At 67.2% G+C, this 57,671-nt stretch carries 45 protein-coding genes, 1 tRNA gene and 1 pseudogene (2 of these 47 cut by a window edge); 23 read left to right on the forward strand and 24 right to left on the reverse strand.

All coding sequences use genetic code 11. The features are described from left to right. The 10 genes from mmsA to AncyloWKF20_RS17640 all read right to left on the reverse strand — a co-directional run. Window positions 1-1,018 carry the 5' portion of a multiple monosaccharide ABC transporter ATP-binding protein gene (gene mmsA / locus AncyloWKF20_RS17595; RefSeq protein ID WP_279315264.1) on the reverse strand. Its footprint begins 587 nt before the window's first position, so only the first 1,018 of its 1,605 coding nucleotides appear in the window; its start codon is at window positions 1,016-1,018; the stop codon falls past the left edge of the window. A 68-nt stretch (window positions 1,019-1,086) separates the two neighbouring features. Then, on the reverse strand, window positions 1,087-2,184 hold the full coding sequence (gene chvE, locus AncyloWKF20_RS17600; protein WP_279315265.1) for a multiple monosaccharide ABC transporter substrate-binding protein: 1,098 nt from the start codon (window positions 2,182-2,184) through the stop codon (window positions 1,087-1,089). Between the two features lie 87 nt (window positions 2,185-2,271). After that, on the reverse strand, window positions 2,272-2,937 hold the full coding sequence (locus AncyloWKF20_RS17605; RefSeq protein ID WP_279315266.1) for a 2-dehydro-3-deoxy-6-phosphogalactonate aldolase: 666 nt from the start codon (window positions 2,935-2,937) through the stop codon (window positions 2,272-2,274). Next, a complete protein-coding gene (locus AncyloWKF20_RS17610; RefSeq protein WP_279315267.1) occupies window positions 2,934-3,857 on the reverse strand; it encodes a 2-dehydro-3-deoxygalactonokinase in 924 nt (307 codons plus the stop codon). The genes AncyloWKF20_RS17605 and AncyloWKF20_RS17610 overlap by 4 nt, the downstream gene beginning before the upstream one ends. Next, the gene (locus AncyloWKF20_RS17615) at window positions 3,857-4,780 is read right to left on the reverse strand and encodes an SMP-30/gluconolactonase/LRE family protein (RefSeq protein WP_279315268.1); all 924 of its coding nucleotides are present in this window, start codon (window positions 4,778-4,780) and stop codon (window positions 3,857-3,859) included. The genes AncyloWKF20_RS17610 and AncyloWKF20_RS17615 overlap by 1 nt, the downstream gene beginning before the upstream one ends. Then, a complete protein-coding gene (locus AncyloWKF20_RS17620) occupies window positions 4,767-6,572 on the reverse strand; it encodes a dihydroxy-acid dehydratase family protein (protein ID WP_279315269.1) in 1,806 nt (601 codons plus the stop codon). The genes AncyloWKF20_RS17615 and AncyloWKF20_RS17620 overlap by 14 nt, the downstream gene beginning before the upstream one ends. 12 nt (window positions 6,573-6,584) lie before the next feature. Continuing rightward, window positions 6,585-7,511: a Gfo/Idh/MocA family oxidoreductase gene (locus AncyloWKF20_RS17625; protein ID WP_279315270.1), complete on the reverse strand. Its 927-nt coding sequence runs from the start codon at window positions 7,509-7,511 to the stop codon at window positions 6,585-6,587. A 106-nt stretch (window positions 7,512-7,617) separates the two neighbouring features. Continuing rightward, complete coding sequence (locus tag AncyloWKF20_RS17630; protein WP_279315271.1) at window positions 7,618-8,541, reverse strand: dihydrodipicolinate synthase family protein; 924 nt, start codon at window positions 8,539-8,541, stop codon at window positions 7,618-7,620. A gap of 24 nt (window positions 8,542-8,565) precedes the next feature. After that, on the reverse strand, window positions 8,566-10,332 hold the full coding sequence (locus AncyloWKF20_RS17635; RefSeq protein WP_279315272.1) for a dihydroxy-acid dehydratase: 1,767 nt from the start codon (window positions 10,330-10,332) through the stop codon (window positions 8,566-8,568). Between the two features lie 11 nt (window positions 10,333-10,343). Further along, complete coding sequence (locus AncyloWKF20_RS17640) at window positions 10,344-11,078, reverse strand: FadR/GntR family transcriptional regulator (RefSeq protein ID WP_279315273.1); 735 nt, start codon at window positions 11,076-11,078, stop codon at window positions 10,344-10,346. A gap of 390 nt (window positions 11,079-11,468) precedes the next feature. Between AncyloWKF20_RS17640 and AncyloWKF20_RS17645 the strand changes: the two genes are divergently transcribed. Both AncyloWKF20_RS17645 and hydA read left to right on the forward strand, forming a co-directional pair. Continuing rightward, a complete protein-coding gene (locus AncyloWKF20_RS17645; protein ID WP_279318015.1) occupies window positions 11,469-12,716 on the forward strand; it encodes a Zn-dependent hydrolase in 1,248 nt (415 codons plus the stop codon). A gap of 27 nt (window positions 12,717-12,743) precedes the next feature. Continuing rightward, the gene (gene hydA, locus AncyloWKF20_RS17650) at window positions 12,744-14,213 is read left to right on the forward strand and encodes a dihydropyrimidinase (protein WP_279315274.1); all 1,470 of its coding nucleotides are present in this window, start codon (window positions 12,744-12,746) and stop codon (window positions 14,211-14,213) included. Between the two features lie 82 nt (window positions 14,214-14,295). On the opposite strand, the gene AncyloWKF20_RS17655 is transcribed toward hydA, so the two are convergent. Continuing rightward, window positions 14,296-17,175, reverse strand: a complete 2,880-nt coding sequence (locus AncyloWKF20_RS17655) for an autotransporter outer membrane beta-barrel domain-containing protein (RefSeq protein ID WP_279315275.1) — start codon at window positions 17,173-17,175, stop codon at window positions 14,296-14,298. Between the two features lie 479 nt (window positions 17,176-17,654). Between AncyloWKF20_RS17655 and fumC the strand changes: the two genes are divergently transcribed. The 3 genes from fumC to mqo are packed head-to-tail and all read left to right on the forward strand — an operon-like array spanning window position 17,655 to window position 21,055. Continuing rightward, window positions 17,655-19,115, forward strand: coding sequence for a class II fumarate hydratase (gene fumC, locus AncyloWKF20_RS17660; protein WP_279315276.1), 1,461 nt, complete (start codon window positions 17,655-17,657; stop codon window positions 19,113-19,115). A gap of 36 nt (window positions 19,116-19,151) precedes the next feature. Then, on the forward strand, window positions 19,152-19,529 hold the full coding sequence (locus tag AncyloWKF20_RS17665) for a hypothetical protein (RefSeq protein ID WP_347710393.1): 378 nt from the start codon (window positions 19,152-19,154) through the stop codon (window positions 19,527-19,529). Window positions 19,530-19,543: 14 nt separating this feature from the next. After that, the gene (gene mqo / locus AncyloWKF20_RS17670) at window positions 19,544-21,055 is read left to right on the forward strand and encodes a malate dehydrogenase (quinone) (RefSeq protein WP_279315278.1); all 1,512 of its coding nucleotides are present in this window, start codon (window positions 19,544-19,546) and stop codon (window positions 21,053-21,055) included. Window positions 21,056-21,080: 25 nt separating this feature from the next. Here the strand turns inward: mqo and AncyloWKF20_RS17675 are convergent, their stop codons facing one another. Further along, window positions 21,081-22,493: an FAD-binding oxidoreductase gene (locus AncyloWKF20_RS17675; protein WP_279315279.1), complete on the reverse strand. Its 1,413-nt coding sequence runs from the start codon at window positions 22,491-22,493 to the stop codon at window positions 21,081-21,083. A gap of 227 nt (window positions 22,494-22,720) precedes the next feature. Between AncyloWKF20_RS17675 and AncyloWKF20_RS17680 the strand changes: the two genes are divergently transcribed. Together AncyloWKF20_RS17680 and AncyloWKF20_RS17685 are read left to right on the forward strand one after the other, a co-directional pair. Beyond that, complete coding sequence (locus AncyloWKF20_RS17680) at window positions 22,721-23,419, forward strand: GntR family transcriptional regulator (RefSeq protein ID WP_279315280.1); 699 nt, start codon at window positions 22,721-22,723, stop codon at window positions 23,417-23,419. Between the two features lie 302 nt (window positions 23,420-23,721). After that, window positions 23,722-25,128, forward strand: a complete 1,407-nt coding sequence (locus AncyloWKF20_RS17685; protein WP_279315281.1) for an aminotransferase — start codon at window positions 23,722-23,724, stop codon at window positions 25,126-25,128. Between the two features lie 67 nt (window positions 25,129-25,195). Here AncyloWKF20_RS17685 and AncyloWKF20_RS17690 read toward each other — a convergent pair whose 3' ends face one another. From AncyloWKF20_RS17690 to AncyloWKF20_RS17700, 3 genes are all read right to left on the reverse strand, one after another. After that, entirely contained in the window at window positions 25,196-25,573 is a 378-nt protein-coding gene (locus tag AncyloWKF20_RS17690; RefSeq protein WP_279315282.1) for a response regulator, read from the reverse strand. 71 nt (window positions 25,574-25,644) lie between these two features. Continuing rightward, window positions 25,645-26,697 (reverse strand): histidine kinase dimerization/phosphoacceptor domain -containing protein, encoded by a 1,053-nt coding sequence (locus AncyloWKF20_RS17695; protein WP_279315283.1) that lies wholly within the window; start codon window positions 26,695-26,697, stop codon window positions 25,645-25,647. A 197-nt stretch (window positions 26,698-26,894) separates the two neighbouring features. Beyond that, window positions 26,895-28,994 carry a DEAD/DEAH box helicase gene (locus AncyloWKF20_RS17700; protein WP_279315284.1) on the reverse strand — a complete coding sequence of 700 codons (2,100 nt, stop codon included), beginning with the start codon at window positions 28,992-28,994 and terminating at the stop codon, window positions 26,895-26,897. 233 nt (window positions 28,995-29,227) lie between these two features. On the opposite strand from AncyloWKF20_RS17700, the gene AncyloWKF20_RS17705 reads away from it, so the two are divergent. The 5 genes from AncyloWKF20_RS17705 (at window position 29,228) to AncyloWKF20_RS17725 (ending at window position 38,955) form a co-directional block, all read left to right on the forward strand. Continuing rightward, complete coding sequence (locus AncyloWKF20_RS17705; RefSeq protein WP_279315285.1) at window positions 29,228-30,082, forward strand: hypothetical protein; 855 nt, start codon at window positions 29,228-29,230, stop codon at window positions 30,080-30,082. After that, window positions 30,054-31,520, forward strand: coding sequence for a DNA polymerase Y family protein (locus AncyloWKF20_RS17710; RefSeq protein WP_279315286.1), 1,467 nt, complete (start codon window positions 30,054-30,056; stop codon window positions 31,518-31,520). The genes AncyloWKF20_RS17705 and AncyloWKF20_RS17710 overlap by 29 nt, the downstream gene beginning before the upstream one ends. 24 nt (window positions 31,521-31,544) lie before the next feature. Next, a complete protein-coding gene (locus AncyloWKF20_RS17715) occupies window positions 31,545-34,868 on the forward strand; it encodes an error-prone DNA polymerase (RefSeq protein ID WP_279315287.1) in 3,324 nt (1,107 codons plus the stop codon). Window positions 34,869-34,999: 131 nt separating this feature from the next. Then, the gene (locus tag AncyloWKF20_RS17720) at window positions 35,000-36,157 is read left to right on the forward strand and encodes an acyltransferase (RefSeq protein ID WP_279315288.1); all 1,158 of its coding nucleotides are present in this window, start codon (window positions 35,000-35,002) and stop codon (window positions 36,155-36,157) included. Between the two features lie 710 nt (window positions 36,158-36,867). Next, window positions 36,868-38,955 (forward strand): hypothetical protein, encoded by a 2,088-nt coding sequence (locus tag AncyloWKF20_RS17725; RefSeq protein WP_279315289.1) that lies wholly within the window; start codon window positions 36,868-36,870, stop codon window positions 38,953-38,955. Window positions 38,956-39,056: 101 nt separating this feature from the next. On the opposite strand, the gene AncyloWKF20_RS17730 is transcribed toward AncyloWKF20_RS17725, so the two are convergent. From AncyloWKF20_RS17730 to AncyloWKF20_RS17740, 3 genes and pseudogenes are all read right to left on the reverse strand, one after another. Further along, window positions 39,057-39,962: an HNH endonuclease gene (locus tag AncyloWKF20_RS17730; RefSeq protein WP_279315290.1), complete on the reverse strand. Its 906-nt coding sequence runs from the start codon at window positions 39,960-39,962 to the stop codon at window positions 39,057-39,059. Between the two features lie 287 nt (window positions 39,963-40,249). Next, window positions 40,250-40,594, reverse strand: a complete 345-nt coding sequence (locus tag AncyloWKF20_RS17735; protein ID WP_279315291.1) for a nucleotide pyrophosphohydrolase — start codon at window positions 40,592-40,594, stop codon at window positions 40,250-40,252. A gap of 111 nt (window positions 40,595-40,705) precedes the next feature. Next, window positions 40,706-40,959: pseudogene (locus AncyloWKF20_RS17740) on the reverse strand (IS3 family transposase); the annotation flags it as partial. Window positions 40,960-41,325: 366 nt separating this feature from the next. Between AncyloWKF20_RS17740 and AncyloWKF20_RS17745 the strand changes: the two are divergent. After that, the gene (locus AncyloWKF20_RS17745; RefSeq protein ID WP_279315292.1) at window positions 41,326-41,928 is read left to right on the forward strand and encodes a recombinase family protein; all 603 of its coding nucleotides are present in this window, start codon (window positions 41,326-41,328) and stop codon (window positions 41,926-41,928) included. Between the two features lie 447 nt (window positions 41,929-42,375). Beyond that, window positions 42,376-42,522, forward strand: coding sequence for a hypothetical protein (locus AncyloWKF20_RS17750; RefSeq protein ID WP_279315293.1), 147 nt, complete (start codon window positions 42,376-42,378; stop codon window positions 42,520-42,522). 618 nt (window positions 42,523-43,140) lie between these two features. Here the strand turns inward: AncyloWKF20_RS17750 and AncyloWKF20_RS17755 are convergent. The 3 genes from AncyloWKF20_RS17755 to AncyloWKF20_RS17765 form a co-directional block, all read right to left on the reverse strand. Beyond that, complete coding sequence (locus AncyloWKF20_RS17755) at window positions 43,141-43,443, reverse strand: hypothetical protein (protein ID WP_279315294.1); 303 nt, start codon at window positions 43,441-43,443, stop codon at window positions 43,141-43,143. Between the two features lie 168 nt (window positions 43,444-43,611). Beyond that, window positions 43,612-45,264 (reverse strand): tyrosine-type recombinase/integrase, encoded by a 1,653-nt coding sequence (locus tag AncyloWKF20_RS17760; RefSeq protein ID WP_279315295.1) that lies wholly within the window; start codon window positions 45,262-45,264, stop codon window positions 43,612-43,614. A 111-nt stretch (window positions 45,265-45,375) separates the two neighbouring features. Next, window positions 45,376-45,460 (reverse strand) — tRNA-Leu (locus AncyloWKF20_RS17765). Between the two features lie 259 nt (window positions 45,461-45,719). Between AncyloWKF20_RS17765 and AncyloWKF20_RS17770 the strand changes: the two genes are divergently transcribed. Then, window positions 45,720-46,748: a complex I NDUFA9 subunit family protein gene (locus AncyloWKF20_RS17770; protein ID WP_279315296.1), complete on the forward strand. Its 1,029-nt coding sequence runs from the start codon at window positions 45,720-45,722 to the stop codon at window positions 46,746-46,748. 82 nt (window positions 46,749-46,830) lie between these two features. Here the strand turns inward: AncyloWKF20_RS17770 and AncyloWKF20_RS17775 are convergent, their stop codons facing one another. Then, window positions 46,831-47,637, reverse strand: a complete 807-nt coding sequence (locus AncyloWKF20_RS17775) for an undecaprenyl-diphosphate phosphatase (protein WP_279318016.1) — start codon at window positions 47,635-47,637, stop codon at window positions 46,831-46,833. A 285-nt stretch (window positions 47,638-47,922) separates the two neighbouring features. On the opposite strand from AncyloWKF20_RS17775, the gene AncyloWKF20_RS17780 reads away from it, so the two are divergent. The 6 genes from AncyloWKF20_RS17780 (at window position 47,923) to pheT (ending at window position 53,969) form a co-directional block, all read left to right on the forward strand. After that, entirely contained in the window at window positions 47,923-48,756 is an 834-nt protein-coding gene (locus AncyloWKF20_RS17780; protein WP_279315297.1) for an SH3 domain-containing protein, read from the forward strand. Window positions 48,757-48,999: 243 nt separating this feature from the next. Beyond that, window positions 49,000-49,200 (forward strand): 50S ribosomal protein L35, encoded by a 201-nt coding sequence (gene rpmI, locus AncyloWKF20_RS17785; protein WP_152304301.1) that lies wholly within the window; start codon window positions 49,000-49,002, stop codon window positions 49,198-49,200. Window positions 49,201-49,233: 33 nt separating this feature from the next. Further along, window positions 49,234-49,602 (forward strand): 50S ribosomal protein L20, encoded by a 369-nt coding sequence (gene rplT, locus AncyloWKF20_RS17790; protein ID WP_013165152.1) that lies wholly within the window; start codon window positions 49,234-49,236, stop codon window positions 49,600-49,602. A gap of 270 nt (window positions 49,603-49,872) precedes the next feature. Next, window positions 49,873-50,973 carry a phenylalanine--tRNA ligase subunit alpha gene (gene pheS, locus AncyloWKF20_RS17795; protein WP_279315298.1) on the forward strand — a complete coding sequence of 367 codons (1,101 nt, stop codon included), beginning with the start codon at window positions 49,873-49,875 and terminating at the stop codon, window positions 50,971-50,973. Beyond that, entirely contained in the window at window positions 50,970-51,515 is a 546-nt protein-coding gene (locus tag AncyloWKF20_RS17800) for a hypothetical protein (protein ID WP_279315299.1), read from the forward strand. Before pheS ends, AncyloWKF20_RS17800 begins: the two co-directional genes overlap by 4 nt. Window positions 51,516-51,563: 48 nt before the next feature. Next, window positions 51,564-53,969, forward strand: a complete 2,406-nt coding sequence (pheT, locus tag AncyloWKF20_RS17805; RefSeq protein WP_279315300.1) for a phenylalanine--tRNA ligase subunit beta — start codon at window positions 51,564-51,566, stop codon at window positions 53,967-53,969. Window positions 53,970-54,279: 310 nt separating this feature from the next. Here pheT and AncyloWKF20_RS17810 read toward each other — a convergent pair whose 3' ends face one another. Beyond that, window positions 54,280-55,635: an FAD-dependent oxidoreductase gene (locus AncyloWKF20_RS17810; protein ID WP_279315301.1), complete on the reverse strand. Its 1,356-nt coding sequence runs from the start codon at window positions 55,633-55,635 to the stop codon at window positions 54,280-54,282. A 262-nt stretch (window positions 55,636-55,897) separates the two neighbouring features. Here AncyloWKF20_RS17810 and AncyloWKF20_RS17815 point away from each other — a divergent pair, with 262 nt between their 5' ends. Then, complete coding sequence (locus tag AncyloWKF20_RS17815; RefSeq protein ID WP_279315302.1) at window positions 55,898-56,575, forward strand: sulfate transporter family protein; 678 nt, start codon at window positions 55,898-55,900, stop codon at window positions 56,573-56,575. Between the two features lie 7 nt (window positions 56,576-56,582). On the opposite strand, the gene nth is transcribed toward AncyloWKF20_RS17815, so the two are convergent. Next, window positions 56,583-57,263: an endonuclease III gene (gene nth / locus AncyloWKF20_RS17820; RefSeq protein WP_279318017.1), complete on the reverse strand. Its 681-nt coding sequence runs from the start codon at window positions 57,261-57,263 to the stop codon at window positions 56,583-56,585. A gap of 289 nt (window positions 57,264-57,552) precedes the next feature. On the opposite strand from nth, the gene AncyloWKF20_RS17825 reads away from it, so the two are divergent. Beyond that, window positions 57,553-57,671, forward strand: the 5' portion of a protein-coding gene (locus AncyloWKF20_RS17825) for a DUF2244 domain-containing protein (protein ID WP_279315303.1). It continues 424 nt past the right edge of the window; the window shows 119 of its 543 coding nt (coding positions 1-119); it begins with the start codon at window positions 57,553-57,555; its stop codon lies off the right edge, out of view.

Below are 57,671 nucleotides of genomic sequence, written 5' to 3' on the forward strand. Positions count from 1 at the left end.
CCCGGCCGGTGATCTTCTGGCCCCAGGAGCGGCCGAAGATGCTCATGGCGAATTCGGTGCGCCCGGCGCCCATGAGGCCGGCTATGCCGACAATCTCGCCGCGCCGCACCTCGAAATCGACATTCTTGATGACCTGCCGGTCGGCATGGAGCGGGTGATAGGCCGACCAGTTGCTGACCTTGAAGATCGGCTCGCCAATCTGCGGCTCGCGCTTGGGGTAGCGGTGCTCGAGGTCGCGGTCGACCATCTTGGCGATGATGCGGTCTTCCTCGACCGCACCCTCGTGGCAGTCCAGCGTGTCCACGGTGCGCCCGTCGCGCAGCACGGTGATGCGGTCGGCGACCTTGGAGACCTCGTTGAGCTTGTGCGAGATCAGGATGGAGGCGATGCCCTGCGCCTTGAACTCCAGCAGCAGGTCGAGCAGCGCCGCGCTGTCCTTCTCGGAGAGGCTGGCGGTCGGTTCGTCGAGGATGAGCAGGCGCACTTTCTTCGACAGCGCCTTGGCGATCTCGACCAGCTGCTGCTTGCCGACGCCGATATTGGTGACCAGCGTATCCGGCGCCTCGTCGAGGCCGACCTTGGCGAGCAGTTCCTTGGTACGCAGGTGCACCGCGCCCCGGTCGATGATGCCGAAGCGGCCGGGCGGGCTGGCGATGAAGATGTTCTCGGCGATCGACAGCAGCGGGATCAGCGCCAGTTCCTGATGGATGATGATGATGCCCAGCGCTTCGGAATCGGTGATGTCGCCGAAGCGGCGTTCCTCGCCATCATAGACAATGGCACCCTCATAGGAGCCGTGCGGGTAGACGCCGCTCAGCACCTTCATCAGCGTGGACTTGCCCGCGCCATTCTCGCCGACGAGGGCGTGAATCTCGCCGGGGCGCACGGTGAAGCTCACCTCGCTCAGCGCCTTCACGACGCCGAAGCTCTTGCTGATGCCCCGCATTTCCAGAAGCGCCGGGGCGTCGGAGGACGGGCTCGCCTGCGGGCGGGCACCAGCGTGCAGATGCGCGTTCATGACCGCATTCCCTTGATCGAGATGGGGCCCGCGCCGGCCGGAGCCGGCGCGGGCCGCGACGTGGTGCGTCAGTTGATCTGGCCAGGCTTGTAGTAGCCGGAGCCGATCAGCACGGGTTCCCAGTTGCTCTTGTCGACCACGACGGGCTTGAGGAGGTAAGAAGGCACCACCTTCACGCCGTTATTGTAGGTCTTGGTGTCGTTCACGGTGGGCTGCTTGCCCGACAGCGTGGCGTCGACCATGTCGGCCGTCACCTTGGCGAGTTCGCGCGTGTCCTTGAAGATGGTCGAGTACTGCTCGCCGGCGAGGATCGACTTCATCGACGGCACTTCCGCGTCCTGGCCGGTGACGACGGGCATCTTCATCTTGCCGGAACCATAGCCCACGCCCTTGAGCGAGGAGAGGATGCCGATGGACAGGCCGTCATAGGGCGAGAGCACGCCGTTGAGCGTCTTGTCGGAGTAGTAGGCGCTCAAGAGGTTATCCATGCGCGCCTGGGCGGTGGCGCCGTCCCAGCGCAGGGTCGAGACCTTGTCCATGCCCGTCTGGCCCGAGGGGATCTTCAGCGTGCCGTTGTCGATCAGCGGCTTCAGCACCGAGAGAGCGCCATCGTAGAAGAAGTAGGCGTTGTTGTCGTCCGGCGAGCCGCCGAACAGCTCGATGTTGAACGGTCCCTTGTTCTCGGGATAGCCGAGGCCCTTCAGCAGAGACTGCGCCTGCAGCACGCCGACCTGGAAATTGTCGAAGGTCGCGTAATAGTCGACATTCGGCGTTTCGCGGATCAGGCGGTCATAGGCGATGACCTTGATGCCCTTGTCATGCGCCTGCTTCAGCACGTCGGAGAGGGTGGTGCCGTCGATCGAGGCAATCACCAGCACCTTGGCGCCCTTGGTCACCATGTTCTCGATCTGCGAGAGCTGGTTGGGGATGTCGTCCTCGGCATATTGCAGATCGGTGTTGTAGCCGCGCTCCTTGAGCACCTTCACCATGTTGTCGCCATCGGCGATCCAGCGGGCGGAGGACTTGGTGGGCATGGCGATGCCGACCGTCGCCTTTTCCTGCGCGCTCGCCGGTGCGGCGAAGGCGAGGCCCGCCGCGCCGACAGCGAGGGCGGAGAGGGCGGCGGTGATCTGGCGGCGGGTCAGGCGTTCGGTCAGGCGTTTCATGGAGATCTCCCAGGGAGTGGTTGATGGTGCTGGCCGCCTTTGGCGTGCCGGTTTCTTGGCGGGTAACCGCGGTGCATCGGCGCGTCGTCAGACGGCGCGCGGTGTCTCCTCTGCGCGGGGGAAGGCGGCGTCATAGGCGGCGATGATCGCCCGCGCCTTCGCCCGAACCTCGCTGGCGCTGGCGCCCGGCCGGTACAGGCTGGAGCCGAGGCCGAAGGTGCGTATGCCCGCCGCGCCATAGGCGGCGAACTCGGCCTCGCCGACGCCGCCGACCGCGCCGACCACCGTGCCGGGCGGCAGCACGACAGTGATGGCCTGGATGATCGACGGGCCGAGATGATTGGCCGGAAAGAACTTCAGGCCCGACGCACCAGCCTTCACGGCCGCCAGCGCCTCGGTCGGGGTGAGCACGCCCGGCATGGTCACCATGCCGTAGCCGGCGGCGCGGGCGATCACCGCCGGGTCGACATTCGGGCTGACCATCAGCCGCCCGCCGGTATCATGCAACCGATCAACCTCGGCGGTCTCCAGGACCGTGCCGGCGCCGATCAGCACGCCCGCCGGGGCGAGCTTGGCCGCCCGCTCGATGGAGCGGAACGGGTCGGGCGAGTTGAGAGGGATCTCGATCGCCTCCAGCCCTTCCTCGATCAGCGCGCCGACAATGGCCTCGGTCTCCTCGGGCTTGAGGCCGCGCAGGATGGCGACCAGCGAGCGGGAGAGGCGCGGCCATGGCACGCGGGGTGAGGCGGTCATGATGTCGCTCCTTCAGGGTGGAAGGCATTGAGCGCGGCGGCATGCAGCCCCTCGCGCACGCAGGCTTCCGCGTCGCGCCGGCTCACGCTGCCCGCGCCGGCGAGCGCCAGCGCCTGGGCGTAGAGATCGGCGATGGGGCCGCTGGCAATGAGCACGGCGCCATTGAGCGCGCCGAGCCGCCGGGTAGCCCCGGCCAGTTCGAGGCCGATCAGCAGGCCGGACAGCCGGGCCAGCGTGGCGTCGGGCTTCGCGCCCGCCAGCAGCCAGCGGGCGCGCAGCTCGAACCACAGATTGGTCGCCGTCTCCGGCGCGGCGAAGGCCGCTTCCACGCCCTCACCAAAGGCCGCGCCCGGCGCCACCGCGCCCGCCCCATCCACGGCGTGGGTGATGACGGAGCCGGTGCGCAGCAGCTGGAACAGCTCGCCGGTCATGAAGGTGGCGAAGCTTGTCAGCACGCCGTCCTTCAGCGCCACCCATTTGGAATGGGTGCCCGGTAGGCAGGCGAGGCCGCTGAAGCCTTCCACCGCCAAGGCAAGGCATTGCGTTTCCTCGCCCCGCATCACGTCGGGATGGGCGGTGTCGCGCTGGGCGACCCCCGGCAGGATGCGGATGAGGCGTCGGCGCGAGGGGACATGAATGGCGCGCGCCGCCAGCCCATCCAGAGGCGCGGGCGTGTCGATATAGGCGGCCTCGATCCAGCCGGTGCGCGAGCCGACCATGCCGCACATCATCACCGGCACGCCGTCGGGAATGCCGAGGGCGGCGAGATGGTCTTCCAGCACCGCCTCGAAGCCTTCCGTCGTCGTGACGGTAAGCCCCTGCGCGCTGCGCCGTTCGCCGAGCACGCGGCCCGCGTGGTCGAGCGCCCACAGGCGAAAGCTCGACGTGCCCCAGTCGACGACGACATGCGAGACCGCCATCAGACGCCTCCCAGCCGCACGCGCGGCTCCGGCCGGCCGCGGGCGCCGACATCGAGCAGGAAGGTCTGGCCATGGCCGGGATCGGCGGCGCGCAGCGCCGCGCCCATATTCTCCCAGGCGGAGGTGACAAGGAGACGGTCAAAAGCCGCGCCGACAAAGACCGGGCAGCTCGGCTGGCGGGCGGGGACGGTGACGCGGCGCACCAGCGCCCCGGCCGGGGAATAGACGTTGACGGCCCCGCCGCCCCAGATGGCGCACCAGATCAGCCCTTCGGCATCGGTGACGGCGCCGTCGAGCCCGCCCGGGCCAGCATGGCGGAGCAGCGTGGTCGGGGCCTCGGTCGGCAGACCGTTCGCGGGGTCGAGCGCCACGCGGTAGAGCCGATTCTCGGCCGTGTCGGCGAAATAGCCGGTGGTCCCGTCCGGGCTGAAGCAGATGGCGTTGGGGATGGTGAGGCCGGTGAACAGAGGTGTGATAGCACCATCGTGAAAGGCGTAGACGCTGCCCGCGCCCTTTTCGGCCCGGCGACCCATCGTGCTGGTCCACAAGGTGCCGCACGGATGCACGCGCGCATCATTGGAGCGAGTGCCCGCGTCGTCCGCCTCGATGGCGACGAGCCGCTCCAGATGGCCGGTGGCGATGTCGCGCAGGTGCAAACCGTCTTCCGCGACAAGGAGTTGGCGCTGATCATCCACCATGGCCAGCGCGCTCGCCATCACCGGCAGCGCGTGGACGGCGATGCGGTGGGTGGATAGCGGCGCCTCGTGCAGGGTGCGGCCGAGAATGTCGAACCACCAGGCGGTGTCGCTGGCGGCGTCATAGGCCGCGCCTTCGCCGAGATGGCACCGGGCGGCATCCAGGATTCGCACCGGCACGGTCTCGGCGCTGCGCGTGGTCGGAGCGACGGCTTCAATGGTTGTCACGGGGCAGCCCCATGGTTTGCGCGATGCGCTGATAGCGCACGGCGGGCTCCAGCACCGCGCCGGTCTCCATCTGGCCGACGAAGGTGCGCTGAATCTCCTGCCAGGGCGTCTGGTGCGCGGGATAGGCATAGCCGCCCGCTGCTTCCAGCTCGGCCCGGCGCTTTGCCAATTCCTCATCGGAAACCAGCATGTTGGCGCTGTTGCGCCTGAGGTCGATGCGCACCCGGTCGCCGGTGCGCAGCAGCGCCAGCCCACCGCCCACGGCCGCTTCCGGCGAGGCGTTGAGGATGGAGGGCGAGCCCGACGTGCCGGACTGGCGGCCATCGCCGATGCAGGGCAGCGCATGCACGCCGGCCTTGATGAGGTAATCGGGTGCCCGCATGTTCACCACTTCCGCCGCGCCGGGATAGCCGACCGGGCCGGCGCCGCGCATGAAGAGGATCGAGGTCTCGTCGATGGCGAGCGCGGGATCGTCGATGCGCGCGTGATAGTCCTCCGGCCCGTCAAACACCACGGCGCGGCCCTCGAAGGCCTCGGGGTCGTCGGGATTGGAGAGGTAGCGCACGCGGAACTCGGGCGAGATCACGCTGGTCTTCATGATGGCGGAGGAGAACAGGTTGCCGCGCAGCACGCGGAAGCCGGCCTTTTCCTTCAGCGGCTTGTCATAAGGGCGGATCACCGCCTCGTCCTCGATGGTCTTGCCCTTGCAGTTCTCGCCCAGCGTGCGCCCGTTCACCGTGCGCGCGTCCTCGGCGATAAGTCCTTGTTCCATCAACTGATTGACCACAGCCGGCACGCCGCCGGCATGGTAATAATCCTCGCCGAGATACTCGCCGGCGGGCTGCAGATTGACCAGAAGCGGGATGTCCTCGCCATGGGTCTGCCAGTCGTCGATGGTGAGCTCCACGCCGACATGGCGGGCCAGCGCGTTGAGGTGGATGGGGGCGTTGGTCGAGCCGCCGATTGCCGAATTCACCCGGATGGCGTTGAGGAAGGCGTCGCGGGTCAGGATATCGGAAGGCTTGAGGTCTTCGCGTACCATCTCGACGATGCGCAGCCCGGTCAGATAGGCGATCTCCTGCCGGTCGCGGTAGGGCGCGGGGATGGCGGCGGAGCCGGGAAGCTGCATGCCCAGCGCCTCGGCGAGCGAGTTCATCGTCGTCGCCGTGCCCATGGTGTTGCAGTAACCCGTTGAGGGCGCTGAGGAAGCCACCAGCTTGACGAAGCCGGCATGGTCGATCTCGCCGGCTGCCAGCAGCTCGCGCGCCTTCCACACGATGGTGCCCGAGCCGGTGCGCTGGCCCTTGTACCAACCATTCAGCATCGGCCCGACGGAGAGGGCGATGGCGGGGATGTTGACGGTCGCCGCCGCCATCAGGCAGGCGGGTGTGGTCTTGTCGCAGCCGATGGTGAGCACCACGCCGTCCAGCGGGTAGCCGTATAATACCTCTACCAGCCCGAGATAGGCGAGGTTGCGGTCGAGCCCGGCGGTTGGGCGCTTGCCGGTCTCCTGAATCGGGTGGACGGGGAACTCGATGGCGATGCCACCGGCCTCGCGAATGCCCTCGCGGGTGCGCTTGGCGAGTTCAAGATGGTGGCGATTGCAAGGGGATAGGTCCGAACCCGTCTGGGCGATGCCGATGATCGGGCGGCCCGATTGCAGCTCTTCCTGGCTCAGCCCGAAATTGAGGTAGCGCTCCAGATAGAGCGCGGTCATGTCGATATTGTCGGGGTTGTCGAACCAGGCGCGCGAGCGCAGCGGGCGGTCGGTCTTGGGGGCGTTGCCGTGCATCACCGCGGCTCCTCAATAGTCGAAGGCGTCGACGGTGACCCGCCGACCGAGCAGGAAAGCGTCGGCCACCAGCGCCAGCGGGCTGAGGTCGACATCGGAATGACCGGCCTCGATCAGCCCGGTGAAGTGCTTGTAAATGCCGGCATATTCGGCTTCGGGGGCCTCGCTCAGCATCTTTCCGTCCAGCGAAAGCTTGGCGCCGCCGGATGACAGCACGACTTCGCCGGCATCGGTCTCGATGCGGATGTCCCAGCTCTGCGGGCCGGTCTGCAGGAAATCGAGATCGGCACGGATAGGTATATTTTTACCGCTAACCATCTCCACCGTCGCCGCGATGGGGGCGGCGCGGTTGGCGGGGAAGGCGAGTTCCGCGCCGGTGACGATGACCGGGTGGGGCAGGATGCGGGTCAGTATCGACAAGGCATTGATCGCAGGGTCAAAAACCCCGAGGCCGCCCGGCGCGAAGATCCAGTCCTGGCCGGGATGCCAGACGCGCACATCCTCCTTCCAGATGATGGAGACGGTACGAATATGCCGCTCCGCCAGCAGCGCGCGGGCGGGCTCGACGGCGGGGGCGAAGCGCGAATGCCAGGTGGCGAAGAGCGTCAGCCCGTTCTCCCGCGCGGTCTCCGCGAGCGGGCCGATCTCGCTCACCGTGGCGCCCGGCGGCTTCTCCAAAAGCACGTGTTTTCCGGCGCTTAGCGCCAGGGCCGCCTGCTCGCGCCGGCCCTGCGGCGGGGTGCAGAGCGCCACCGCATCCACCGCGACATCGCTCGCGAGCAGGGCTTCCAGAGTGGTAAAATGCGGCACTCCATCCAGCGACGCGTTGCGGCTGGCGATGGCGGCGAGCTCGATGCCCTCCGTTCCGGCAATGGCCGGCAGATGCTGGTCGCGGGCGATCTTGCCGAGGCCGACAAGAGCGAGGCGGATGGGGCTCATGAACGTGCCTCCCGACTGGACGATGAGTGCAGTGAGGTGGACGATGAGGCCGAAGGGGCCAATATGTGCAGCCCTGTGGCCAGTGTGTGCAGGCTGATCCGCATCATCACTTCCCCCAGCGCAGCACGAGCGGGTCGAGGCGGCGGGCGATCTCCAGCAGCCCCGCGCGGGTCGCCGGGTGGACCGGCGGCAGCGGGGCGCGCAGCGTGTCGTGGCGGATGACCCCGCCCGCCTGCATGAGGATCTTGGCGGCCGCCAGCCCCGCCTGCCGGTTCTCGTAGTTGATGAGGGGCAGCCAGCGCATATAGGCGTCGACCGCGGCCTCGCGATTGCCGGCGACATAGGGGTCGATGATCTGGCGGATGCCGTCCGGGTAGCCGCCGCCGGTCATGGCGCCGGTCGCCCCGGCGTCGAGATCGGCCATCAGCGTGATCGCTTCCTCGCCGTCCCACGGGCCCTCGATCGCCGCCCCGCCGGCTTCGATCAGCGCCCGCAGCTTGCCCGCCGCCTGCGGCACCTCGATCTTGAAATAAGCGAGGTTCTCGATCTCGGCGGCCATCTTCGCCAGGAACGGCACGGAGAGCGGCGTGCCGGCGACGGGCGCGTCCTGCACCATGATCGGGATGCGGATCGCGTCGGAGACCCCGCGATAGAACTCATAGACCTGCGCCTCCGGCACCCGGAAGGTGGCGCCGTGATAGGGCGGCATGATCATGACCATGGCCGCGCCCATCTCCTGCGCCCGGCGGGATCGCTCGGCGCAGACGAAGGTGGAAAAGTGCGTGGTCGTGACGATCACCGGCACGCGGCCGGCGACGTGCTCGAGCACGGTGCGCATCACCTGGTCGCGCTCGTCATCGGTGAGGACGAACTGCTCGGAGAAATTGGCGAGGATGCACAGCCCGTGCGAGCCGGCGTCGATCATGAAATCGACGGCGCGCTTCTGGCCGTCCAGATCGAGCCGCCCGTCGGCGTCGAACACCGTGGGCGCGACCGGGAAGACACCTGAGTAGCGAGGAGACGCGGGCATGGTGGGCACCTTGGACACGGGACGTCAGTGGTTATCGCGCGGCACCGGCGAACCGGAGCGGCCGACGAGGAAATCGAAATCGGCGCCGCGGTCGGCCTGCAGCACATGGTCGATATAGAGGCGCTGATAGCCGCGCGTGGCGTGCGGCTCCGGCGCCACCCAGGCAGCGCGGCGGGCCTCCAGCTCGGCGGGCTCGACATGCAGATGCAGCGAGCGTGCGGGCACGTCGAGCGTGATGAGATCGCCGTTCTTCACCAGCGCCAGCGGGCCGCCCACCGTCGCCTCCGGGGCGACATGGAGCACGACCGTGCCATAGGCGGTGCCGGACATGCGGGCATCGGAGATGCGGATCATGTCGCGCACGCCCTCGCGCAGCAGCTTGGCCGGCAGCGGCATGTTGCCGACCTCGGCCATGCCCGGATAGCCCTTGGGCCCGCAATTCTTCAGCACCATGATGCAGGAGGCGTCGATGTCGAGCGCCTCGTCATTCACCGCATGGTGCATCTCCTCGACGCTCTCGAACACCACGGCGCGGCCGGTGTGGACCATGAGGTGCGGGGAGGCGGCCGACGGCTTGATGACCGCGCCATCGGGGGCGAGGTTGCCCTTCAGGATGGCGATGCCGGCCTCGGCCTTGAAGGGCGCGTCGAAGGGGGTGATGACCTCGGGGTTCCAGGTCGGGGCGGTCGCGACATTGTCCCAGATGCTGCGCCCGTTCACCGTGCCGGCATCCCTGTTGAGCAGGCCCCGCTCGCCCAGCGTGCGCAGCACGGCGGGCAGGCCGCCGGCATAATAGAAGTCTTCCATCAGGAAGCGGCCCGACGGCATCAGGTCGACGATGCAGTGAATGTCGCGGCCGAGCTGGTCGAAATCGGCCAGCGTCAGGTCGATGCCGACCCGGCCGGCAAGCGCGAGCAGATGCACCACCGCATTGGTCGAGCCGCCAATGGCGGCGAGCGCGCGGATGGCGTTCTCGAAGGCGGCGCGGGTCAGAATGTCGGAGGGCTTGAGATCCTCGTTCACCATCTCGACGATGCGCCGGCCGGAGAGGCGGGCCAAGAGGTTGCGGCGCGCATCCACGGCGGGGATGGCGGCGTTCTCCGGCAGGCTCATGCCGAGCGCCTCGACCATGGAGGCCATGGTGGAGGCCGTGCCCATGGTCATGCACGAGCCGGAGGAGCGGTTCATGCCCGCTTCCGCCTCATGGAACTGCTCCAGCGTCACCTCGCCGGCGCGCAGCTGCTCGCTCATCGAGATGATGTTGGTGCCCGAGCCGATGATCTGCCCGCGATAGACGCCGCGCAGCTGCGGCCCGCCGGAAACGCCGATGGCCGGCAGGTCGGCGGAGGCCGCGCCCATCAGCAGGGCCGGGGTGGTCTTGTCGCAGCCCATCAGCAGCACCACGCCGTCGAGCGGGTGGGCGCGGATCGCCTCTTCCACATCCATCGAGGCGAGGTTGCGGAACAGCATGGCGGTGGGCCGCATCGTCACCTCGCCGAGTGAGGAGACGGGGAATTCCAGCGGGTAGCCGCCGGCATCCAGCACGCCGCGCCGCACATGCTCGGCAAGGTCGCGGAAATGGATGTTGCAGGGAGTGAGCTCGGACCAGGTGTTGCAGATGCCGATGACCGGGCGGCCGTCGAACCGGTCCTGCGGCTGGCCGGAATTCTTCAGGAAGGAGCGGTAATAAAAGCCCATCTTGTCCTGCCGGCCGAACCAGGCCTGGCTGCGCAAAGTCTTCGCGCCGGAAGCGGGCTTTTTCGTGGAGTTGTTGCTGCTGTCGTCGCTCATCGCGTCGTCCCTCAGCCCGCCGCGCCGTGGCGGCGCAGGCCGTTGAAAATCACATTCATCATCGCGGCGGCGGCCGCCTCGCTGTCCTGATCGGCGATGGCCTCGACGATGCGCTCATGGGCGGCGACCGCGATGTCGTGCTCGCGGGCGCTGCCGGGAGCGGAGAGCACGAAGGAGGCGCGCAGCGCCGCCTCGATCACCGCGCCGATGGAGCGCATGAACGGGTTGCCGGAGGCGGTGGCGACGCCGACATGCAGGGTCAGATCGGCCTCGGCGAAGCCGTCCGAGGCGCCGGGCTCGGTCTTCATGCGCGAGACCGCCTGGCGCAGCACGTCGAGTTCTTCCTCGGTGCGGCGTTCGGCGGCCAGCGCCGCCGCGCGGGGTTCCACGGCCAGCCGGATTTCCGAGAGATCGCGCAGGAAGCGCTTGTCGATGCCGGCGTCGAGATGCCAGGCGAGCACGTCCGGGTCGAACATGTTCCATTCGGCGCGGCCGCGCACCACCGTGCCGACCCGCGCCTTGGTGGAGAGCAGCCCCTTGGCCACCAGCGTCTTCACGCTTTCGCGCAGCACCGGGCGGGAGACGCCGAACAGCAGAGTGAGCTCCGCATCGCCCGGCAGCTTCGCGCCTTCGCCATACCGCCCGGCGATGATGTCGATGCCGATCGTGCGCGCCACTTCCGCATGGTTGGAATGGGCGCGACGGGCCGGAATGACGATGATCTGCGAGGCGTTCGGCGCGTTCATGAGCAGGCTCGCATCGGGCGTTTCGCTTGGGGCGGGTTCGCTTGGGGCGAATTCAGGGAAGGGTACACCGCGTGGGGGCGGCGCCCCGGCGGCGGCGCGGTAATAGGGGGATGGCGGGGGCCGAGGGCCCGACTGGCGTTTCTCTCCTGCGACTGGCCGTCCTGCCTCTGATGGGCGGTTGCCGGCGGCGAATCTATGCCACAGCCCTTCCCGGCTGAATAGTCATACTGTTTGACTTTTCTAAAGCGGAATGTCGCGGGCCGGCTGGTATGAAAGCTGCCTGTCCGCGCCGCCCCTTCCGGCCCCACCCGTGCCAGCGCCTTGCGTGTAGGATCGGGGTGACCGGCGCAGTGCCCGCGTGATGAGCAGGAGACGATGATGACCGCCCGGATGACCGCCTCAAGCAGCAACTGGCGCACCGATGGCGCCCGCCTGTGGGACAGCCTGATGGCGATGGCTGAGATCGGTCCCGGCCTGCGCGGCGGCAATAACCGCCAGACCCTGACCGATGCCGACCGCGAGGGGCGGCTCCTGTTCCAGCGCTGGTGCGAGGCCGAGGGGCTGACGCTCGGCATCGACGAAATGGGCACCATGTTCGCCCGGCGCGACGGCACCGACCCGCAGGCGCTGCCGGTGATGCTCGGCTCGCATCTCGACACCCAGCCGACCGGCGGCAAGTTCGACGGGGTGCTCGGCGTGCTCGGCGCGCTGGAGGTGGTGCGCACGCTCAACGAGATGGGCATCCGCACCAAGCACCCGATCGAGGTGGTGAACTGGACCAATGAGGAGGGCTCGCGCTTCGCCCCCGCCATGGTCGCCTCCGCCGTCCATGCCGGGGTCATGACGCTCGCGGACGCCTATGCGTCCGAGGACGCGGCGGGGCTGACGCTCGGCGCCGAGCTGGAGCGCATCGGCTTCAAGGGCGACGAGCCGGTCGGCACGCGCCGGGCGCACGCCTATTTCGAGCTGCATATCGAGCAGGGGCCGATCCTCGAGGCGGAAGGCCGCGACATTGGCGTCGTCACCCATGGCCAGGGCACGCGCTGGCTGGAAATCACCCTCACCGGGCGTGACGCCCATACCGGCTCGACGCCGATGCCGCGCCGGCTCAATGCCGGGCTCGGGGCGGCGCGCATCACCGAGCTCGTCGACAAGGTGGCCTGGGCGCACGCGCCACTCGGCGTCGGCGCGGTGGGCCAGCTCAACCACTTCCCGAACTCGCGCAACATCATCGCCGGCAAGGTGGTGTTCACCGTCGATATCCGGCACCCGGACCTCGCCGCGCTCGACGCCATGGCGGACGCGATCCGGGCGGGGGCGGAGCAGATCGCCGCCGATATGGGGCTCGGCATCTCCATCGCGGTGGTGAATTCCTTCGACCCGGTGCCGTTCGACGAGGTGCTGGTCGGGCGGGTGCGGGCGGCGGCGGAAAGCCTCGGCTACAGCCATCGCGACATCGTTTCCGGCGCCGGGCACGATGCCTGCTGGATGGCCAAGGTCGCCCCTTCCGCCATGATCTTCTGCCCCTGCGTCGACGGGCTCAGCCACAATGAGGACGAGACCATCACGCCGGAATGGGCCAAGGCCGGCGCCGACGTGCTGCTGCATGCGACGCTCGCGACCGCCGAAGTGGTCTGAGCACGTGGTCTGAGGGAGGGACGCGCCATGCCGAACGGACAATCCATCGTCATCAAGGGCGGCACCGTGGTGGCCGCCGACCGCTCCTATGAGGCGGACGTCATGATCGAGGGCGAGCGGATCGCCGCCATCGGCGAGAACCTCACCGGCGACACGGTGCTCGATGCCTCCGGCGCCTATGTCATGCCCGGCGGCATCGACCCGCACACGCATCTGGAAATGCCGTTCATGGGCACGACGGCGGCGGAGACCTGGGAGAGCGGCACGCGCGCGGCGGCGACCGGCGGCACGACGCTGGTGGTCGATTTCGTCATTCCCGATTCGGAGAACCTGATCGGCGCGCTCGACGCCTGGGAGGGCCGCGCCAGCCGGCAGGCGGCGATCGACTACTCCTTCCATATGTGCGTCACCGGCTGGTCGCAGCCGATCTTCGAGGCGATGGAGGCGGTGGTCGCGCGCGGCGTGAACAGCTTCAAGCACTTCATGGCCTATAAGGGCGCGCTGATGGTCGATGACGACCAGATGTTCGCCTCCTTCCAGCGCTGCGCCGCGCTCGGTGCGCTGCCGCTGGTCCATGCCGAGAATGGCGATATCGTCGCGGCGCTTCAGCAGAAGTACCTCGCTGAGGGCATTCGCGGCCCGGAGGCGCATGCCTATTCCCGCCCGCCGGAGGTGGAGGGCGAGGCGGTCAACCGCGCCATCATGATCGCCGATGCCGCCGGCGTGCCGCTCTATGTCGTGCATGTCTCCTGCGAGCAGGCGCATGAGGCGATCCGCCGGGCCCGGCAGAAGGGGATGCGGGTCTATGGCGAGCCGCTGATCCAGCATCTGACGCTCGATGAGGCCGTCTATGCCAATCCCGACTGGGACTATGCGGCGCAGCGGGTGATGTCCCCGCCCTTCCGCGACAAGGCGCATCAGGACAGCCTGTGGGCGGGGCTCTCGGCGGGCTCGCTGCAGGTGGTGGCGACCGATCATTGCGCCTTCACCACGGCGCAGAAGCGCATGGGGCTGGATGATTTCACCCGCATTCCCAACGGCACGGGCGGGCTGGAGGACCGGATGCCGGTGCTGTGGACCCGTGGCGTCGAGACCGGGCGGCTCACGCCCAACGAGTTCGTCGCGGTGACCTCGACCAACATCGCCCGCATCCTCAACCTCTATCCGAGGAAGGGCGCGATTGTGCCCGGCGCCGATGCCGACCTCGTGGTGCTCGACCCCCGGGCCAGCAAGACCATCCGCGCGAGCGCGCAGGCCTCGATCATCGACTACAACGTGTTCGAGGGGGTGGAGGTGCGCGGCCTGCCGCGCTTCACCCTGTCGCGCGGCGAGGTGGTGCATGCGCATGGCCGCAACGAGGCCCCGCGCCCCGGTCGCGGCCGCTTCGTCCCGCGCCCGGCCTTCCCGGCGGTGAACCAGGCGCTCTCCATCTGGAAGGCGCTGGTGGCGCCGCGCGCCGTGACGCGCGACCCCGCCCGCATGCCGATCGGGGTGTGAGCCGGACAGGGGTGAATCTTATCCGGCTAAGGGGCGGGCGCTCACCCGCCCCCCTCGGAATTGCAGGATCAGAACTTCCGGGTCAGAACTTCCAGGTCAGGCTGGCCTGAAGGGCGTTCAAGGTCACGCTGTCGGCGTACTGGCCGACATAGGACGCGCCGAGATGGAACTGCTCGCTGATCCTGAGATCCGCGCCGATTTCCACCAGAGCCGTGTTTTCCGCCAGCGGGATGCCGGCCACGGTGAAGCTCGCGCCGGGGGCGCTGATGAAGGTCATCTGCGCTTCCGGGGTGATGTCGCCAAAGGCATATTGCCAGGCGAGCGAGGCGTGCGGCTCCAGCACCATGCCGTTCGCCAGTTCCAGCCGCGTCGCGACCCTGATGCCGAGCGTGGAATAGCCGACGCCGGTGGAGGTGGAATCGGCGGACAGGCCCGCCGTGGCGCCGGTTTCGGTGAAGGCATCGGTGCTCAGATGCACATAGGCGAGGCCCGCAAAGGGCTCCAGCGCCAGCGTGCCGACGCCGAACCCATAGCCGACCTCGCCGAACACCTGCGCGGTGCCGCCGTCATAATCGGCGTTCGCCTGCTCGGCATAGCCGGGATAGGCGATGGTGCGCGAGGCGTCGATCTGGTTGAAGGCGTAGCTGGCGCCGAGGCGCAGCTTCCACGGCCCGGCGGTGGTGCCGGCATAGAGCGCCACCAGCACGCTGTCGACATCGGATGAGCTCGCCAGCGCGTCGGTATCGGCGCTGGACTGGCTGTAGCCGACCGCCGCGCCGAGGATCCAGTCGGTCACCTTCACATCCGCGCCGGTGATGAAGCCGCCGAGGCTGGCATCGACATCGGCGTTGCTGCTGCCGCCGTCATAATCGCTCCAGCCGCCAAAGGCCTGCGCCCACAGCGCCATGTCGTAGCTGGGGGCCGCAGCCGGGATCGCCTTTACCGGGAAGGGCACGGCGCTGGTCGCGAGCGGGGCAGTGGCGGGGGCGGCATAGGCCAGCGCCGGACCGCCGAAGCCGAGCGCGGCGGTCGGGCCGCTGGTGCCGGCATAGGCGCCCTGGCGCAGGCGCCCGAGCAGGGCGTTGCGGCTGTACAGGCTGTCGCCGATCAGCACGGTCTGCTCGCTGGCATAGGCCTCGCCCGACAGCGCGGCGAGCGCGCCGGGCAGTTCGGCGGCGGTGAGGTCGTAGAGCGGGCTGAAGGCTTCCGGCAGGGTGGTGAGCAGCCCGCCGGTCGTTGTGTTGATGATCCCGTCCAGCGCGGTGCCGACCGCCCGCTGGTTCGCCGTGGTGCCGAGGCCTTTGAGGTCGGCGGCGACATTCAGCGTGACGAGGTTGGTCGTCGTGGCGAGGCTCGCGGCGTAAAGGGCGGGCAGGCCCTGCGTGGTCAGCGTCTCGAAGCCGCCGGTGATCTCCTGCGTCGCCGTCAGCACGGTGTAGCTCGGGGCGATCTGGTCGGTCTGGAAGGTGGCGGAGAGCGTGCCGGCGAGGCGCGCCGTGCCGGTGATCTCGAAGGCGTCGGTGCGCGAATCCGTCACCCGCATCGCGTAGGTGCCCACGGAGGTCTGCACGAAGGTGCCGCGGAACAGATGGGTAATGGCCACGCCATCGCCGCTGACGCCGAACCAGCCGCTATTCTCGAAGCGCTTGGCATCGCCCGCCGTGGCGGCGAGGCGCCCGTCAATGATGCCGGTGTTGACGATCACGCTGCCATAGGCGTCCACGCCGGTGCGCAGCGCGTCGGCGGCGGCGGTGGTCTGCAGCGTGCCGTAATTGAGCAGCGTGCCATAGGCCCCGTGCATCTCCACCGCCGCGCCAGCAACGCCGCTGGCGGTTACGGTGCCGGTATTGGTGAGCACGCCATAGGTGTCGCCGCGAATGGCGACGCCGCCATTGCCGCTCACCGAGATGGTGCCGCTGTTGACGATGTCGTCACCGATGATGCCGGAGAGCACCGTGTCATTGTCGGTGCTCGAGGACACCGCGCCGGTGTTGCGGATCGGGTTGTACATGCCGGGAATGGTGGCGAGATAGCCGTGAATGCCGGTGGAATCGACATAGATGCCGACGACATTGTCGCCATAGGCCGAGTTTGACGAGACGACATTGCCGGGAATGTCGATCTCGTACCAGGTCTCGTTGCCGAGCGCGTCGACATGCAGAACCGCCGGATGCACCACGCCGTCGGCGGTGACCCAGTTCACCACGAGATTGTACTCGCCCGAGCGCCCCGCGCCGGTGATGCCCTCGAAATGGGTAGCCACCGCGCCGGGGTGGTCATAGGTGACATAGGTGTCGGTGGTCAGGTCGTAGATATAGCCGTGCTCGGCGTGGAGCACGCCATCCACCAGCACCTCGCCATAGCCGCCGGCAACCTTGTCGCCATAGACGCCATAGGCGGTGGTGCTCACCGCGCCGGGGATGGTGTGGGTGGTGTAGGTGCCGGTGTCGATCTCGTAGATGAAGGCTTTGCCGGTCGCGAGCCGCGTGTCGTAATTGCCGACCACAAGATTGCCGAAGGTGCTGTGGGCGATGGTGAACAGCGTGTCGGAACCCGGATAGACCAGCGTGGTGATCTGCTGGCCGGGCGCGTTGGCGCCGTCATAGAGATAGCTGAGGTCATAGGGCGCGGAGGCCGAAGTCTGGTAGCTGCCGACCACGCGCAGCACACCGCCGGGATTGCCGAAGCTCGGCCCATAGGGCGAGGAGCCGATGGCGCCGGGGAAGTTGGCGCCGTTGCTGGTCGCTTCCGGCATGGCCGACCAGGTCTGCGTCGTCATGTTGTAATAGAGGCCGCCCGTCTCTGTCGAACCGGGGATAGTGTAGTTGCCGACGATATTGTCGCCGCGAATACCGGTGAGAAACGTGCCGTTACTGCCGAAATCCAGTGTCTGGTAGATGGTGGGCAGTGGCGCGGCCTGCGCGCCCGGTGCGAAGGCCCCGATGCCGAGGCCGGCGGCCATGAGAGTTTGAACACGCACCCGCGCCGCGCCGCGCCGTGTTGACGCTGCGCCACGTCCTGTCGACCTAATTTTCATCATGTCCGCCCTGCCACCCCAATTCGGGTTCGGCAACACTATCTGTCGTTGGGACAATCAGCGATGGCTTTTTTAGGTTGCATCGCGGCAGGCCGTTTCGCACTGCGAAGCCGGCTCGTTTTCTGACCGGCCGCGTCGCGTGCGATGGCGAAAGACCGTAGCGCCCCAGGCAGGCCATCGTGTCGTCGACGCAGCGCGCGAGGCCGGGATGGCCACCCCTAAACCACTCTTTCTGCACCTGACCTAAAGGAAATGCGCATTCAGGTCAGCACTGCTTATTGTATCCAGCCTGGGTAAAGCTTCCCACTTCACGGTAGCGGGCCCCGCTATCGTCCGTGGTCCCGCCCGACCGGATGCCCCCATACCCACCCGCCGCGACATCTCCACCCCCGAGGATCCGCCCGATGGCCGAGAACGCTCAGCAGCCCCCCACGCTTCTGGACCTGCCGGTTGGCATCACCGCGAGCGGCCAGCGGCGCGAATTCGACAGCATGGGCGAGGTGATGGTGCCGGCCGACCGCTATTGGGGGGCGCAGACCGAGCGCTCGCTGCACCATTTCAACATTGGCGACGACCGGATGCCGAAGGCCGTCTACCACGCCTATGGCACGGTGAAGAAAGCCTGCGCGCTGGTGAATGCGCGCGCCGGCCGCCTGCCCGGCTGGAAGCGCGACGCCATCATCCGCGCCGCCGATGAGACCATCGCCGGGGCGCTGGACGATCATTACCCGCTCTATGTCTGGCAGACCGGCTCGGGCACCCAGTCGAACATGAACGTCAATGAGGTGATCTCGAACCGGGCGATCCAGCTGCTCGGCGGCACGCTCGGCTCGCAAAAGCCCATCGGCCCGAATGACGACGTGAATATGGGCCAGTCGTCCAACGACACCTTTCCGACCGCCATGCACATCGCCGCCGTCGAGGCCATCGACGCGGTGCTGCTGCCGGCGGTCGATGCCCTCGCCACCACCATCGAGCGCAAGGCCGAAGGCTGGATGGACGTGGTGAAGATCGGCCGCACGCATCTGGAAGACGCGGTGCCGCTCACTGTCGGGCAGGAATGGCATGGCTGGGCCGGGCAGATCCGCGCCGCCATGGCCGACATCGCCGCGAGCCGGGCGGGGCTCTACGAACTGGCGGTGGGCGGCACGGCGGTCGGCACCGGGCTGAACGCACCCGCGGGCTTCTCCGCCGAGGTCGCCGCCGCCATCGCCAGCCTCACCGGCAAGCCCTTCGTCACCGCGCCGAACAAATTCGCCGCGCAGGGCTCGCTCGACGCCATGGTGCGCGCCCATGCGGCGCTGCGAGGCCTCGCCGTGGCACTGATGAAGATCGCCAACGACATGCGCTGGCTCGCCTCCGGTCCGCGCTGCGGGCTGGGCGAACTCATCCTGCCGTCGAACGAGCCGGGCTCCTCGATCATGCCGGGCAAGGTCAACCCGACCCAGTGCGAGGCGATGGTGATGATCGCCATCCAGGTGATGGGCAATGACAGCGCGGTCGCCATCGCCGGCAGCCAGGGCAATTTCGAGCTGAACGCGATGCGCCCGGTCATCATCAACAATTTCCTGCACTCGGCGCGCATCCTCGCCGATGGCTGCGGCAAGTTCCGCGAATTCTCGGTCGAGGGCACGGAGCTGAACCGCGCGCGCATCGCCGACTATGTCGCCGGCAGCGTCATGCTGGTGACCGCGCTGTCGCCCGTCATCGGCTACCAGAACGCCGCCCATATCGCCGAGAAGGCGATCGCCGACGGCACCACGTTACGCGAGGCGGCGCTCGCCTCCGGCAAGGTGGATGCCGCGCTTTTCGACGAGACCATCAAGCCCCTCGGCATGGTCGGCCATGGCCTTGCGGGCGCGTAAGACAGCGGGAGAGTGACGATGATCCGATGCGTGAGGATGTGGACCGGGCCGGATGGCAATTCGCTGTTCGAGGAAGGCAGCATCGCGATGGCCGAGGGCGAGCGCGGCGACTTCATCGGCAAGGCCTCTGCCGCCCGGAACATCTCGTTCCGCGAGACCGCCTCGGGCGGCTCCTTCGAGTGGCATCAGGATCCGGTGCCGCGCTACGTGCTCACCCTGTCCGGCACGCTGGAGTTCGAGACCAAGTCCGGCGCCACCTTCACCATCCGGCCGGGCGATGTGCTGCTGGCGCAGGACAACACCGGCTCCGGCCACAAATGGCGGCTGATCGGCACCGATCCGTGGCGCCGCGCCTATGTCGTCTATGAGGACGGCACCGATCTCGGCTTCGTTCCCGCCACGCCCGCGCCCTGAGAGGAGCCGCCATCATGCCGATCCACACCACCGACACGCCGGACATCGTGCTCATCGGCGCGGGCATCATGAGCGCCACCCTCGGCACCGTGCTGAAGGAGCTGGACCCCGCGCTCAGCGTCGTCATGTTCGAGACGCTGGATGATTGCGGCCAGGAAAGCTCCAAGGCCTGGAACAATGCCGGCACCGGCCATGCCGCCAATTGCGAGCTGAACTACACGCCGCAGCGCGCCGATGGCAGCGTCGACATTTCCAAGGCGCTGGAGGTCAACACCGAGTTCGACATCTCCCGCCAGCTCTGGGCGCATCTGGTGCGCAAGGGCGCCATTCCCGACCCGCGCGCCTTCATTCATCCCTGCCCGCATATGAGCTTCGTCTGGGGCGCGGAGAATGTCGCCTTCCTGAAGGCGCGCTTCCACGAGATGTCGGCGCATCACTGCTATCACGGCATGGAGTACAGCGAGGATCCCGCGCAGATCGCGCAATGGGCGCCGCTCATCATCGAGGGCCGCGCGCCGGGCGAGCCGATCGCGGCGACCCGCATCATCACCGGCACAGATGTCGATTACGGCTCGCTGACCCATCTTCTGGTCGCCCAGCTCACCGCGCAGAGCGGCTTCGAGGTGCATTACAACCGGCAGGTCGTCGGGCTGGAGCGCGAGGCGGACGGGCGCTGGCGCGTCACCGTCGCCGACACCTATGATGGCACGCGCACCAGCGTCTCGGCCAAGTTCGTCTTCATCGGCGCGGGCGGCGCCTCCATCGACCTGTTGCAGATGTCCGGCATTCCCGAGGGCAAGGGCTATGGCGGCTTCCCGGTCAGCGGCATCTGGCTGCGCTGCGATGTCGAGGCGGTGAGCGCGCGGCATGAGGCCAAGGTCTATGGCAAGGCGGCGAGCGGCTCGCCGCCCATGTCGGTGCCGCATCTCGACACCCGCATCATCGGCGGGAAAAGGTCGCTGCTGTTCGGGCCCTATGCCGGCTTCTCGCCGAAATTCCTCAAGCACGGCCACCTGACCGACCTCGTCGAGTCGATCACGCCGTCCAACCTGCTGCCCATTCTCGATGTCGCCAAGAACAACATGGCGCTGACCGAATATCTCATCAGCCAGGTGCTGCAGAGCTCGGCGCACCAGTTCGGCACGCTGCGCCAGTTCTACCCGCAGGCCGCCCGCGCCGACTGGGTGGAGGCGGTCGCCGGCCAGCGCGTGCAGGTCATCAAGCCCAATCGCGGGCCGGGGCTGGAAGGGCTGGGCGGCGCGCTGGAATTCGGCACGGAGCTTATTCCGGCGGCGGACAAGTCGCTGGTGGCGCTGCTCGGTGCCTCGCCGGGCGCCTCCACCGCCGCCTTCATCGCCATGGAGGTGCTGCAGAGCTGCTTTGCCGACAAACTGACGGCCGATGGCTGGCTGCCGGCGCTGAAGGCGATGATCCCGACCTATGGCATCGACCTGAAGGTGGACGCCGACGCCTGCCGGCGTGCCCGCGCGGACACCGCGCCGGTGCTGAAGATCGAGAACATCTGACGGCGGTGCGGGCCGCCCCGGTGGCTCAGGCCCGCACCACCTTGCCGGGGTTCATCAGATTGGCCGGATCGAGCGCGGCCTTGATGGCGCGCATCATGTGCCGCTTGGCCGGGTCGCCATAGCGGTCCAGCAGGTCGAGCTTGATGATTCCGATGCCATACTCGGCGCCGAAGGAGCCGCCCATGTCGACCGCGAGATCGTAGATGCGCGGGGAGACCTCGCGCTCGAACCAGGGCTTGTAGGTGGCCGGCGCGGTGCCTGTCGGCGCGACCGCGTTGAAATGCACATTGCCGTCGCCGACATGGCCGTAGATCGACAGCCGCCCGCCATCGCTCTGCGTCTCCACCAGCACGGAGGCGCGGGTGATGAAGGCGGGGAGCGCCGAGGTCGGCACGGAGACGTCGTGCTTGACCGAGCCACCATTGGCGACCTCGGCCTCCGGAATATGCTCGCGCAGATACCAGAGCGCGTCGCGCTGCTGCGCGCTGGCGGCGAGCGTGCCGTCGGTGACGACGCCCTCGCCCATCAGTTCCTCCAGCAACTGGCCGACCGCCCCTTCCAGGGCGAGCACGGGCGAGCAGCTCTGCGCCTCCATCAGCACGTAATGGGCGCTGGGCGTCTCCAGCGGGTGGCGCAGGCCCGGTTGCGCGGCGAGCAGCAAAGCGAGCGAGTGGTGCGAGATGTACTCGAAAGAGGTGATGTTCTCGCCGGTGAGGATCTGCGCCCGCGCGAGGATGTCCGTCAGCGCGTCGATGTTCTCAATGGCGAGGAAGGCGGTGACGGTCTGCGCGGGCTTCCGCGCCAGCTTGAGCGAGACGGCGGTGATGACGCCGAGCGTGCCCTCGGCGCCAAGTAGCACCTGCTTCACATCATAGCCGGTGTTGTTCTTGCGCAGCGGCTGGAGCACGTCGAGCAGCTGCCCGTCCGGCAGCACCGCCTCAAGGCCCAGCACGAGATCGCGCGCCATGCCGTATTTCAGCACGGAGATGCCGCCGGCATTGGTCGAGAGATTGCCGCCGATCTGGCAGGACTGGCGCGCGCCGAGATCGAGCGGTAGCATCAGCCCGGCGCCGTCCGCCGCCTCCTGAAGCACGCTCAGCACGCAGCCGGCCTCGGCGGTCAGCGAGAGATTGCCCGGGTCGATGGCGCGGATGGCGTTCAGCCGCTCAAGGCTCAGCACCAGTTCCTCGCCACTGGCCGAGGGGGTGGCGGCGGCGCAATAAGAGGTGTTGCCGCCCTGCGGGACCAGCGGCACGCCATGGGCGGCGCACAGCGTAACGATGCGCTGCACCTCGGCGCTCGTGCGCGGCCGCAGCACGGCGCGCGTCGCGCCGGTGCGGAAGCGGCGGAAATCGGTGAGGTAGCGCGCCGTCACATCCGGGTCGCTGGTGTAGAGCTCGCCCGGCAGACTGCCGAGAACGCCGTCGATCCGATCCATCCCCGTCTCGCTCCCTGCGGCGCACCACCCGCGCCCGACCATGCCGGCGCTCTATACCCGCCGCCGCGCCCGGCATCCATGGATTTGCAGGGCGGCCGGGTCGCGCGACACCGTCCCCCGGCGCCGACGTGGCGCCGGCCGGTGAAAGTGACTAGATTAGTGATCACACCTTCGCTTCCTCCTTTTCACGACCCAGGAAAACAGGCGCCGCGCGCCGCTCCAATCGCATGACGGAACAGGTCGTTTTCGAGAAGCTGGAGAGAGATCCGCTGCATGAGCGGGTCCATCGCGAATTGCGCTCCGCCATCATCGCGGCACGCTTCGCGCCGGGGCAGAAGCTGACCGTGCGCGCCATCTCCGCCGCTTTTGGCGTCAGCACCATGCCGGTGCGCGCCGCCTTCGCCCGCCTCGCGGCGGAGAAGGCGGTGACGGCGCTCGCCAATGGCACCATCTCCATTCCGCTGCTGACGCGCGCGCAGTTCGACGAGCTGATCGAGCTGCGCATTCTGCTGGAAGGCGTGGCCACCGAGAAGGCGGCGCGGCTGATCACGCCCGAGGCAATCGAGGCGCTCACGCGGATCGCCAGCGGGCTGAACGAGGCGGCGCAGGCCAACAATGCCGATGGCTATCTGCAGCTGAACCAGCAGTTCAAGTTCACCGTCTTTCAGGCGGCGCGCGCCCCGGCGCTGGAAGACCTGATCGAGCGGCTGTGGCTGCAGATCGGCCCCTTCATGCGCCATTACGCGGCCGATATTCGTGGCCAGCGCGACACCGACCAGTATGAGGCGGTGATCACCGCGCTGCGCCGCGCCGACGGGCGTGCCGCCCGTGCGGCGATGGAGGCCGATGTCGCCGGTGGCGCCGCCTTCCTCAAGCGGACGGCGGTCTTCGCCGACGCCGCCCCCGCCCCGCCATCCGGCCCCTGACCCGGCCCGCCTCCGCCGAGCCTTAGCCCGCGCCGCGCGGCCTTCCGCGTTCATCGCTCCCCATACCGAAAACGCCGCCCGCGCGGCCGTGATCGCCTCGGCTATCCGCGCCGGCGTGGCGAGGGCGTCGTCGTGTGCCACGTCGCAAGTCTCCGGCGGGTTCCCGTTCGGCCTGTTGCCGGAGCCTTCGGCGCGCCGTCGACGAATTGCACCGGACGTTTCTCCCGTCATTGCGAGATCAGTGATCACACTTTATGGTCGCTCATCCGCTTCCCCCTGCCGTCCCGCCGGAGAGCCTGCGCATGAGCCTCGAACCGCACCACAACATGTCGCTTGAGGAGATGGACCAGCGCAGCCTGTTCCACCCCTTCACCAGCATTGGCGACCACCTCGCTAATGGCCCGCGCATCATGGCCTCGGCGGCCGGCGTGCATGTCACCGACAGCAAGGGCCGGCGCTATCTCGATGGCGCGGCGGGGCTGTGGTGCGTGAATGTCGGCTATGGCCGGCAGGAGATCGTCGACGCCATGACCCGGCAGGCGCAGACGCTGCCGTTCTTCCATTCCTTCACGTCGATCGCCAACGAGCCCTCGATCCGCCTCGCCGACCGCGTGCTGCGCTGGGCGCCGGAGAATATGAGCAAGGTGTTCTTCGGCAATTCCGGCTCGGACGCCAACGACACCAACATCAAGCTGGTCTGGTACTACAACAACATGCGCGGCAAGCCCGCGAAGAAGAAGATCGTCTCGCGCAACCGCGCCTATCACGGCGTCACCATCGGCGCCGGCAGCCTGACCGGGCTGACCAATTGCCACCAGTTCTTCGACCTGCCGCTGCCGCAGATCCTGCGCACCCATTCGGTCGACCAGTACCGGGAGAAGCCGGAGGGCATGAGCGAGGCGGCCTTCGCCGCCCATCTCGCCCATGAGCTCGAGGCGCTGATCCTGAAGGAAGGGCCGGACACCGTCGCTGCCTTCATCGCCGAGCCGGTGATGGGCACGGGCGGCGTGCTGATCCCGCCCGCCGGCTATTTCCAGGCGGTGCAGGAGGTGCTCGACCGCTACGACATATTGATGATCGCCGACGAGGTGATCTGCGGCTTCGGCCGGCTCGGCGCGCCCTTCGGCACCACCCATTTCGGCATCCGGCCGGACATCATGACCATGGCCAAGGGCCTGTCCTCCGGCTACCAGCCGATCTCGGCCAGCGTGATCTCCACCCGCATCTGGGACGTGCTCAAGGACACGTCGGGCGAGGTGGCCTCCTTCGCGCACGGCTTCACCTATTCCGCCCATCCGGTGGCGGCGGCGGCGGCGCTGGCCAATCTCGACATCGTCGAGCGCGAGAACCTCGTCGGCAACGCCGCCAGCGCCGGTACCGAGCTTCTGGCCGCGCTCAAGGCCCGGATAGGCGACAACCCGATCGTTGGCGACATACGCGGCCTCGGCCTGATGCTGGCGGTGGAAACGGTGGCCGATCGCGCCACGAAGCAGCCCTTCGACCTGTCGCTGAAGGTTGGCGCGCGCATCGTCGCCAAGGCCTATGAGCAGGGCGTCATCGTGCGTCCGCTCGGCAACATGATCGCCATGTCGCCGCCGCTCACCCTCTCCAGCGCCCATATCGACGAACTCGTCACCGGCCTTGGCAGGGCGGTGGACGCCGTGGCGGAAGAGCTGGCGCGTGAGGGCGCGCTGGCGAAGACGCACTGAGGGCTTTTGGCGGCCCCCTGCCGGTCTCGATGACGTTCCGAGAGACAGTGGGGGCGCCCCCGCGCCGTCACGGCGCCTCGTTCGCCAGCAGGCGGGCGATGGCGTCGGTGATGGTGTGGTCGTGATAGGGCTTGGAGAAGAACCGGCTGCCCTCGGGCAGGGCGCTCTCGTCAATGACCGCCTCACCGGAGGCCACGATCAGCTTCACCGGCGGCCAGCGGTTGCGGATGTAATGGCCCAGTTTGACACCGTCCATGGTTCCCGGCATCTGCACATCGGTGAAAACGAGGTCGATGTCGTCGCGCGATTCCAGAATCTGAATGGCGTCGTCGGCGCAACTGGCTTCCAGTGCCAGATAGCCCGCCGCCTCAATGAGGTCGACGGCGCTCATGCGGATGATTGTATTGTCCTCGACGATGAGGACGACGGCCTCGCCCTTGAACATTACATACTCGATTCGTGGGGGCCGGAAATCTCTTCGGCTGAAGACATAGCGTTTGCCTGCCCGATTGGTTCCTAGGCGGGCGCGGGATCGCTCCTGTGCCGCCGGGAGGCGCCATCCTGACGGACGGTGACGACGGTGCCGGGATTGCCCTCGCTCACGGCGAGACTGGCCTTGAGATTGCGGGCGAGCGCCTCGACAATGCCGGTGCCTAGCCCGGCTTTCGGCGCGTCGGCGCCCGTGGGCAGGCCGATGCCATTATCGGAAACCGAGAGCGACCAGTCCTTGCCGTCCGAGCGGTAATCGACGGCGATCTGGCCCGCCGACTGCTCAGGGAAGGCATGTTTGAGCGCATTGATGACCAGCTCCGTGACGATGAGGCCCAGGCTGATCGAGACATCCGCGTCCACGGCGCTCTCATCGACGGTCACCGACAGGGAGAGCCGGTCCGGGTCGGCGATCATCGAGGCGCCGAGGCTCTCGCAGAGCTGGGTGAAATAGGTGCGCAGCTCGACCTTGCCCGCCTGCGAGGTGGAAAGCTGCTTCTGCACCGCGGCGATCGACATGACCCGGTGGTGGGCGTTGTGCAGGTGGCCGCGCGCTTCCTCGGATTGGACGCGGCGCGCGCTCTGCATGAGCACGCTGGCGATGATCTGCAGGCTGTTGGCTACCCGGTGCTGGATTTCCTGCATCAGGATGGCCTTTTCCCGGACCAGATCATCCTTCAGCCGCGCGGCGGCGCGGATGTCGGTGACATCGGTGATCGCCAGCAGCAGGCGGGTGCGCGTCGTGTCGCCATCCTCAAGCCGGCGCGCATTGACGACGAGCCGGCGCGATTCCTGGTCCGGCCGATTGAGGTCGATCTCATAGGCGTCGATCTGCGCGCTGCCTGAGGCCGTGGCCTTCAGCAGGGAGGCGAGTTTGGGCAGCGCCCATTCGCCCTGCCCGAGATCGCCCAGCCTTTTCCCGGCGAGGTTTGCCGGCTCGATCGCGAAGGACCGGCAGAACGAGGTGCTCGCCGCGATGATCGTCTGATCCGCCGTCAGGAACAGCAGGGGCTCGTGTGACGAGACGACGATGGCAATGGTGCTCGCCGCCTCGAAGGCGCCCGTCGGTTCGGTTGTCACGGCAATGGCCCTCATGGGCCGAAGACTCGCGAAGCGAGCCATCACTCGGCAGGAACGCTGTCAAATGCCGGTTGTCAGGCTGACGCTCCGGCACACCCTACCATGATGGTTGCGCATTGCCCTGGAATTAAACGCGCAGGTGCGGGTCCGCTTGCCACAGGGCCGACCGGGGTGGCCGGCCCGGAGGCGAGGCGCCGTCAGGGGCGGCGGGGTGGCTTACCGTTGGGCTTTCCCTTGGGCTTTCCCTTGGGCGCGGCTTCCAGCGGGTTCCAGCCCTTCGCCGGACGCTCGCTCTTGGCGGGACGCTCGCCTTTGCCATGCGCCGCCGGCTTGGCCTTATACGGTTTGGCCTCGCGCGGATTCTCGAAGGCGGGCTTGCCATAGGGCTTGGGCTCGCGCGGCTTCTCGAAGGCGGGCTTGCCATAGGGCTTGGGCTCGCGCGGCTTCTCGAAAGCCGGCTTTCCATCCGGCCGGGCCTCGCGCCGCTTCTCGAACGCCGGCTTGCCGGGCTCGGCGCGGCTATCGGCCGACCGATCCGGCGCCGGACGGAACGGCTTGCCTCGGGGGGCCTCCGTGGGCGGCAGATCGCGCGGGGGCAAATCGCGCATTGGCATGTCCCGTGTCGGCAAGTCACGCATCGGCAAGTCACGCATCGGCTTCCCGCGCGGGGCGCGCGTCGGCCGGCCCTCCGGCTGGCCGGGCAGCGCCTCGATGACGACATCGTCGCCATTCGCCTTGGTGGCCACCTTCCCGAACCGGTCGGCGGCGGCGAGGTTGACCTCGAAGGCGGTCTCCTCGTCGAAGATGCGGATGGCGCCGATATCCTTGCGCGTCACATTTCCGCGCCGGCAGATCAGCGGCAGCAGCCATTTCGGATCGGCATTCTTGCGGCGGCCGATATTGAGGCGGAACCAGGCGCTGCCGCCGGGCTCGGACCCGCGGCCGAAATCGCGCTCGGAGCTGCGCTCCTGGCGCTCGCGCCCGGCGCGCGGCTCGCCGGGATCGGCGACTTCCTCCGGTGCCGGCAGGCCGGCGCGGTAGAGGCGCACCAGCGCGGCGGCCAGATGCTCGGGCGAATGGGCGGCGAGCAGCGTCTGGGCGGCGGCCGCATCCTCCTCATTCGGCGCCTCGGTGATCACCGCGTCGCCCAGCATGCGCTCATGATCGAGCTTGCGGATTTCCTCGGAGGTCGGGGCGCCCGACCAGGCGGGGGCGACGCCAATGCCGCGCATCAGCTCTTCCGTGCGGCGGCGGCGGAAGGGCGGCACCAGCAGCACGCTCACGCCCTTGCGCCCGGCGCGGCCGGTGCGGCCGCTGCGGTGCTGCAGGCTCTCCGCGTCGTTCGGCAGGTCGGCATGGATGACGAGGCCGAGATTGGGCAGGTCGATGCCGCGTGCGGCGACATCGGTGGCGACGCACACCCGCGCGCGGCCGTCGCGCAGCGCCTGAAGCGCATGGTTGCGCTCGTTCTGGCTCAGCTCGCCCGACAGCGCCACCGCCGAGAACTGCCGCTCCTGAAGCATGGCGTGGATGCGCCGCACCGCCTCGCGCGTGTTGCAGAACACGATGGCGCTCGGCGTGTCGTAGAAGCGCAGCACATTGACGACGGCGTGCTCGATCTCGGTCGGCGCGACCCGCATGGTGCGGTATTCGATATCGGCATGGCCGCCCTCGGCGCTCGCCACCTCGATGCGCAGCGCGTCGTGCTGGTAGCGCTTGGCGAGCGCGGTAATGCCGCGCGGCATGGTGGCCGAGAACAGCAGGCTGCGCCGTTCCGGCGGGGTGGCGTCGAGGATGAATTCGAGATCCTCGCGGAAGCCGAGATCGAGCATCTCGTCGGCCTCATCGAGCACGGCGACGCGCAGCGCGGAGATGTCGAGCCGCCCGCGCTCGAGATGATCGCGCAGCCGGCCGGGCGTGCCGACGACGATATGGGCGCCCTGGTTGAGCAGGCGCTGCTCCTGGCGCGGATCCATGCCGCCGACGCAGGAGACGATGCGCGCCCCGGTCGCGGCGTAGAGCCAGGCGAATTCGCGCTGCACCTGCAAGGCGAGCTCGCGCGTCGGCGCCACCACCAGCGCCTGCGGCACGCTCGCGGGCTCGAAAAGCTCGATCTCGCCCAGCAACGTTCCGGCCATGGCGAGGCCATAGGCCACCGTCTTGCCGGACCCGGTCTGGGCCGACACCAGAAGGTCGCGGCCGGCCGCCTCGGGCGCCAGCACGGCCAGCTGCACCGGCGTCGGCTTGTCGTAATCGCGTTCGGCCAAAGCGCGCGCAAGCGCCGGATTCGTCGTCATGAAGGGCACGGCTGGTTCCGCCTATCTCGCAGTCTCGTCAGGCGTCGAAGGGAGCCGTCGGAAAGTATGTGGAACGCCCTTCTTAATAGGCCGGGCGCCCAGATGCCACAGCCATGCTGGCGGCCACACGGCGGTAGGCCTTGTTCGCCTGACGCCTCGGGCTCTCCCCCGGATCGTGCGCTTGACTCTCGGTCCGGTTTGAGTCGTCTTAAAAGAACAAAAGAGGAACATATATGCGCGGGTCACACGACGTTTCCGCGCTGAGGCAGATGCTCGCCGGGCTGGAGGCGGAGCGTCTGCCCGGCGCTTCATCAGCCTTCAGCCTGGGCGCTGCGGGGCCTGACGGCGTGCTGGCCGAGACGCTCGCACGCGGGGCGCTGCATGAGATCTATGCGGCGGAGGGCGCCGACATGCCAGCCGCCTCCGGCTTCTCCCTGGCGCTGGCGCTGCGGGCGGCGCAGAAGCCGGGCGAGGAGCCGGCTCAGAGGAAACCCCCGATGCGCCCCATCGTCTGGGTGCGGCAGGATTTTATCGATTCAGAGGCGGGCCGCCTCGACGCGCACGGGCTGAGAGGCCTGGGGCTTGACCCGGCGCGGCTCATCCTGGTGCGGGCGCGTGACCCGGAACAGGCGCTGCGGGCGGCCGGCGACGCGGTGCGCTGCGCCGCGCTCGGGGCGGTGCTGCTGGAGCCATGGGGCGAGCCGAAGGCGCTGGACCTCACCGCCACGCGGCGGCTGGCGCTTCGGGCGGGTGTTTCCGGCGTCACCTTTTTCCTGCTGCGCATGGCCGAGAAGCCCTCGGCCAGTGTTGCCGTCACCCGCTGGCTGGTGCGCCCGATCCTCTCCACCCCGCTGGCGGCGGACGCACCGGGCGCCCCCGCCTTCGCCGTCACGCTGCTGCGCCATCGCGGCGGCCTCAACGGCCATGCCTGGAATCTGGAGTGGGACCATGAGAGCTGTTCCTTCCGCGACATCGCCCCGCTATCTCGCGCTGTGGTTCCCGTTCCTGCCGGCAAACCGGCTCGACAGGGCACGGTGGCACCGGGCGAGGGGACCGGGGATGTCCGGCCCTTCCAGCGCGCCGGATGAGGCGCTGCCGCTGGTCTTCGTCGAGCGGGTGAAAGGCGCGCTGCGCCTCTCCGCCATCTCCGCGCAGGCGCGGGCCGTGGGCCTGGCGCCCGGCCTGACGCTGGCGGATGCCCGCGCGCGGATTCCCGTCCTCGCGGTCGCCGACCATGACCCACGCGCCGATGCCGGCTTTCTCGAACGGATCGCCGATGATTGCGACCGCTGGACGCCGCTGGTGGCGCTGGACGGTGTGGATGGGCTGGTGCTCGACATCACCGGCTGCACGCATCTGTTCGGCGGCGAGGCAAGGATGCGCCGGCATGTCATGGAGCATCTCCAGCGTCACGGGCTGACGCTCCACGCCGTGGTGGCCGGCACACCGGAGGCGGCACGCGCCCTCGCGCGGTGCGGCAAGGGCGGCGTGGTGCCCATCGGCCGCGAGGCGGAATGCGTGGGCCCGCTCCCCATCGCCGCGCTGGACCTGCCGGAGGAGAGCGTGACCGGGCTGGCGCGCGCGGGGCTGCGGACCATCGGCGATCTCGCCGCGCGGCCGGGCACGCCGCTTGCCGCGCGCTTCGGCGAGGTCTTGCTGACCCGCCTGCGGCGCACGCTCGGCCATGAGGATGTGCGCATCACCCCGCGCCGCCCGCTGCCGGCCTGCATCGCCGAGCGGCGCTTTGCCGAACCGATCGGCCGGGCCGAGGATGTCGGGGGCGCGCTGGGCCTGCTGATCGACGATCTCGCGCTGATGCTGGAGGCGCGCGGCGAAGGCGGGCGGGCCTTCGAGGCCTCCTTCTTCCGGGCGGATGGCGCGGTGCGGCGCATCGCGGTGGAGACCGCGCGCCCCGCGCGCGACCCCTCATCCCTTGGCCGGCTTTTCCATGAAAAGCTCGACGCGCTGGCCGATCCTCTCGATCCCGGCTTCGGTTTCGATCTGATCCGCCTCGCCGTGCTGCGGGCCGAAACCCTGGCGCCCGCGCAGGTGAGTCTCGACGGGCGCGCCATCGAGGAGGAAGAGGTGAGCGCGCTGGTCGACCGGCTGGCGGCGCGGCTCGGCCGGGACCGGGTGCTGCGCTTCATGATGCGCGACACCCATGATCCCGACCGTGCCGCCCGCCTCGTGCCGGCGGCCGATCCGGCGCCGCCCGCCGTTCCGATGCCGGAGGAACTCCCTTCGCGCCCGCTGATGATGTTCGACCCGCCGCAGCCGATCGAGGCGCTGGCGGAAGTGCCGGATGGTCCGCCGCTGCGCTTCCGCTGGCGGCGCGTGCTGCATGAGGTGGTTCATGCCGAGGGGCCGGAGCGCATCGCCGCCGAGTGGTGGCGGCGGGGCGCGCCGACGCGGGACTATTACCGGGTGGAGAACGAGAAGGGCCGGCGGTTCTGGCTGTTCCGCCTCGGCCTTTATGAGCGCGAGCCGGGCGCCCCGCGCTGGTTCGTCCATGGGCTTTTCCCATGAGGACGGGTTCATGAGGGTCGCTCCATGAACACGGCTTTTTATGCCGAGCTGGCGGTCACGACGAATTTCTCCTTCCTGCGCGGCGCCTCGCACGCGAGCGATCTGGTGGCGCAGGCGCTTCACCTCGGCCATGCCGGTATCGGCATCGCCGACCGCAACAGCGTGGCGGGCGTGGTGAGGGCTTATGCCGCGTTGAAGGAGGCGGAGGAGGTGTGGCGCGAGGAGATCGGCGCGCCGGAGGCCATCTTCCCCTTCCAGCTCGCGGTGGGCGCGCGGCTCGTCTTCGCCGATGGCGCGCCGGATGTGATCGCCTACGCGCAGGACCGCGCCGGCTGGGGCCGGCTGTGCCAGCTCCTCACCGCCGGCAATATGCGCGCTGAGAAGGGAAGCTGCCTCCTCACCCTTGACGACCTGCTGACTGACGCGAGGGGCCTCTCGCTCATCCTCATGCCCCCCCGCCGGCTGGAGGAACTGGCGCGGTATCTCGCCCCGCTGGCGGAGGCCGCGCCCGGCTCGCTCTGGCTCGGCGCCGACATGCCGCGCCGGGGCGACGACCGCCGCCGGCTGGCGGGGCTGAAGGCGCTGGCCGCGGACGCCAGGGTGCCGCTGCTGGCGATGAACGATGTGCTCTATCACCACCCCTCCCAGCGCGATTTGCAGGATGTGCTCACCTGCATCCGCGAGGGCACGACGATCGAGGCCGCCGGCCGGAAGCTGGAGGCCAATGCCGAGCGCCATCTCAAGCCGCCGGCCGAGATGGTCCGCCTGTTCCGCGACGCGCCGGAGGCGGTGGAGGAGACGCGCCACTTCCTCGCCCGGCTCGATTTCTCGCTCAGCGAACTGAAATATGAATACCCGAAGGAGCCCGTTCCGCCCGGCTACACGGCGGAGGCCTGGCTGGAGCATATGACCTGGCAGCACGCTGCCATCCGCTATCCCGACGGTGTGCCGCCCAAGGTGGAAAAGCAGCTCCGGGAGGAGCTGGCACTGATCGCCGAGCTGAAATACGCGCCCTATTTCCTCACCATCCGCGACATTGTCAGCTTCGCCGAAAAGGAGGGCATCCTGTGCCAGGGCCGCGGCTCGGCGGCCAATTCCGCCGTCTGCTACGTGCTCGGCATCACCGCGGTGGACCCGGCCGAGAGCGACCTGCTGTTCGCCCGCTTCATCTCCCGCGAGCGCCGCGAGCCGCCCGACATCGACGTCGATTTCGAGCATGAGCGTCGCGAGGAGGTGATCCAGTACATCTATGAGCGCTATGGCCGGATGCGGGCGGGCATCGCCGCCACCGTCATCTCCTATCGCCCGCGCAGCGCCCTGCGCGATGTCGGCAAGGCGCTCGGCCTCACCGAGGATGTCACCGCGCGGCTCTCCAGCCTGGTCTGGGGGAGCTGGGGCGACATGGTGGCGAAAGGCCAGATCGGTCAGGCCGGGCTCGATGCCGACAACCCGACCATCCGCCGCGCGGTGGAACTCGCCGGCCGGCTTCTCGGCTTTCCGCGCCATCTCTCGCAGCATGTCGGCGGCTTCGTGCTGACGGAGGGCCGGCTCGACGCGATGGTGCCGATCGGCAAGGCGGCGATGGAGGACCGCACCTTCATCGAGTGGAACAAGGACGACATCGACACGCTCGCCTTGATGAAGGTCGATGTGCTGGCGCTGGGCATGCTCACCTGCATCCGCAAGGCGTTCGACCTGATGCGCGACCATGAAGGCGTCGATTACGCGCTGGCCGACGTGCCGCGCGAGCAGAGCGACGTCTACGACATGCTCTGCCGGGGCGATTCCATCGGGGTGTTCCAGGTGGAAAGCCGGGCGCAGATCAACATGCTGCCGCGCATGAAGCCGCGCCGGCTCTACGATCTCGTCATCCAGGTCGCCATCGTCCGCCCCGGTCCGATCCAGGGCAATATGGTGCATCCCTATCTGCGCCGGCGCGAGGGGAGCGAGAAGGTGACCTACCCCTCGCCCAAGCCGCCGCATGATCCCGATGAACTCCGGGAGGTACTCGCACGCACCAAGGGCGTGCCGCTGTTCCAGGAACAGGCGATGAAGCTCGCCATGGTCGCGGCCGAGTTCACCGAGGTCGAGGCCAACAAGCTGCGCCGGGCCATGGCGACCTTCCGCAACATGGGAACGATCGGCCAGTTCCAGACCCTGCTGATCGAGCGCATGAGCGCGCGCGGCTATGACCCGGCCTTCGCGGCGCGCTGCTTCGAGCAGATCAAGGGCTTCGGCGAATATGGCTTCCCGGAAAGCCATGCCGCCTCCTTCGCCAAGCTGGTCTACATCTCCGCCTTCATCAAATGCCGCCATCCCGCTGTGTTCGCGGCGGCGCTGCTGAATTCCCAGCCCATGGGTTTCTACGCCCCGGCGCAGATCGTGCGCGATGCGCGCGAGCATGGCGTGGAAATCCGCCCCGCCGACATCAATCACAGCTTTTGGGACAACACGCTGGAGCGCCGGGCCGACGGCACGCTGGCGCTGCGCATCGGCCTGCGGCAGATCGACGGTTTCAGCGAAAGATGGGCGGAACAGCTCGCCGCCGCGCGGGGCGCCGGCTACCGCGATATCGAGACGCTCTCCCTGCGCGCGCGCCTGCCCGCCGGGGCTTTGCGCCGGTTGGCGGATGCCGATGCGTTCGGCTCGCTGGGGCTCGACCGGCGCGCGGCGGCGTGGATCGTTCGCCGCCTGCCCGATGACACGCCGCTGCCCCTGTTCGCGGCGGCGCAGGCGCGCGAACTCGGGCCCGAGCCGGATGCGCAGCTTCCCCTCATGCCGCTGCCCGAGCAGATCGCGGTGGACTACCAGACCACAAGGCTCTCGCTGAAGGGCCACCCGATGGGCATGCTGCGCGCGATCTTCCGCGCCGAGGGCATCGCCAGCAGTGCGGACATTGCGGCCCGGCGGGACGGCACGTTCATCCGCACCGCCGGCATCGTGCTGGTGCGCCAGCGGCCGGGCAAGGGCAACGCCATCTTCATGACGCTGGAAGACGAGACCGGCATCGTCAATGTGCTGCTCTGGGCCCGGCTGTTCGAGCGTTATCGGGCGCAGGTCATGGGCGCGCGCCTCGTCGTGGTGGAGGGGAGGGTGCAGAAGAGCAAGGAGGGCGTCATCCATGTGATGGCCGAGCAGGTGCATGACCGCACCAGTGAGCTCGCCCGCCTGTTCGACGATCCCCGCCAGAAGGGCGCCTACCCGCTCGCCCGTCCGCAGGTCGACCCCGGCGTCGACGAGCGGGTGAAGCCGGCCCCGCGGGAGGGCCATCTGCTGGCCGGCCGCCGCTCCACGCACGGCCACCCCCGCCAGGTCCGCGTCCTGCCGAAATCACGCGATTTCCACTGAGAGCCATGAGGGCAATGCCGGCGTGGCCGGAGCGGGACTTGCGGTACTTGTCCGCGCCCGCGCTGCGCTGGTAACAGGGCGCGTGCCGTCCGTCAGAGGTCGGTCCTTGGGGCAGGGCAAGACGGGGAATCATGACGGCGCGGGGAAAGTTGGCGGAGCTTGAAGCGCTTCGCGGCATCGCGGCTCTGGTCGTGCTGCTCCATCACACCATGCTCGGCTTCACGCCGCAGCTTCACGGCATGACCTATCCCGATCAGGCCATCACCCTTTTCGGCACGCCGGCCTTCGCGCTGGTGAACGGGTCGGCCGCGGTCATCGTCTTCTTCGTGCTGTCCGGCTACGTGCTGTCGCTCAATGTGCTGCGCAGCGGCAGCGCGCGGCTGGCCGCCTCGTCGGCGCTCAAGCGCTGGCCGCGTCTGGCGGGCCCGGTGATCCTGACCAATCTGATGGCCGGCCTCGTCATGGCCGGTCCCGGTTTCGCCAACCGCGAGGCGGCGGCCATGGTGCCGTCGGTCTGGCTCGGCTGGTTCTACACCTGGCCGAGCGCGGGATGGCTGGAAATCCCCCACAGCCTGTGGGAGGGCGCGACGACCTTCTTCACCGGCCAGTCGTTCTACAATTCCAGTCTGTGGACGATGGTCTACGAGTTCGCCGGGAGCTTTCTGGTGCTCGCCTCGGCGCTCGCCGTGGCCAAGCTGCCGCGGGGCCGATGGGCATGCCTGGCCGTGATCGGCCTCGGGACGCTGTGGCTCAGCCCCTATCTCGCGCCCTTCATTGTCGGCGTCGGTCTGGCCTTGCGGGACCGAACCCCGCATGCCGATTGGCGCGGCGCCAAGATCGCGCTGGCTCTCGTGCTGATCGTGCTGCTGGGTGGGTATCACGAGAACATCATGAGCGGGCGGCCCGAAGGCCTCTATAGCGGGCTCGGACCTTTGACGGCGATGGATCCGCTGCGGCTGCGGGTGATCCTGCACACATTGATGGCGTGCCTCGCCCTGCTGCTGTTCCGCCGCGCGACCTTCCTACGAACCGCCATGTCTGGACGGGTCGGGCGCACCTTGGGCTTTCTCTCCTTCGGTATTTATCTCTGTCAGGTTCTGGTCATCTGCTCGGTCTCCAGCCTTACCTATCTGGCCTTGGAAGGGCAGGGTTTGCTGCAGATCGGGGCGACCTTCGCCGTCACCGGTGCCGGAACCTTGGCCCTGGCCGTGCCGGTTGCCCTATTCGATCACTGGTGGGTGCGCCAGGTCGGGCGGACGCTTTCGCGGGGCCCGTGGAGAGGCGCGTAGCCGATCTCCAGCCGAAGCGTCCGTGAGCGACATAGCAGGCTGGGTGCGGACAGAACGTTGTTTCTGCTTGCCGTCGAACCGGCAGGCCATACGTCACAACCGTCCCCCAGGGCTAACGAATAGGTGCATCCCGCCATGATCGGACAGTTGTTGGCGTGTCCGTTGCCTTGAGATTTTTGCAGGCCGTGTCCGTGAGGGCCATTTGTTGGCATCGGCGATGCCAACAAAGGCGTTGGATGCCAACGGATCGCGTCGGACTGTCCCAAACGAAAAAGCCGCCGAAACCCTTTGGTTTCAGCGGCTTTTCGGTCGTCTCAGGACCGTCTTGGACGGTCAGATGGTGCCAGGAGAGGACCGGCTACCGGAGGGGCTGAAACCTATATAATTCAACGGTTTTGGAGCCCTTAAGTCAAGCGTTGATACACGGCTATGTTACACGGTCGCACATCGTTGGGTCGCGGCCGCTGGGCGGCAATTTGTGCAAGGTTCGGTTCCTGATTGCTGAGAGAGCCTGTGCCGCCCCGTCTATCTGCCCATTTGCGATTTCTACCGCTGCTGCCGCACCAGGAAGTCGATGGCGTCCGCTACTTCAACATCCCCGCAGGCAAGACGGAGAGCAGCGTCCGCATTGTACCCATCCAGAGCAGCCTCTAGGTTCTTTACTATAATCAGCGCGCTCATCACGCTCAGGTACGCTCCCGGAGAGGCCATTGCCCGCGTTAAGCAACAATATCGAGAACCGCGTTCGGAAGCTGCCTAAGCCATCAAACGCGACGCAGGGCCTGCAGCCGCTGTTCGAGGCCGTCAGTAACGCTATGTTCGCTTTGGAAGATCGACTGGAGAAGAACGTCGCGAATGGTCGGATCGATATCCGGATCACCAACCTGTCCAGCCCCGACGACTTAGTGATCGTCATCGTCGACCGGGGCATCGGCCTTGACGCGAAACGCTACGGGGCCTTCTGCGAGATCGACACCGACTTCAAACAGGCGCGGGGTGGTAAGGGCGTGGGTCGGCTGTTCTGGCTCGACGCGTTCTCCAGCATACAGGTGGAGAGCACCTATGCCGAGGCCGACGCCATCCGACGCCGCGCCTTCGATTTCGTCCTGAATAACCTCGAGCAGGTCGTCCCGCGCTACGAAGGCGTGCCGGACGATGGCGATCGTGGCACTACCATCACCTTCAAAGGCCTCAGGACAAAGGAATACGGAGCCCACTTCCCACGCCGCTCCGACACCTTCCTCCGGTACTTTAGCGCTCACTTCATCGCCGACTTCCTCATCGGAGGTGGCCCACGGCTCTTCATCGACCTTGACGGGGACCTTACCGAGTATCCGAAAGCGGTGGCGGACCTTACAGTTGGTAAGCCCTTAGAGACCACGTTCCAGCACAAGGAATTTGGAACGCTGGCCATCGTGGGCTTCACGTGCCAAGCGGAGGCCAGCACCGGTCTTGAGGGGCGCCACCAACTGCACCTCTTAGCCAACGGTCGAACGGTCGAGACCCGCAAGGTCGACAACCTCCTAGGTGTGACGAACCTGGAGCGCGATGGCCAACAGGATTTGGTTTTCCACGGCTGCGTCTCGGGTGAGTATCTCGACCTGCGCGTCAACGAAGGCCGAACCGCCTTCAACCTTCCTGAGCGCACCCTCAAAGACATTAGCCGCGCCTGCATGGAAATCGTGAAGGAGCGGCTGCTGCCGGATCAGGTTGCGAAATTCGCCAAGGAACGTCGCGACAACTACGTGGCGTTCGTAGAACGGTATCCAACGTTCGGCTTCGACACCGACGACACCCAGCTGAAGCGCGTCCCCTTCCACGCCATGGCGCCTGAAGAGTTCGCTTCCGGCCTGATCAAGTACCAGATCCGCCGCGAGGAAGACCGCCAGAACTCCCTTCAGGAGCTGATCGATGCCCTCGACCTCGAAAACGTGCCCATTGATCTAGAAGCTTCCGTCGCTAAGGCCGCAAAGGAAATCCAGAACTCCGAACAGCTCGCCCTTGCTCAGCACGTGGTCCGTAGAAAGTTGGCGTTGGAGATGCTGGATAAGCTCATCAGGCGGATACGCATGCGCAGTGGGAGGGAGGACGACCATCACCTCGAGCGCACCTTGCACGCGTTTATCTGCCCCATGGGCATCATGGGCGACAATGTCTCGGAGCTTAAGAGCCGCGCGCATGATCTGTGGGTGGTCGACGAGCGATTGGCGTTCACCCGCGCGTTCTCCTCCGATAAGCGTCTCGACGCGGTTCTGGCGGAGGGTGGCTCGTCAGACCGTCCCGACCTACTAGTTTGGAACTTGGCCTATGGCCTTGGTGTCACTGCTGCTGAAAACCCCGAGGTCGTCGACGTCTCCGAGCCGCTGCGGTCAATGATGGTCGTGGAGTTCAAGAAACCCGGCCGCACCGTCTATGCCAAAGCGGAGGACAACATCGAGCAACAGATCACCAGATACCTTGCGCAGTTGAAAGGCGGAGAGATAGAGACTTTCGACAGAGCGAAGGTGCGCGTGGCGGAAGACTGTATCTTCCACTGCTATGTCGTAGCCGATATCCGAGGCGATCTGGATCAGCAGCTCTCGAGCTGGGCGACGACAGCCAATGGCCAGGGTCGCGTGCGGCCGCTCAACAACGCCTATCGTGGTCAGATCGAGGTCATCCAGTGGCAGGACCTAATCAATGACGCCTGGATGCGGAACCGCGCGACGCTGACGGCCGCTGGCCTAAGCCGCAATCGACCCACGAGCATGAACTCAAAGGTCCAAGCGCCGATCGAAGCCGACGAAGACGAGGACTGAGGCCAGCGCCATGAACGAAGCACTCTACGAAGTGCTAAGCCGTATTTGACTAGGCAGCTCTCGAGCCAGAGACTGAGCCCCCGCAACAGCGAGCGGTTAGCTTAGGTCTCGCCCACGGCCTCGCTGAAATGGGCCGCGAGCGCCTGCGAGTTCGGCCGCCAGGCAAGCTTTGTTGGAAGTCGCAAGTCACAACCGTCCAGCGACCAGTAATCCGTCTGCCGAAGGCGAGGGGAGACGACCACCTTCATGGAGTCGGGATTGATGGAGATGAGCTTAAGGTCGAACAGGTTATGCAGATCCGCTCTTAGCAGCAGACCATTACTCACCTTGTTCGTGGACAGTCCGTTGTAAGGCTGGATATGGGCGGCTTGCAGGACATCCGAGACGTTCGTGCCTGAAATCGCGCAGGCTCCGTCGTAGGCTTCGAGCAGTTGGCGCCGGAAGGTCGCCTGCCCCTGACGCCTCGCGACCTCTGCCCACACACGCCGCCGCCCGTCCTCCTCAGATGCGGGGTCGAACTCAACGGACGCGGCCAAGGCCTCGACCTCCGTCTGAGCCGTCCGGATTTCCACGTCCCAGGCATTGGGCGAGCAACGAGCCAGCATTGGAGCGAAGTTATCTAGGGCCAGACCGAGCTGTGCCGTGAGATCAACGTTGCTGAGGTCCTGTGGCCAAAAGAGCCGTGCTACGGCTCCTCCGCCTGTGGCAGCCCCGGAGATTTTGAGGAAGGTGATCATCGCTGAGAGCGAAGGGAATTCATCGAAGCCAGGGCTTCCAGGCAGGAGACGGGTTTTCCGATTGAACAGCCAGCCACCCTGATCGGCCAGTTGGGCATCGAGGGTAATGACAACCGGATCCTGACTGCTAGGCAGCTTGGAGTTGATAAACGGTACGATTGAGCGATTGCGCTCCTTCGTCTCTGGATCGAAGTAGTCCTCCTCTGCGATAGAAACCGCAAATCCGACCTCAAGGCCTCGTTCGGACGCTATCACGTATACCTGCGGCATATGACCGAAGGCCTCCGCGCCTTGCGCGCACAGAGAGACCCACAAATCTTTGGGACGGTGCCCACGGGACCCGCGCTCCCGGGAGTACTTTTTGGGGCGGAGGTATGTTTTGTCCCCAAATGGGTGAGCCGACCGGGCCTGGTTCATGGCCTGGAGCAGTTCGTCGTAGATGCGCCAGTAAGCCTCCTTATCAGCAGGCGGAACGACACCTGTCCGGTTCCGACTACCGAATGCGTAACTTGGTGCATCAGACCAGCGGGCGAAGACGGAGAAATCTCCTGCTGAGATCAATTCGCCGTCTCCCCGAGATCGTCCTGCTTCGCAACCCCGTACGATGACTGAATTGGGAAGCGCTTCTCGTTCAGGTCGATCTTGGCCTGAGCTGCCGCCATGAGGTCGACGCCTACCCGGTCGGTAAGCAGAAGTAGATAGAGGAGCACGTCAGCGGCCTCACTAGCGATCTTAGCCGTTGTTTCTGGCCCCGGCTCTGCCGTTTGTGGCTGCCATTGGAACAACTCAAGCAGTTCGCCTGCTTCGACGCTCACGGAAATCGCCAGATCTTTTGGAGTGTGAAACTGTGACCAATTCCGATCATCCCGGAATTGCCGTAGCCGCTCGATCAGTTCCTGCATCTGTGCCCCACAATGAGGTCCATTATCGTGTTGCTGGTCCAGCGGCCGACGACGGTTGAAACAGTCGGCCCGTTTCAGCGTGGCGAACTCGACAGCGTTGAAGGAATGTCAATGACTCTGCCGATGGATGAACTCAAGCTTGTAGAAGCCGTTTATCGTCTCGGCGAGAGCGTTATCATAGCTTTGATCGACGCCTCCGACGAAAGGCAAAATGCCTGCTTAGGCCAATCGCTAGCTGTCGCAGATGCTGACATTCTGCGAACAGGGTCGCTATGGTGCACTAGGTCGGCCAAGGAGCACATGCCGCTCACGAGGGCCTGCTCCAGCGCAGCGAGCACGAAGTCGGCATGATCTGTCTGACGCGACCGGGTAAGATCAAAATCTGGTCTCGCGTTCACGGGCACATGTTCCCCGACGCGAAAGCGCAGGCGTCCCCCGTGACCCCCCGCGAACCGTGCAGTGGGCAAGCCCGTCCACGAATGCGGCAGGGGTGGTGTAGGGGGCGCATCTCGCACCGTCGACTGAGAACCCTGCGGCATCTTGGTTTCGCTGTCTGAGCGCTCGCCTGCCTCGTCAGGTTCCGATCTTGCACCGCGAGCCTCGCGTCCAGATGACCCTGCCCATGTGGACGTGTCCGCTCCGACGTTCAGATGTGTCCAATAGGATGGGTATTGACATTCTGGACGTGAGCGACTCTCATGTCTTGACCTTTTGGACACTCGGGGCGCGACATGAGCACGACCATCCATCCATCTGGCCACCTCATCGGCTATGGCCGAACATCCACCGCCGAGCAGGAGGCAGGACTGGATGCCCAGCGCCGCGACCTCCAGGCGGCTGGGTGCCACAAGGTCTTTGTCGAGCAAGCATCCTCCGTCGGTGCGCGCCCCGTGCTAGCACAGGTCCTCGACTACGTGCGTGAGGGCGACACCCTCGTCGTCACCAAGATTGACCGGTTGGCACGCTCCACGGTCAACCTGTGGGAGTTGGTGAAGGAGTTGGGCGCCAAGAAGGTCGGTCTCAGGGTGCTCAATCTTGGCGGAGAGCCGGTGGACACTCGCAGCTCCACCGGCAACCTCATCCTCAACATCTTCGCCGGGTTTGCCCAGTTCGAGCGCGAGATGATGCTGGAGCGACAGAAGGAGGGGATCGCCAAGGCCAAGGCTGAGGGGCGCTATACGGGCCGGAAGCCGACAGCCCGCCTCAAGGCCGACGAGGCGCGGCGCCTGCATGCCGAGGGCAAGACGCCCACCGAGATCGCCAAGGCTCTCGGGATCGGCCGTGGCAGCGTCTACAGGGCGATCCAGGCCGATGCGTCCATCGCAGCGATGTGAGTCGGTGACGTACACGAGCGAGCAGCCCCGCCTCACACCCGGTGCGTCTTCCTTTGGGGCGGCGATCTAAAGCTGGGCTGTCCGCCGTGCCTGTGCCCCGGAAAGCTAACCAATGCTGAGATTTCGATTTGTTGGACGCATCTGAGAAAGTCCAATGCGACGACTCGGGGGCTCAGCCGGATGATGCGACACACTCGCTCACGGATTGCCGTCAACCACATGATTTGTGGTGATGGTGCGGTCTCCCTTACTCCCCCTATTCTGAATGGTTCGGAAGAGGCTGGGGGGTAAGGGGGGCTAACCAGATGATACCTCTCACTAAAGACGATCTTTATGACACTCTGAGACGTCACTAGTCGGTCTTGAGGTAGGCCCCTTGGTAGAACCACCCCATCATCTCCATCCATGTCGTAGCTCATCGACAGCGATGGTCCTGCGGATCGTCACATGCACAGCAGATACGACGCCTCGAGAGAGTACCCCTATAGCCTGTCCACCCTGCTCAACGACGACGACATTGATGTCCTCAATCTCATCGCCGAGCTACGCGGTCATGGGGTGACCCATGCCTGTCTGACGTCGTCCGTCTCCTGATCCGAGATCACACACGGCGCCTAAGGGCTGGCGAGATCACTGAGCACGGCTTGTGCGGCAAACCTTCCTAATCCGCGCGTCCCTGTCGACGCCCCTGTCTTTCAGTCTGACGGCACTGCGTCGCCGTCCCGACCCCACGAGGAAATGCCCTACTCCAACTGCTATCCCCACCGCGTGTCCGCTCGCCTTAGCGTCCAGGACATGAAGACGATAACTGAGATTGGCCGTCAGCTCGGCCATCAAGGGTCTGTTCCCTTCACAGACGTGATCCGCTTCCTTTTGGCCGATTGGTCCAGCCGTCAGCGCGGTGGCGCGTCGTAACCGCCTTCACCCGCTGATTGCCCCGCAGGCATTCCATGACGACGCGGGCGGGCGTCAACGAATTTCATGCGCAAGGGAGGCAATCCATCGGAGATCGGGACCAAGGGCAACCCGGCTGCTCATCAACCCGCAAGTCTCCCAGGGGAAGCATTTCGCCCCGGTGGCGGTAAATGCTAGAGGGCGTCAGAGCGCCATGGAGCCTGCAGGCGGCCGTTTGATCTTTCGGCGCAAGGGGCGGAGGCGGGCATCGTAGAATGGATGCCCACGAGGCTCCCTGGCGATCTGTGAGGCTGTACGTCAGGCCGCTCGCTGCGTGCCCAGCCGTCCGATCATCTTGTACACGGAAGCCGTGAGGCTGGCCTCCAGTAACTCGATCTCTCGCAAATGGCTGTCGATGGCGACCCAAGCGCCTCGTTTGTCCGACACGAAGGACAAAGTGTAGCTCTCGGCTCCCTGGACCTGCCAAAACAGGTAGGCGCAGACGGAAGGCGTTCCGTCTTCAGCGACGTTGACCTCCAATTGCCAGCCGGGAAGGTCGGCGCGAAGGATTTCCACGGCAGCTGTGACAGCGGAAGCGGAAGGGTTAACAGCGGTAGGCATGTCGTTGATCCTCATATTAGAGAGGATCGAGCGTAGCTCATACGCATTGTGCCGAATAAGGCGCTGCATGAGAGATAGATATAGTAAGTACCTCTGTTGAGTTTGCTACGCATCAAAATTATCAAGCGCTTATATGAAATTCCTGACCTTGGAGTTTGCTATAGTGCGTCAATTTGACTGCACTGCTGGCTCTTTCGTGGAGAACTTGGGAAATCGCCCCAGCGCGATCGACATGGCTTTGATGGTCACGCCGCCGTAGGTCTCGCCCTCGGTTCTCGGCGCGTGGCCCTGAATGGCGTCGAGCGTCCGCTGCTCAATGCCAACCTCGCCGCCGAGTGCTTTGAAGGTATGCCGCCAGCCATGGTTTGGCTGCACATTCGGATCCGTTACGACCTTCCGCACCTCATCGGTTATGACCCGCTTTGCATACTGCCACGATGCCCGCTCAGTGCCCGACCACATGAACAGGAAACCGGCTGGGGCGGATTGCACGAACTCAACGAAACCAAGCTCTATAAGGTGCGGATGCAGCGGGACCGTTCGCATTTGCCTACTCTTCACCGTAACCGCCTCGGGCGTGATGGTCATGACCCAGCATTCGCCATCCCGCCAGACATCCTGCTTACGCAGCTGAACCATTTCCCCGACGCGTGCTCCAGTATAGGCGCAGAGCCACGGAACCCAGCGACTAAGCGCGAACCGCTGTGGTGGCTTTCCTGGCTCCTTCTTGGCGTTGAGGGCGGCAGAGAGGATCAAGCTCGCTTCCTCTTCGGTGAACCACGGTTGTCGGACCTTCTGCTTACGCGCCGACTTCATGGTGACCTTCTCGGCAGGATTTTCGGTTAGCTTCAAGTTGTCGACGGCCCAACCGAAGATGCTCTTGAGGCCCGCGAGGTAGCTGTCTTTTATGGTCTTTGCGCTTAGCGGCTTGCCCGTGGTCGGGCTCGGCGTGGACACCATGTGATCCTTGAAGCGCACGATGTCCTCGGCGGACACCCTGGCCGCGTCGTCATGCCCAATGAAGGTGATGAGGCGCTCCAGCGCGGTGCCGTAACCGTCCTTGGTGCTAACCGACCGACCTGCTAACTTTGCCTCTCGCCACCATTCCTCAAAAAGCCGGCGCATGGGCACCGCCGATGCACGCGCCGGGGATGGAGTGGATGGCTGTTCTGAGGGCTTGAACGAGGGCCCGAACCTCTCTGCTTTGGGATCGGGGCTGTAGTCGCCCCCTGCATTGTTGGAGAGCTGGACGGTCGCCTGATTGTAGGCCAGGCCGACTTGAAAGAGCAGTTCAGCGCGGCTCTTCTGGTCGACGACGAGGCCGTTCCGGCCAAGAACCTGGTCCGCAACCGCTCCGAAACGTTGCTCCAGGGCGCGCAGTTGGCGCTCCTCCTTCGTCTCAATGCGGAGAGGCCAGTCCAGTCCGATGGGCTGACCAGCCAGCGCCGTGGCGTTCACAATCATGGCCATATCCCACAGCTCGATGGGACCAGGATTGTCCTCATGCCTTTCCACCAGCAGGCGGTAAGCTTCCCCAGCCAGTGCGAGGGTCTGCTTGTGGGTCAGGTGAACGAGTGTGTCGCTCCTGAGTGCGCTGAACACCCGCTCCAGGTGCGCCACAGCGACAGCCTGCCGCTGTTTGGCTTCCGTGGGTTCCGATGTGCCCAAGGAAAAGCGGATGGATTGCGTCTTCTCGCTGACCCTAATTGAGACGAAGCCGTCGCCTCGGGGCACCTCAAGGGTCATTCCCACGAGGCTGGCCTTGAGGTCCTTGGGGATGCGCAGGACAAACTGAGGATTGCGGGTGTCGCTACGACGCACCGGACGTACCATTCGGAAGAGCATTGTTACACGGTCCTGTATCACGGGCCGGTAAGCGCAACTCTCTGATGGGGCTCAACTTCTTGTCCCATAAGGACAAGAGGAGAGTAGTGGTGCCCAGGAGAGGACTCGAACCTCCACGGTGTTACCCACTGGTACCTGAAACCAGCGCGTCTACCAATTCCGCCACCTGGGCTTATGCCTTGCGGCACGGCGGCGAGACATAGTCGGGTGGCATCCGTCTTGTCAATGTGGGTTTCGCCCGTGTCCCACATGGTCTGGGGAAATCTTTTCCGCCGCTCATCGCCTCTTGTCCGCGCCCCGTGCCGCCAGAAGGCCGGGAAAGGGCGGTGAGGCGTGTATTTGGTCGACCGGGCGCGCCTGCCGGCTGGACGCTCGCGCGGCGGCGCGGTAATCGTCGCGCATCCCTTTTGCCGGGCCGGGAGAAACGCGAAATGGTCGACGCCGCCAAAGCCAACGAATTGCCGCTGGAGAGCGAGGCCGAGCTGGCGCGCCGCGCCGCGCCGATGGACCGGCTCGTCACCATCTATGGCGGCTCCGGATTCGTCGGGCGCCATGTGGTGCGCGCGCTGGCGCGCCAGGGCTGGCGCATCCGCGTCGCCGTGCGCCGGCCGGACCTTGCCGGCCATCTCCAGCCGCTCGGCGCGGTCGGGCAGATCATGCCGGTGCAGGCCAATCTGCGCTATCCTGCCTCGGTGCTGCGCGCGGCCGAAGGGGCGGAAGTGGTCATCAACCTCGTCGGCATCCTGCATGAGAGCGGCCGGCAGAGCTTCGAGGCGGTGCAGAGCTTCGGCGCCAAGCAGGTGGCGCTGGCGGCCAAGGAAGTCGGCGCCCGGCTGGTGCATGGCTCCGCCATCGGCGCGGATGCCGGCTCCGAATCCAGCTATGCCCGCTCCAAGGCGGCCGGCGAGGCGGCGGCCTTCGAGGCGGTGCCGGGCGCGGTGGTGCTGCGCCCCTCCATCGTGTTCGGCCCCGAGGACAATTTCTTCAACCGCTTCGCCGCGCTGTCGCGTCTGGCGCCGGCGCTGCCGCTGATCGATGGCGGGCACAGCAAGTTCCAGCCGGTCTTCGTCGGTGATGTCGCGGCGGCCTTCGCCAAGGCGGTGGACGAGCAGGCGCGCGCCGGCACGGTCTATGAGCTCGGCGGGCCGGAAGTGCTCACCTTCAAGCAGCTCCTCGAGATCACCCTCAAGGAGATCGGCCGCAAGCGCCTGCTGCTGCCGCTGCCCTCCGCGCTGGCGAGCCTTCAGGCCCGCTTCCTCGAACTGCTGCCCAACCCGATGCTGACCCGCGACCAGGTGAAGCTGCTCGGCGTCGACAATGTGGTGTCGGAAGCGGCGATCACTGAGGGCCGCACCCTCGAGGGTCTCGGCATCGCCCCGACCGCGCTCGGCGCGGTGCTGCCGGGCTATCTCTGGCGCTTCCGCAAGGCCGGCCAGTTCACGCGGCCGGAAGCGGCCTGAGCGGTTCACCCGCCGGACTGAAATGAAAAGCCGCCGGGAGCGCCCTCCCGGCGGCTTTTTCGTTGCGCGTAAGGCGGTCGCCTCAGCCGACGAGGGCGAGCGCCACCAGCCCGACGCCGCCGACGGCGATTCGCCACCAGCCGAACGGCGTGTAGCCATGCTTGGAGACGAAGGCGAGCAGGCCGCGCACCACGATCACCGCCGAGATGAAGGCCGCCACGAAGCCGACGCCGATGATCACTGCGTCGTCGGCGTTCAGCAGGTTGCGGTTCTTGTAGAGGTCATAGGCGAAGGCGCCGGCCATGGTCGGTAGAGCGAGGAAGAAGGAGAATTCCGCCGCCGCCGGCTTGCTGGCGCCGAGCAGCAGGCCGCCGACGATGGTGGAGCCCGAGCGCGAGGTGCCGGGGATCATGGCGAGGCACTGGATGAAGCCGATCTTCAGCGCCAGCAGCGGCGGGAAGGCCATGGCGTCGGTGTGGATCGGCTTGATCTTCAGCGTGTCGACCCAGAGCAGCACGATGCCGCCGAGGATCAGCATCACGCAGATCAGCGCCGGCGTCTCGAACAGCACTTCCTTGATGAAGCTGTGCAGCAGCACGCCGATCACCGCCGCCGGCAGGAAAGCGATGAGGATACCCAGCACGAAATTGCGCGATCGCGGGCTCGAAGGCAGCGTGACCAGAACCTTCAGGAAGCGCTGGAAATAGACGGTGATGATGGCGAGCACCGCGCCAAGCTGGATCACCACCTCGAACACCTTGCCTTGGCTTTCGAAGCCGAGGAAATGCCCGGCGAGCAGGATGTGCCCGGTGGAGGACACCGGGAGAAATTCGGTGAAGCCTTCGAGAAGGCCAAGCAGGAAGGCTTCGAACAGCGTGCCGAACGACATGGAGGCGATGTTCCGGGCGAGGAAGGCGGGGAGGGCGCGAGGCGCCGGGCGGGTCCGGTAACGGATGGCGCGCATCCTGTCCGCTTCGCCCGCCACAATCAACGTGCCGCAAAGGGAGGCGCGGCGGCTTTTCCCCGCGCCGCGCTCGCGCTAGGAGCGTGAACGGGGAAGAATCGCGCGCCGGCGCAGGCCTGCCCCTGCGCGAACACGATTCCGCCCCAGAGCAGGGCTCCTTTAACCCCCGGTCGGCGTTGTAGGCTTATGCAACGTTGGGAGAGATTTCAGATGAAGAGGGTTTTGGCGGGCGCAGCTTTCCTGCTGCTGGCGCTCGGCGGGTCGGCTTTCGCCCAGCAGCGGGGATTCGTCACCACCGACGTTAATCTGCGGGCGGGCCCCAGCACCGGCTATCCGGTAGTGGTGGTGCTGGAGGGCGGCACGCCGCTCGGCATCTATGGCTGTCTCGACGATTACAGCTGGTGCGACGTGGACTGGCGCGGCGCCCGCGGCTGGATCGCGGCGCGCTACCTCGAATATGACTATGGCGGACGCCGGGTGGAGTTCGCGCCCTATGCCCCGACCATCGGCGTGCCCATCGTCGCCTTCAGCTTCGGCGATTATTGGGGCCGCTATTATCGCGGCCGGCCATGGTATTCGAGCTATGACCGCTGGGGCCCGCCCCCGCCGCGCGGCGGCTATTACGGCCCGCCTCCCGGCCCCGGCTATCGCCCGCCGCCGCCGCCGCCGGTCTATGGTGGACCGGGTTACGGCGGTCCCGGCTATGGTGGCCCCGGCTACGGCGGTCCCGGTTATGGCGGGCCTGGCTATGGTGGACCCGGCTATGGCGGGCCGGGCTATCGCCCGCCGCCGCAGGGCAACTGGAACGGGCGTCCGCCGCAGGGTGGTCCTCCGCCGCAGCAGCGTCCGCCTCAGGGTGGCCCGCCGCCGCAGGCGCAGCCGCCCCAGCAGCGCCCGCCGCGCGCCCAGCCGCAGCCTTCCGCGCCGCCGCCGCAACAGCAGCAGCGTCCGCCGCGCAACCCGCCCCAGGGCCAGCAGCAGCGCCAGCCGCAGGGCAGCAGCCCCTGCGAGCGCAACCCGAAGCTGTCCATGTGCGAGAACTGAGCCGCGCGGCAAGGATCAACGCCCCCTCGTGAGGGGCCTAAAGGCAAGCCCGGGCCGGGAGGTCCGGGTTTGCGCATCAGGGTGCCGTCGCACACTTGAAATAATCGGGCCGCTCCTGTAGAGGGTGCGACCTTCCCGAACTGCCCGGCCACTAGGGCTGCCGTGGCGGTTCGAATGCTCACACTAGCTTGAGCCGGAACCTCTCCTCAGCGGGAGCGTCGCCGGCCGTGGAGATCGAGCCAAATGCCCAAGATGAAGACCAAGTCCGGAGCGAAGAAGCGCTTCAAGCTCTCCGGAACCGGCAAGGTGATCATGGCCCAGGCGGGCAAGCGCCATGGCATGATCAAGCGCACCAACAAGCAGATCCGCGATCAGCGCGGCACCACGGTCATGTCCGAGCGTGATGCCTTCAATGTTCGCAAGTTCTATCTGCCCAACGGCTGACGCCAGCCTTAGCCAGGACCAGGAGAAAATCCCATGGCACGTGTCAAGCGCGGCGTAACTTCCCACGCCAAGCACAAGAAAGTGCTCAAGGCGGCGAAGGGCTATTTCGGCCGCCGCAAGAATACCATCCGCGTCGCGAAGCAGGCGGTCGAGAAGGCGCAGCAGTACGCCTATCGCGACCGCAAGGTGAAGAAGCGCAATTTCCGCGCGCTCTGGATCCAGCGCATCAACGCGGCCACCCGTGAGCTCGGCTTCACCTATGGCCGATTTATCGACGGTCTCGGCAAGGCCGGGATCGAGGTCGACCGCAAGGTGCTCTCGGATATCGCCATCCACGAGCCCGCCGCTTTCGCGGCGCTGGTCGAGCAGGCCAAGGCCGCGCTGGAAAAGCAGGCCGCCTGATCTTCCCGTCTCTGTCGGGACCAAAATCTGGGAAGCCCCGCGCGCAAGCGTTGGGGCTTTTCGCGTTGTGGCGTGTCGCGTTGGCCCTTTGCGCTACCGGCTCAGCCCGGTATAAGCCGCCCAGCTATCGCCGAGACGACGTCAGGACCGGGCTCTACCCGGCCATCCACACCTTCTCCGGGTTCTGTTCCGGCTGAAGACGTGGATCCCCGGGCCGAGCCCGTGGCTGATGTTTGCTGCGTTACCTCTGTTCAGCCGAGAAGAACGATCATGTCCGTCGCCACGCCTCCCGACCTTGCCACGCTGGAGCAGGAGCTTCTTGCCGCCGTCGCGGCCGCCGCCGACGAGGCGGGGCTGGAGGCGGTGCGCATCGCCGCGCTCGGTAAGAAGGGCTCGGTCTCCGAGCTGCTGAAGAGCCTCGGCGGCATGAGCCCGGACGAGCGCAAGAGCGCCGGCCCGGCGATCAACGGCCTGCGTGACCGGCTGAACGGCGCCCTCACCGAGCGCCGCGCCGACCTCAAGGCCGCCGCGCTGGCCAAGCGGCTGGAGACCGAGCGCGTCGACGTCAGCCTGCCGGTGCGCGAGGCGAGCGCCGAACTCGGCCGCGTCCACCCGATCAGCCAGGTCATCGACGAGCTCACCGCCATCTTCGCCGATATGGGCTTCTCGGTCGCCGAAGGGCCGGACATCGAAGACGACTTCCACAATTTCACCGCGCTGAACTTCCCCGAGGGGCATCCGGCGCGCGAGATGCACGACACCTTCTACCTGCCCACCAAGGAGGACGGCTCGCGCCTCGTGCTGCGCACCCACACCTCCCCGGTGCAGGTCCGCACCATGCTGTCCAAGAAGCCGCCGATCCGCGTCATCTGCCCCGGCCGCACCTACCGCTCGGACAGCGACCAGACCCACACGCCGATGTTCCACCAGGTCGAGGGCCTCGTCATAGACAAGGGCTCCAATCTCGGCCACCTGAAGTGGATCCTCGAGGAGTTCTGCAAGGCGTTCTTCGAGGTGGGCAATGTGAAGATGCGGTTCCGCCCGTCCTTCTTCCCCTTCACCGAGCCGTCCATGGAGGTCGACATCCAGTGCGACCGCTCCCGCCCCGGCGAGATCCGTTTCGGCGAGGGCTCGGACTGGCTGGAGATCCTCGGCTGCGGCATGGTCCACCCGAACGTGCTGCGCAATTGCGGGCTCGACCCGGACGAGTATCAGGGCTTCGCCTGGGGCATGGGCATCGACCGCATCGCCATGCTGAAATATGGCATGCCGGATCTGCGCGCCTTCTTCGAGGCGGATGCGCGCTGGCTCGCCCATTACGGCTTCCGCCCGCTCGACTTCCCGACCCTCGCCGGGGGCCTCAGCGCGTGATCAAGCCCCCCGTCTGGTCGACCGAACGCCTGCGTGGGATGGAGACATCCCAGATCAAGCAGCTCCTCGCCAATGCCGAGGCGCGCGGCGTCGCGGACCTTGCCGCCCTGTGCCAGGAGGTGCTGGACGAGCGCGGCCCCGCCACCCGTAGCCCCACCGCCCGCGCGTCCTCAGGGCGCACGGCCTCCGGTGCATCGAAGCCGTCTGCCGTCACGCGCACGACCCGCGGCGGCGTGCGCGAGCTCCACTTTGTCTGCGAGAACGACCGCGGCGTCACCGCCGATGGCGAGCGCTTCTTCTGGACGGGCTACTGGATCGTGCCCGAGGACGAGGCGATCAAGGCCGTCGAGGCCGGCGCCAAGCTCGCGCTGCACAAGTCGCGCGCGGACATGTCCTACCGCCAGGGCAAGATCCGCGATTACCGCATCGCGCCGGAGGATGTCGGCAAGAAGCGCAATGTCGGCATCGAATTCCTGGTCGCCGCCGATGATGAGCCTCTCGCCTGGTCGGGCGAGGGGGCGGACGAGAAGGGCTACCGGTAGGCCTGCGATGTCGGTGCATATGAACAAGCGGAACGTTAGGGCTCTCCCATGAAATTCACCCTCTCCTGGCTGCGTGAGCACCTGTCCGGCGACTACACGCTTGAGGATGTCACCGGCACGCTGAACCGCATCGGCTTCGAGGTCGAGGGCGTCGAGGACAAGGCCGCGAAGCTCAAGGGCTTCTCCATCGCCTATGTGATCTCCGCCGAACAGCACCCCAACGCCGACAAGCTGCGCGTCTGCATGGTCGATACCGGCGCGGGCGAGCCGGTGCAGGTGGTGTGCGGCGCGCCGAACGCGCGCACGGGGCTCAAAAGCGTGTTCTCCCCGCCCGGCACCTATATTCCCGGCAAGGACATCACGCTCGGCGTCGGCACCATTCGCGGCGTCGAGAGCCGGGGCATGCTGTGCTCGGCCGCCGAGCTTCAGCTCTCCGAAGACCATGACGGCATCATTGAGCTGCCGGCCGACGCGCCTGTGGGCGCTGTTTATGTCGACTGGGCGGGCTTCGGCGATCCGGTGATCGAGATCGCGGTGACGCCGAACCGGGCCGACGGCCTCGGCATTTTCGGCATCGCCCGTGACCTCGCCGCCGCCGGCCTCGGCACGCTGATCGAGGCGCCCATCGCGCCCGTGGCGGGCCGCTTCCCGTGCCCGGTGTCGGTGACGATTGCCGAGGGCGCCCCGTGCCCGGCCTTCGCCCTGCGGCTCATTCGCGGCGTGAAGAATGGCCCCTCGCCGGACTGGCTGCAGACGAAGCTGCGCGCCATTGGCCTGCGCCCCATCAACGCGCTGGTCGACGTCACCAACTTCCTCACCTTCGATCGCAACCGGCCGCTGCACGTCTTCGATGCCGGCAAGGTCCACGGCAATCTCGTTGTGCGCCGCGCGGTGGCGGGCGAGAGCCTGCTGGCGCTCGACGGCAAGACCTATGCGCTCGACGAGACCATGTGCGTCATCGCCGATGACAAGGCGGTGGAATCGCTCGCCGGCGTCATGGGCGGCGAGGAATCCGGCTGCGATGAATCTACCGTCGATGTGCTCGTCGAATCCGCGCTGTGGGAGCCGATCAACATCGCCCAGACCGGCCGCAAGCTTGGGCTGAACTCGGATGCGCGCTTCCGCTTCGAGCGCGGCATCGATCCGGCCTTCACCGAGCCGGGGCTGGAACTGGCAACCAAGCTCATCCTTGAGCTGTGCGGCGGCGAACCCTCCGACATCGTGCTGGCCGGCGCCATTCCCGACACCACGCGGATCATCGAGTTCCCGCTCAGCCTCACCGAGAAGCTCACCGGCCTGGTGGCGGATGATGCCGAGCAGGTGGCGACGCTGACCCGCCTCGGCTTTACGGTTGCAGGCACCAGCGGCACGGTGCGCGTGACGCCGCCGAGCTGGCGCGGCGACATCGAGGGCAAGGCCGATCTCGTGGAAGAGGTGATCCGCATCGCCGGCCTCGACCGCGTGCCCTCGCTGCCCTTCCCGCGCGACGAGACCGCCCGCAAGCCGGTGCTGACCACCCTGCAGCTGCGCACCCGAAAGGCCAAGCGCGCTTTGGCGAGCCGTGGCATCGTCGAGGCCGTCACCTGGTCCTTCGTGCCGAAGGCGCAGGCGGAAGCGTTCGGCGGCGGCCAGCCTGAGCTCGCGCTCGCCAACCCCATCGCCTCCGACCTTTCCGACATGCGCCCGAGCCTGCTGCCGGGGCTGATCCGTTCGGCGCAGGCCAATGCCGATCGCGGCTTTGGCGACGTCGCGCTGTTCGAGGTCGGGCAGATCTTCAAGGGCGACCGTCCGCAGGACCAGTTCATCGCCGCGACCGGCCTGCGCCGCGCCTCCGCCAAGCCTTTGGGCGCCGGGCGGCACTGGTCGGGCAAGGTGGCGAGCGTCGATGCCTTCGATGCGAAAGCCGACGCGCTGGCCCTGCTCGCCGCCTGCGGCGCGCCGGTGGCGAACCTGCAGATCTCGACCGATGCCCCGGCCTGGTTCCATCCGGGCCGTTCCGGCACGTTCCGCCTTGGCCCGAACGCCATCGGCCATTTCGGCGAGCTGCACCCCTCGGTGCTGGAGGCGCTGGATGCCGATGGGCCGCTGGTCGCCTTCGAGCTGCTGATCGACCGCATCCCCGAGCCCAAGGCCAAGGCGACGCGGGTGAAGCCGCTGCTCGACCTTGCCGCCTTCCAGCCGGTGGAACGCGATTTCGCCTTCGTCGTCGCGCGCAGCGTGGCGGCGGGCGACATCGTCAAGGCGGCGGCCGGCGTCGACCGCAAGCTCATCACGGCGGTGGCTGTGTTCGACGTCTATGAGGGGCCGGGTGTTGACGCCGACAAGAAGTCGGTGGCGCTCTCCGTCACGCTCCAGCCGCGCGAGAAGACGCTGACCGACGCGGAGATCGAGGCGGTCGCGACCCGCATCGTCGCCGATGTCGCCAAGAAGACCGGCGCCACGCTGCGCGGGTGAGGACCCCCACGGAGCGTCATCCCGGACGGCCATAGGGCCGATCCGGGATCGTCTGCCATTCGGGAGCGATCCCGGCTCTCCGGCTGCGCCTGCGGCCGGGATGACGAGGGGTGGAGCGGCCTATACCGGCCCGTCGCCGCCCCGTGTCCCGGCCCAGCGACGCCGCAGGCGGAGCGCCGAGCCGGGATCCAGCGCACGACTCTTCGGCTCTATGATTGACCTGAGCTGCCGTCGGCCGCCCCGGAGTCTCTCCTGGCCCCCGGAGCGGCGCCGCGCGGCGCGCGGCGGATCCGGGGAACGGGCGGTCGCTTTACGCCGGCCCGTCGCCGAGCACGCGCAGCGCCTTGGCGGCGGCGATCTCGCCGGACGCCCAAGCGCCCGCCAGCGTGCCCCAGTCTTCCAGCGCGGCATACTCGCCCGCCAGAAAAATGCGGTTCTGCACCGGCTCGGTGAAAAGCCGCCGCAAGCCCCCCTGACCTGGCATGGCGCTCGCGATGGCGCCGCGGATCAGCGGGTCGCTGGTCCAGCGCGAGGCCGCGACCTCGGTAATCGCCGCGCCCGCCCCGCCGCCAAAGCTGCGAGCAAGGAAATCGCGGGCCAGCGTCAGCGCCGCTGCCTCGCCCTTCTCGGCGATCTGCCGGGCCGGCGCGCCGCCAAAGGTCAGCACATGCAGGTCCGTGCCGTTGACCCGCCCGCGCAGGCGCGCGGTGGGGGCGAGCGCGTCCGGCCGGGTGGCGAGCACACGCTCGTCCGGCTGCAGGCCGAGCGGGTTGCCCGGCAGCAGGAAGGCGACCTGCTCCAGCGCCCCGCCCGGAAAGGCGCGGAAGGCGGCGAGAAGGCGCGGCGGCAACACCGGGTTGAAGCGGATGGCGCCAGCGGCGATCACCGGCGCGGGCACGGCGAGCACGATGGCGCGGGCGCGGATGGTCGCGCGCTGGCCGGTGACGCTCACCGTATGGAACCGCCCATTATTGGTGATGAGGTTCACCGGCGCATGGGTCTGCCGGTTGAGCCGGGCGCCCAGCCCTTCCAGCAGCGCGCCGACACCGATGGGGCTGGAGAGATCATCCGGCACCACGGCCCGCAGCGCGAGGTCGAGGGTTGAGAGCGCGTCGAGCTCCTTGCCGAGGCCGAGCGGGCCGAGGCACGCGCCCGCGCTTGCCGACCACGGGCCGGGCGGGGGCAGCACGCGGGCGACGGCGACATCGCGCCCGGCATCCGCCGCGGTGACGATTTCCCGCCGGTCGCGGCCCAGCGCGGCGGCGAAGGCGTCATAGGCGCTCTCGCGCGCGTCATGCCCCTCGACGAACAGCCTTTCGCCGGCGAGCGTGGTGAGCGGCAGGTCGCTTCCCCGCGCGGCGGCGGAAAGGCCTTCCGGGTCGCGCCCGAAGCTTCCCGCGCCGAGATCGACCGGCAAGCCGAAGGCGGTCTCGGTGCGCGCCCGCCCGCCGAGCGCCGCGCCGGCCTCCAGCAGCAGATGGCTGCGCCCGGCCTGCGCGACCTTGCGTGCCGCCGCGATACCGGCCGCGCCGCCGCCGATGATGACGACATCCGCGTCGCTCACCCCTTGCGCAAGGGCCGGGCCCAGCGCCGGGGCGGCGAGCAGCGCCGCGCCTGTGGCAAGCAGCCGGCGGCGGGAGAGGCCGCGCGAGGGAGCGAACGTCATGCGAGAGGGAACCCCGGAAAACTCAGCCTTGCTCTAGCACGGGCCGGGCGGAGGCCCCAAGCGCGGGCGGGGGGCTCCGGCTAAGTACCTGCCGTGAATCATGTTTTGTTCGTACCGGAACGAATCGGGACTCACCGGACGAATCGGAAAAGGCAAGCGGTGAATCGGCGCCGCCTGACGTAGCGCTGGAGCGGGAGGGCTTGAGATGCCGCTGGGTCGCAGATACGTAACGTAACAAAAGGTAAGGTCCGGGGAGAATCGCATGTTTCAGGACGCGCTCAGGGCCTTCGCCCTGACCTTCTCCCGCGACTATCGCCGCGTCCTGCTGCGCTCCATCGCGCTGGCCATCGCGCTGCTCGTCGCGCTCGGCATCGGCGCCTATTACGCGCTGACCTATTTCGTCACGCTCGACATGCCCTGGGCGCAGCTCACGCTGGAAATCCTCAGCGTGGTCGGCATCGCCATCGGCGCGGTGTTTCTGGTCCCACCGGTCACCTCACTGGTCGCCGGCCTGTTCCTCGACGATGTCGCCGCGCAGGTGGAGCGCTCCGAATTCCTCGACCAGACCGAGGGCACCGCGCTGCCGGTTGGCCGCTCGATCTGGCTCTCCATCAAGTTCTTCGGCGTCATGGTGGGCGTGAATCTCGTCGCCCTTCTGCTTCTGCTGGTGCCGGGCGTGAACATCGTGGTGTTCTACATCGCCAATGGCTATCTGCTGGGCCGCGAATATTTCCAGCTCGCCGCCATGCGCTACCGCAGCGAGGATGAAGTGGCGCTGGTGCGCCGGCATCATGCCTTCGGCATCTTCATGGCCGGGCTGATCATCGCTGTCGTGGTGTCGATCCCGATCCTCAACCTCGTCACCCCGGTCTTCGCCACCATCTTCATGGTGCGCCTGCACAAGCGCTTCACCCGCTCACGCTCCTACGCGCGCCGGTAAGAGCTTGTCAGGCCGTCGTTTTTTCCGGCCAGCGGCAGAGATCGGCGATCAGGCAGGAAGGGCAGTCCGGGCGGATCGCCTTGCAGACATAGCGCCCGTGCAGGATCAGCCAGTGATGGGCGTGGAGCTTGAAGCGGTCGGGGATGACCTTCTCCAGCCCCAGTTCGACCTCCAGCGGCGTCTTGCCGGCGGCAAGACCGGTGCGGTTGGCGACGCGGAAGAGATGGGTGTCCACCGCGATGGTCGGCAGGCCGAAGGCGATGTTGAGCACGACATTCGCCGTCTTGCGGCCGACGCCCGGCAGCATTTCCAGCGCCGCGCGGTCGGGTGGGACGGTGCCACCATGCTCGGCGATCAGCAGGCGGGAGAGTTCGACCACGTTCTTCGCCTTGCCGCGGTAGAGGCCGAGCGTGCGGATGTGCCGGGCGACGCCCTCCTCGCCGAGCGCGACCATGGCGGCGGGCGTCGGGGCGGCGGCGAACAGGCCGCGCGTTGCCTTGTTCACCCCGGTGTCTGTCGCCTGTGCGGAGAGCACGACGGCGACCAGCAGGGTAAAAGGATCGTGATACTCCAGCTCGCCCACCGGCTCGGGGTTCGCCGCCTCGAAGCGGGCGAAGGCGGTCTCCACCTCCGCGGCGCTCCACGGCGCGAAGGCCCCGCCAAGGGCGGCGGCGGCGGCGTTTGCCACGGCGCGGCGCCGCGTGGGCCGGCTCTCGGCCTGTTTCTCAAGCGCTGCCTTGGCCTTAGCCTTCGCGCTGGGTTTTGCCGCTGCCTTCGCCGTCGAGGCTTTGGCGGCCGGTTTGGTGCCGACGACCTTGGCGGCACGCACACGCCGCGCCGCGCCCGAGGCGGCGACGGCGCTCACGCCGCTGCCCGCGCGCCTTTTGGCGCCCGCCTGGGTGCGCTCCCCCGCGCCGCCCTGCCGCAGGGGCGAATCCTTGTCGTCGTCAGCCATTTCCGACCTATAATGCGCGGCGATGAGTGCTGCCAATCCCGCTTCCGACAGGGCCGCCTGGGCCGATGATGCAAGCGACGGCGAGCCGACCCTGTTCCAGGTGCGGCTGACGCCGTACCGCTCGCTCGACCAGCGCGGCTT

Origin of the sequence: Ancylobacter sp. WKF20, from assembly GCF_029760895.1 — a bacterium.
Taxonomy (GTDB): domain Bacteria; phylum Pseudomonadota; class Alphaproteobacteria; order Rhizobiales; family Xanthobacteraceae; genus Ancylobacter.

Coding starts and splice junctions, on each gene's coding strand:
- chvE (WP_279315265.1), bottom strand. CDS start 2,184: ATGAAACGCCTGACCGAACGCCTGACCCGCCGCCAGATCACCGCCGCC.
- AncyloWKF20_RS17605 (WP_279315266.1), bottom strand. CDS start 2,937: ATGACCGCCTCACCCCGCGTGCCATGGCCGCGCCTCTCCCGCTCGCTG.
- AncyloWKF20_RS17610 (WP_279315267.1), bottom strand. CDS start 3,857: ATGGCGGTCTCGCATGTCGTCGTCGACTGGGGCACGTCGAGCTTTCGC.
- AncyloWKF20_RS17620 (WP_279315269.1), bottom strand. CDS start 6,572: ATGCACGGCAACGCCCCCAAGACCGACCGCCCGCTGCGCTCGCGCGCC.
- AncyloWKF20_RS17625 (WP_279315270.1), bottom strand. CDS start 7,511: ATGAGCCCCATCCGCCTCGCTCTTGTCGGCCTCGGCAAGATCGCCCGC.
- AncyloWKF20_RS17630 (WP_279315271.1), bottom strand. CDS start 8,541: ATGCCCGCGTCTCCTCGCTACTCAGGTGTCTTCCCGGTCGCGCCCACG.
- AncyloWKF20_RS17635 (WP_279315272.1), bottom strand. CDS start 10,332: ATGAGCGACGACAGCAGCAACAACTCCACGAAAAAGCCCGCTTCCGGC.
- AncyloWKF20_RS17640 (WP_279315273.1), bottom strand. CDS start 11,078: ATGAACGCGCCGAACGCCTCGCAGATCATCGTCATTCCGGCCCGTCGC.
- AncyloWKF20_RS17645 (WP_279318015.1), top strand. CDS start 11,469: ATGACCGCCTCAAGCAGCAACTGGCGCACCGATGGCGCCCGCCTGTGG.
- hydA (WP_279315274.1), top strand. CDS start 12,744: ATGCCGAACGGACAATCCATCGTCATCAAGGGCGGCACCGTGGTGGCC.
- AncyloWKF20_RS17655 (WP_279315275.1), bottom strand. CDS start 17,175: ATGGCCGCCGGCCTCGGCATCGGGGCCTTCGCACCGGGCGCGCAGGCC.
- fumC (WP_279315276.1), top strand. CDS start 17,655: ATGGCCGAGAACGCTCAGCAGCCCCCCACGCTTCTGGACCTGCCGGTT.
- AncyloWKF20_RS17665 (WP_347710393.1), top strand. CDS start 19,152: ATGTGGACCGGGCCGGATGGCAATTCGCTGTTCGAGGAAGGCAGCATC.
- mqo (WP_279315278.1), top strand. CDS start 19,544: ATGCCGATCCACACCACCGACACGCCGGACATCGTGCTCATCGGCGCG.
- AncyloWKF20_RS17675 (WP_279315279.1), bottom strand. CDS start 22,493: ATGGATCGGATCGACGGCGTTCTCGGCAGTCTGCCGGGCGAGCTCTAC.
- AncyloWKF20_RS17680 (WP_279315280.1), top strand. CDS start 22,721: ATGACGGAACAGGTCGTTTTCGAGAAGCTGGAGAGAGATCCGCTGCAT.
- AncyloWKF20_RS17685 (WP_279315281.1), top strand. CDS start 23,722: ATGAGCCTCGAACCGCACCACAACATGTCGCTTGAGGAGATGGACCAG.
- AncyloWKF20_RS17690 (WP_279315282.1), bottom strand. CDS start 25,573: ATGTTCAAGGGCGAGGCCGTCGTCCTCATCGTCGAGGACAATACAATC.
- AncyloWKF20_RS17700 (WP_279315284.1), bottom strand. CDS start 28,994: ATGACGACGAATCCGGCGCTTGCGCGCGCTTTGGCCGAACGCGATTAC.
- AncyloWKF20_RS17705 (WP_279315285.1), top strand. CDS start 29,228: ATGCGCGGGTCACACGACGTTTCCGCGCTGAGGCAGATGCTCGCCGGG.
- AncyloWKF20_RS17710 (WP_279315286.1), top strand. CDS start 30,054: ATGTCCGGCCCTTCCAGCGCGCCGGATGAGGCGCTGCCGCTGGTCTTC.
- AncyloWKF20_RS17715 (WP_279315287.1), top strand. CDS start 31,545: ATGAACACGGCTTTTTATGCCGAGCTGGCGGTCACGACGAATTTCTCC.
- AncyloWKF20_RS17720 (WP_279315288.1), top strand. CDS start 35,000: ATGACGGCGCGGGGAAAGTTGGCGGAGCTTGAAGCGCTTCGCGGCATC.
- AncyloWKF20_RS17730 (WP_279315290.1), bottom strand. CDS start 39,962: ATGCCGCAGGTATACGTGATAGCGTCCGAACGAGGCCTTGAGGTCGGA.
- AncyloWKF20_RS17735 (WP_279315291.1), bottom strand. CDS start 40,594: ATGCAGGAACTGATCGAGCGGCTACGGCAATTCCGGGATGATCGGAAT.
- AncyloWKF20_RS17745 (WP_279315292.1), top strand. CDS start 41,326: ATGAGCACGACCATCCATCCATCTGGCCACCTCATCGGCTATGGCCGA.
- AncyloWKF20_RS17750 (WP_279315293.1), top strand. CDS start 42,376: ATGCACAGCAGATACGACGCCTCGAGAGAGTACCCCTATAGCCTGTCC.
- AncyloWKF20_RS17755 (WP_279315294.1), bottom strand. CDS start 43,443: ATGCCTACCGCTGTTAACCCTTCCGCTTCCGCTGTCACAGCTGCCGTG.
- AncyloWKF20_RS17770 (WP_279315296.1), top strand. CDS start 45,720: ATGGTCGACGCCGCCAAAGCCAACGAATTGCCGCTGGAGAGCGAGGCC.
- AncyloWKF20_RS17775 (WP_279318016.1), bottom strand. CDS start 47,637: ATGTCGTTCGGCACGCTGTTCGAAGCCTTCCTGCTTGGCCTTCTCGAA.
- AncyloWKF20_RS17780 (WP_279315297.1), top strand. CDS start 47,923: ATGAAGAGGGTTTTGGCGGGCGCAGCTTTCCTGCTGCTGGCGCTCGGC.
- rpmI (WP_152304301.1), top strand. CDS start 49,000: ATGCCCAAGATGAAGACCAAGTCCGGAGCGAAGAAGCGCTTCAAGCTC.
- rplT (WP_013165152.1), top strand. CDS start 49,234: ATGGCACGTGTCAAGCGCGGCGTAACTTCCCACGCCAAGCACAAGAAA.
- pheS (WP_279315298.1), top strand. CDS start 49,873: ATGTCCGTCGCCACGCCTCCCGACCTTGCCACGCTGGAGCAGGAGCTT.
- pheT (WP_279315300.1), top strand. CDS start 51,564: ATGAAATTCACCCTCTCCTGGCTGCGTGAGCACCTGTCCGGCGACTAC.
- AncyloWKF20_RS17810 (WP_279315301.1), bottom strand. CDS start 55,635: ATGACGTTCGCTCCCTCGCGCGGCCTCTCCCGCCGCCGGCTGCTTGCC.
- AncyloWKF20_RS17815 (WP_279315302.1), top strand. CDS start 55,898: ATGTTTCAGGACGCGCTCAGGGCCTTCGCCCTGACCTTCTCCCGCGAC.